The following is a 56,075-nucleotide window of genomic DNA, read 5'->3' as shown; positions in this document are numbered from 1 at the left end:
TGGGCCGAGCGCGCGGGCGTCGTCAACATCGGGCTCGAAGGGATGATGGTCCTCGGCACCTGGTTCGGCGCCTGGGCCGGCTACCAGTGGGGGCCCTGGACCGGGGTCCTCCTCGGGATCGCGGGCGGCGCGATCGGCGGGCTGCTGCACGCCGTCGTCACCGTCTCCTTCGGCGTCAACCACATCGTCTCCGGTGTCGCCATCAACATCCTCGCCGTCGGGGTCACCCGCTACCTCTCCCGGTTCACCTTCGACACGGCCGACGGCGGCTCCTCCAAGCAGTCCCCCCGCGTCGACGCGCTGCCCAGGATCACCGTCCCCGGGCTCTCCGACTGGATGCAGGACCTCCAGGCCAGACACTGGTTCCTCGTCTCCGACCTGGCCGGCCTGGTCGGCGGTCTGGTCACCGGGCTCTCGCTGCTCACCGTCCTCGCGCTGCTGCTGATCCCGGGCACCTGGTGGCTGCTCTGGCGCACGGCCTTCGGGCTGCGGCTGCGCTCCTGCGGTGAGAACCCGGTCGCCGCGGAGTCGCTCGGCGTCAACGTCTACACGTACAAGTACATCGCCGTGGCCGTCTCCGGCGCCCTCGCCGGGCTCGGCGGCGCGTTCCTGGTCATCGTCTCCACCGGCATCTACCAGGAGGGCCAGACCGGCGGGCGGGGCTATATCGGCCTCGCCGCGATGATCTTCGGCAACTGGATGCCCGGCGGGATGGCGCTCGGCGCGGGGCTCTTCGGCTTCACCGACAGCCTCAAGCTGCGCGGCGGCGCCGAGAACGTCCACGCGATGCTGCTGCTCCTGGCGATCCTGCTGGTGCTGGTGGTGGGCTGGCAGCTCTACAAGAAGAAGTACCTCCAGGCCGTGATCTCGGCGGCCGTCGCGGCGCTGCTCTTCGTCTGGTACGGGCTGACCGACCAGGTGCCCAGCCAGTTCGTGGACTCGGCGCCGTACGTCACCACCCTGCTGGTCCTCGCGCTCTCCGCGCAGCGGCTCAGGATGCCGAAGGCGGACGGACTTCCGTACCGGAAGGGCCAGGGCAAATGACCCGGCGTACGGACGGTACGGAGCGCCGTGAGGCACCGGTCGACTGGGACGCCCTGCGGGCGGCGGCGCGGGACGCGATGTCCCGCGCGTACGCCCCGTACTCCGGCTACCCGGTCGGCGTCGCGGCCCGCGCGGTCACCGACGGCGGCCGTACGGTCCGTACGCTCACCGGGTGCAACGTCGAGAACGCCTCGTACGGCCTCGGCCTCTGCGCCGAATGCGGCCTCGTCTCCGCGCTCCAGCTCAGCGGGGGCGGCCGGCTCACCCACTTCACCTGCGTGGACGGCGCGGGCGAGGTGCTGGTGCCGTGCGGGCGGTGCCGGCAGCTCCTGTACGAGTTCGGGGGCCCCGGGCTGATCCTGGAGACCCCGGACGGAATCCGTACGCTGGCGGAGATGCTCCCGCAGGCGTTCGGCCCGGACCACCTGAAGCGGGCCGCCCACCTGGACCAGGACGACGACGGCCCGGCGGGCCGCGTCCCCTGAACCCGGCCCCGGCCCCGCCGCGACCCGGCGGCGCCGGGGCCGCTTGAACGTTCGTACACCGCTCCACCCCGAGAACGTCGCTCACCCCCCAAGAACTAGGACTTGCCCATGGACGTCATCTCCGTCATCCGCACCAAGCGCGACCGGGGCGAGCTGAGCCCGGAGCAGATCGACTGGGTGATCGACGCCTACACCCGGGGCGAGGTCGCCGACGAACAGATGTCGGCGCTGGCCATGGCCATCCTGCTGAACGGCATGAACCGTACGGAGATCGCCCGCTGGACCGCCGCGATGATCGCGTCCGGCGAGCGCATGGACTTCTCGGCGCTCTCCCGACCGACCGCCGACAAGCACTCCACCGGCGGCGTCGGCGACAAGATCACCCTCCCGCTGGCCCCGCTGGTCGCGGCGTGCGGGGCCGCCGTACCGCAGCTCAGCGGGCGCGGCCTCGGTCACACCGGCGGCACGCTCGACAAGCTGGAGTCCATCCCCGGCTGGCGCGCGCAGCTCTCCAACGCGGAAATGCTCGACGTGCTGGACACCACCGGCGCGGTCATCTGCGCGGCGGGCGACGGGCTCGCCCCGGCCGACAAGAAGCTGTACGCGCTGCGCGATGTCACCGGCACGGTGGAGGCGATCCCGCTGATCGCCTCGTCGATCATGTCGAAGAAGATCGCGGAGGGGACGGGTTCGCTGGTCCTGGACGTGAAGGTCGGCTCCGGCGCCTTCATGAAGACGATCGAGGACGCCCGCGAACTGGCGTCCACGATGGTCGGCCTCGGCACCGACCACGGCGTACGGACGGTGGCCCTCCTCACCGACATGTCCACACCGCTCGGGCGCACCGCGGGGAACGCCCTGGAGGTCCGCGAGTCCGTCGAGGTCCTGGCGGGCGGCGGCCCGGCCGACGTGGTCGAACTGACCCTGGCGCTCGCCCGCGAGATGCTCGACGCGGCGGGCCTGAAGGACGCGGACCCGGCGAAGGCGCTCTCCGACGGCCGGGCGATGGACGTCTGGCGCCGCATGATCCGGGCGCAGGGCGGCGACCCCGACGCGGCGCTTCCGGTGGCCCGCGAACACCACACCGTCACGGCCCCCGCCTCCGGCGTCCTCACCCGCCTGGACGCGTACGGCGTCGGCGTCGCCGCCTGGCGCCTCGGCGCGGGCCGCGCCCGCAAGGAGGACCCGGTCCAGGCGGGCGCCGGCATCGAACTCCACGCCAGGCCCGGCGACCCGGTCACCGCGGGCCAGCCCCTCATGACCCTGCACACGGACACCCCGGAGAAGTTCGCGTACGCCACCCAGGCCCTGGAGAACACGTACGACATCGCCCCCCAGGGCACCCCGTACGAAGCGACCCCGGTGGTGCGGGAACGTATCGCCTGACCTCGGCTCTGACCTGCGGTTTCCCCATTCGGGTGAACGGGATCGGTGGACGGCCACCGGTCCCGTTCGGCATGCTGGAATCGGTGACAGAACGAAAGGAACCGCCATGACCGCACTCACCGTCGAGCCCGAGCCCAACCAGGGCTGGGACGACCTGGTCCATCTCTGGAAGGAGACGGACGTACCCGAGGGCTGCAAGGTGGAGATCATCGAGGGGATCGTCACCGTGTCACCGTCGCCGTCCTGGGACCACAACTCGACTGCGGACAGTGTTCAGCGCCTGCTGTACACAGTCATTCCGAGCAACTGGAGGATTTTCCAGACACAGGAAGCAGCCGTGCCGGGCCGCAAGGGCCTTTACATCCCCGACCTGCTGGTCGCGGCGGAGGAGGACCGGCCCGCGCCCGGCGATCTGTTCCCCGCGAGCGATGCGAAGCTCGTCGTCGAGATCACCTCACGCGCCAACGGCAACCATGACCGCATTGCCAAGCTTCACGGCTACGCCCAGGCCGGTGTTCCGCTCTATCTGCTGCTCGACCCGTGGCACTTCGGGCGCCCGTCCGCAACGCTCTACGGCGAGCCCGAGGGCGCCACGTACCGGACGCTCGCAGCGGTCGAATACGGCGACAAGTTCACCCTCCCCGCCCCCTTCGACCTGGTGATCGACACCTCCGAACTGCCCATCAGTTGACCGGCCGCCCCGCCAGCAGCCCCGGCAGCTCGCGCATGTCCTCGAAGAGGACCGTCCCCGGCCCCGCCAGCCTGTGCGGGGCCGTCAGGCCGCCCGCGTAGCCGAAGGCGCGCATGCCCGCCGCGCGGGCCGCCGTCACGCCGTACGGGCTGTCCTCCACGACCGCGCAGCGCGCCGGGGGTACGCCCATCACCCGGGCCGCGTGGAGGAAGAGGTCAGGGGCGGGCTTGCCCCGGGGGACGTCGGCGGCGCTGAAGACGCGGCCCTCGAAGTGGTGGTACAGGCCCACGGTCGTCAGGTTGCGGCGGATGACGGCGTGGGCGCCGTTCGAGGCGAGGCAGAAGGGGAGGCTCAGGGCCTCCAGCGTCTCGGTGACGCCGTCGATCTCGGTCAGTTCGGCGTCGAGCGCCTCCCGGTAGAGATGCTGGTACGCCTTGTCCCACCCCGGCTCCAGCGGGCGGCCCAGGCGTTCCGCGACGGCCGCCTCGTAGATCTCCCCCGAGGAGCCGACGAAGGTCTCTATGATCTCCTCCTCGGTGAAGTGGACGCCCAGCGCCGCGAAGACCTGCGCGTCCACCCGGACGCAGATCCGCTCGCTGTCCACCAGGACACCGTCGCAGTCGAAGATCACCAGTTCGACAGGGTCAGAGCTCATGCCTGGCAGCGTACGGGCTCTGCGCGGGGCAGAGCGATGAGTTCCGGGGGTGGGACCGGTCTCCCCGGGTGTGGATGCGGATGCCAGGAATACGATCGCTCTCGTCATCGCGGGGCAGGTGACCCCCGGTGATGTGCCCCGGCTCCGCGCCGAGTTGGCGGAGCGGCTGGCCGGGGCCGGGCCCCGGGTGGGGGTCGTGTGCGATGTGGCGGGGCTGCGGCGGCCGGGGCTCGCGGCGGTGGAGGTGCTCGCCGCGCTGCATCTGGACGTCCGTCGGCGCGGGTGTGCGCTGCGGTTACGGGGGGTCGGGCGGGAGCTGGCCGGGTTGCTGGAACTGGTGGGGCTGGCCTGGCTGGGGGAGGAGGCGGGGCCTCCTGGGGGGTGACCCTGGGGTGACCCGGGGGTGGTTCGGGCCCGGGGGCGGAACCGGGGCGTGTGTCCCGGGCGTTGTCGGAGTACCGCGCCCGGCGTGGCGTACTCGCCGACCAGCCGGTCGGCCCGGCCGAGAGGACCAGCGATGACCGCAGCCGAGTCCGAGCCCGAGTCCGACGTCGATGTGCGTATCGCCGCGGGGGTGGTACGGGGGCGCCGCGAGGGCGGGCTCTCGGTGTTCCGGGGGATTCCGTACGCGCAACCCCCGGTCGGCGCCCTGCGGTTCGCCGCGCCGCGCCCCGTGGAGGGGTGGGAAGGGGTCCGGGACGCGGGGGAGTTCGGCCCGCCGTGCCCGCAGGCCGCGCCCAGCCTCGCCGCCCGGCCGTCGGATGCGGGGACGCGCGGCGGGGACGGCGCGGAGGACGAGGGCGGGGCCTGGCACGGGGACGGGGGACGCCGCGACGAATGGCTGACCGTCAATGTCTGGACGCCGGAACCGCTTCCCGGGGGCGCGGAGACCGGGGCCGGGGAGTCCGGGGCCGGGGAGTCCGGCGGGGCGCCCGTCATGGTGTGGATCCATGGCGGTGCCTATATGGCGGGGAGTTCCGCCGACCCCCTGTACGACGGGGCCCGGCTCGCCCGGGAGGGCGGGGTGGTGCTCGTCACGCTCAACTACCGGGTCGGCGTCGAAGGGTTCGTCTCGCTGGAGGGGGCGCCCGAGAACCGGGGGCTGCTCGACCAGGTCGCCGCCCTGGAGTGGGTACGGGAGAACATCGCGGCGTTCGGCGGCGACCCCGGCCGCGTCACCGTCTTCGGGGAGTCCGCGGGCGCCGGCTCCGTCGCCGCGCTGCTGGTCATGGACCGCGCCGCCGGGCTCTTCTCCCGGGCCATCGCGCAGAGCGTGCCGGGGACGTACTTCTCACCCGGGCTGGCCAGGGACTTCGCCGCCGCCATCGCCGCCGAGGTCGGCCCGGATGCCGAGGCGTCGGCCGCGGATCTGGCGTTGGTCGCGCCGGGGCGGCTGATCGCGGCCGGGGAGGCCGTCGCGCGCTCCATGCCCGCCCGGGAGGACCGCTGGGGCCCGGTCGCGCATACGTCCGTACCGTACTCGCCCGTGGTCGACGGCGAGATCCTGCCGCGTGCCCCGTGGGAGGCCCTGGCGGACGGCGCGGCGCGGGACATCGAGGTGATCACCGGGCACAACCGGGAGGAGTACCGGCTGTTCAGCGCGATGGGCGGGGCGCTCGGCCGGATCACCGAGGAGCAGGCCCTCGACGTGCTGGGCGCCCTCGGCCCGGTGACCGACAGCGTCGCCGCGTACCGTACCGCCTACCCGGACGCGAGCGCCGAGACGCTGCACGAACTCGTCTTCTCCGACTGGCTGTTCCGGATGCCGAGCCTCCGCCTCGCCGAGGCGCACGCCGCATCGGGCGGCCGTACCCGGAGTTACGAACTGACCTGGCCCGCCCCGGGAATGGGCGGCGCCCTAGGGGCCTGCCACGCCCTGGACGTGCCGCTGACCTTCGGCAACTTCGCCGGTGGGCTGGCGGCGATGCTGATGGGGCAGGAACCGCCCCCGGCTGCCGAGGAGTTGTCGGCCCGCGTCCGCGCCGAGTGGACCGCCTTCGCCACGGGCGCCGGGGACGGTGACGGGGCCGGTGACGGGAACGGGGTCGGGGCTTCGGTCGCGGGCCCCGCTGCGGGTTCGGCCGCGGGTCCGGACGGCGCCCCGGGCGGCGCATGGCCCGCGTACGACACGAAGGAGCGCCGCGTCCTCGTCCTCGACGGCACGGCGAACGCGGCCGTCCCCTACCCGGAGGAGGCCTCCCGCCGGCTCTGGGAGGCGTACGCCTTCACCGCGCTCCGGCTACCGGGGGAGGGCATACCGGCAAGCGGCTCCTAGCCGGCCGACGGGGACCGCCCCGGCCGCCGGGCCGGAGCCCGCCCGGCCGGAGCCCTCCCCGCCGGAGTCCGGGCCCGCGCCCCGCCGCCGGTACGGCAGGACGCGGGCCGGGCCCCAGCGGTGTCCGGGCCCCGGCCGGCTCCGGTGACGTCCGGTGCTCCGGCGGGCCCCAGCGGTGTCCGGCCCCGGCGGTGTCCGGGCTCAGGCACCCGGCGGCCCCAGCGGTGTCCGGGCCCCGACGGCGTCCGCGTTACGGTGACGTCGGGGCCCCCGGTGTCCGGTTACTCCTTCTCCAGCCGCATCGGCAGGTCGAAGAGCGGGAACCACCGCGCCGTGTCCAGGAAGCAGTGCCAGGTCGAGATCCGGCCGCCCTCGATCTCGATGACCTGGAGCGCCCACGGCATGTACCCGTCGCCCGACTCCGTCGGCTTGTAGTGCGCGAAGGCCGGCGTGCCGTTGGCGAACGTCGGGAGCAGCCGCGAGCCCCGGCACGCCGCGCCCGGGCCGAGCAGCCAGGCCACGATGTCGTCGTGACCCTGGAGCCAGAGGTCGAACGGCGGCATGGTGAACTTGGCGTCGTCGTGGAGCAGAGCCGTCAGCGCCTTCATGTCGTAGCCCTCGAAGGCCGTGACGTACCGCTCCAGCAGCGCCTTCTGCTCCTCGTTCAGCGGATCCGAGGTCTCCGTCGTGGCCGCCTCGGACTCGGCGATCGTCGCCCGCGCCCGCTGGAGCGCGCTGTTGACCGAGGCGACCGACGTGTCCAGCAGCTCCGCGACCTCGCTCGCCTTCCACGCCAGCACCTCGCGCAGGATCAGCACCGCCCGCTGCTTCGGCGGCAGATGCTGGAGCGCCGCGACGAACGCCAGCCGGATCGTCTCGCGGGACACCGCCGCCTCCGCGGGGTCCGCCATCGACGGCAGCACCCGCCCGTCCGGCACCGGCTCCAGCCAGACGACCTCCGGCTGCGGATTGAGCTGTGCCTGCGCCACCGGGGTGGGGCCGCTGAGGTCCATGGGGCGGGCGCGGCGGTTGCCTGCCGTGAGCATGTCGAGACAGACGTTGGTCGCGATCCGGTAGAGCCAGGAGCGGAGCGAGGAGCGGCCCTCGAACTTCTCGAAGCTCTTCCAGGCCCGGACCATCGTGTCCTGGACCGCGTCCTCCGCCTCGAACGCGGAACCGAGCATCCGGTAGCAGTAGCCGGTCAGCTCCGTACGGTGCTTCTCCAGCCTGACGTCCAGGTCCTGCGTCGCGGCACTCTCACTCATGGCCTCACCCCGATAGCCCTCTGGCCTTCGGCCTCTGGAGCCTCTGGCCTCTGGTGTCCAGTCTCTCGCCCATCACCTCGTGGGTCTCTCCGGAAGTTACCGTCCCGCGCCGCTCCGTGACACGGATTCGCCAAATGCCCGGAAGACCAGGAGCCCCGGGATTCAGGGGTCCCGGGGCTCCTGGAGTTATGGGGTGACGGAGGATCGGCGGGGTGACGGGGAGAGGATGGGGAGAGGGACGGGGAGAGGACGGGGAACGGGGGGTTACGACAGCGCCGTGCGCGCTTCCGTCTGTGCCGTCCGCCCGGCCTGCGCCGTCCGCGCCCCGCGCTCCTCCGCCTGCGCCGTCCGCGCCCCGCGCTCCTCCGCCCGCGCCGCCCGGGTCCCGTACAGCGTGATCGCGACGACCCCGAGCCCCGCCGTGAGGCCCAGCGCCACCGTCGCCGCCCAGCCGCCCGCGTGGAAGGCGACAGCGCCGAGGGTGCCGCCCGCGCTGCTGCCCAGGTAGTACGCGGACTGGTAGAGCGCGGAGGCCTGCGCGCGCGCCGTCTTCGCGGTGCGGCTCACCGCGGCGGAGGCGACCGCGTGGCCCGCGAAGAAGCCCGCCGTGATCAGCACCAGGCCCAGCAGCACCGCCGCCAGCGTGTCGCTCAGGGAGAGCAGCAGGCCCGCCGTGGTCGTGGTGACCGCCAGGTAGAGCGCGCCGCGCCGGCCCAGCCGGGCGACGAGCCGGCCGGCCGCCGCCGAGGAGACCGTACCCACCAGGTAGACCAGGAAGATCGAACCGATCACGCCCTGCGACAGGTTGAAGGGTTCGGCCACCAGCCGGTAGCCGATCACCGTGTAGACCGCGCCGAACACCACCATGAAGAGCCCGCCGATCGCGTACAGCCGGCGCAGCAGCGGGTCGGAGAGATGGCCGCCCACCGTGCGGGCCAGGCCCTTCGCGCTGAGCGAGCGGGGGGTGAAGTGCCGCGCCCTGGGGAGCAGGATGCGGAAGGCCACCGCGCACGCCAGGGCGAGCAGCCCCACCGCGCCCAGCGCCGCGCGCCACCCCCAGAGCTGGGCGACCCAGCCGGTGAGGATCCGGCCGGTCATCCCGCCGACGCTGTTGCCCGCGACGAACAGTCCGATTGCGGCGACCAGCGCCTTCGGCCGTACCTCCTCCGCCAGATACGCCATCGCGGAGGCCGGCAGTCCGGCCAGCGCGGCCCCCTGTACGGCGCGGAGCGCGATCAGCGTCTCGACGTTCGGCGCGAAGGGCACCAGCAGCCCGACCGCCACCGCCACGACCAGGGAGACCGTCATCAGCGTACGGCGCCCGAACCGCTCCGAGAGCGCGCTCAGCGGCAGCACCAGCACGGCGAGCGCGCCCGTCGCCGCGGAGACCGTCCAGCTCGCCAGGCCGGCGCTCACCCCGAACCCGGCGGAGATCGCGGGCAGCAGCGCCTGCGTGGAGTAGAGGAGGGCGAAGGTCGCGACCCCGGCGGCGAAGAGCGCGAGGCTCATCCGGCGGTAGCCGGGACGGCCGGGGGAGAGAAGGGAATCCGAGGCCGTCGAAGGCATCGTGGTCGTCGAGGGGGCGGCACCCGGGGTGGCGGGCGCCTCGGTACTGGCGGAAGGCATGTATCGAAGGTAAGCATGGACCTTTCATGCGTCCAATGCATGGAACGGCCATAATCGTTCCCATGGCGCATGAGCAGAGGTCACCGGCGTCCCTGTCACGGAGCGGTTACCAACAAGACATTCAACAAGGCAACCAACAAGGCAGCCGACAAGGCAGCCGACAGGACATGGGTCACACGGCGTCGACGCCCTGGTCCGCCGTGCTCGCCCCGCGCCTCGCCCACTTCGCCGGGGTGGCCCGCCACGAGCATGTCACCCGCGCCGCCGAGGACCTGGGCGTCCCGCAGTCCACCCTCTCCCGGGCCATGGTCCGGCTCGAACAGGACCTGGGGGTCGCCCTCTTCGCCCGTAAGGGCCGTACGGTCGCGCTCACCCACGCGGGACGGGCCTTTCTCGCCTCCGTCGAACGGGCCCTCGGCGAGGTGGAGCGGGCCGCCGAGTCGGTACGGGCCGACGCCGACCCGGCCTCCGGCAAGGTCGCCTTCGGCTTTCTGCACACCATGGGCTCCGAGACCGTACCCGCCCTGATCAGGGCCTTCCGCGTGGACCACCCCCGGGTACGGTTCCAGCTCGTCCAGAACTACGGCGAGGCCATGATCGAACGGATGCGCGCGGGCGAGCTCGACCTCTGTCTCACCTCCCCGGTCCCGGACGCCCCCGACCTGGTCTCCCGCCGCCTCGACGAACAGCGGCTGCGGCTGGTCGTCCCGGACGACCACCGGCTCGCCGGGCGGCGCAGGATCCGGCTCGCGGAGGCCGCCGACGAAACGTTCGTCACCCTCGAACCGGGGTACGGGCTGCGCCGGATCACCGACGACCTCTGCGCGGAGGCGGGGTTCCGGCCCCGGGTCGCCTTCGAGGGGGAGGAGGCGGAGACGCTGCGCGGGCTGGTCGCGGCGGGTCTTGGGGTGGCGCTGCTGCCGCCGCCCGCGGTGGCCCGTCCCGGGGTGGTCGAGCTGACGGTCACGGCGCCGCGCGCGGCGCGCGAGATCGGCGTCGCGTGGCTCGCCGGCCACCCGGACACCCCGCCGGTGGCCGCCTTCAAACGCTTCCTGCTCTCGCGCCGGGGCCGGCTCCTCCCGGAGTGAGCCGGTCCTGGACCGGAGTGAGCGCCGTCCCGGGCTTCGGGCCGACGCGGCTTACTGCGGCGGCCAGTTGACGAACTTCTTCGGCCGGGGCGGCGCGTACGTCCGTACCTTCGAGGTGGTGAGCCCGAGACGTACGAGCGACTCGGCGATGGTCACGGCGGCGGTCACCCCGTCCACCACCGGCACCCCGGTCCGCGCCACCACCCGCTCGGTCAGCCCCGACATCCCGCCGCACCCCAGGCAGACGACCTCGGCCCGGTCCTCGTCGACGGCGCGCGCGGCCTGTTCGGCGATGGCCTCGACGGCGGCCGACTCGTCCCGCTCCAGGTCGAGTACGGCGAGCCCGCTGGCCCGCACCGAGGCGCACCGGGCGCCGAGCCCGGCTATGCGCAGCCGCTCCTCGATCAGCGGGACCGTACGGTCGAGGCTGGTGACGACGGAGTACGTACGCCCGAGGAACTGGGCCGTGCTCGCCGCCGCCTCCGTGATGTCGACCACCGGCACGTCGAGGAGTTCCTGCAACCCCTCCCTGCCGTGCTCGCCGTACCCGGCCTGGATGACGGCGTCGAACGGCTCCGGGTAGGCCCGTACGGTCTCCATCACGGCGACGGCGGCGAGATAGCTCTCGTAGTTCCCCTCGACGGACTCGGCGCCGAAGGCGGGCGTGAGCGGGACGATCTCGGTGCCGGGCGAGGCCGCGCCGGCCGCCTGCGCGCCGATGGACGCGGTGATGCTGGGCGTGGTGTTGACGTTGACGACGAGAATGCGCACGGTGCCGCCTTCTGCTGCTCGATGGATCGACTCGATGGATCGAAGGGGGAGCGGGAGGGGTGGGGAAGGGGAGCGGGAGGGGAGCGGAAGGGAAGCGGGAGGGTGTCATTCGGCGGCGACGGCGATCGACTCGCCGTCCACGTCCTGGATCTGCCGGCTCCGGTCAGCGATCACCGCGTACAGCACCGCGGCGATGAACGCCCCGATGAACCAGGAGAATCCGGCCGCCGCGTGGAAGAACGGCGCCAGCGCGACGACGACGGCGAGCGCGGCGCTGGGGACGAAGGCGGCGATGGCGCGCGGGTTGTACCCCCGGCGGTAGTGGTACTCGCCCCGGGCGTCGTCGGTGTAGAGGTCCGGGACGTTGACGCGGGACTTCCGCAGCAGCCAGTAGTCCGCCATGATCACGCCGAACAGCGGCCCGAGCAGCGCGCCGAGCCCGCCGAGGAAGTAGTTGACCACGACCGGGCTGTTGTAGAGGTTCCAGGGCAGGATCGCCAGCCCGATCACGGCGCTCACCAGCCCCGCCTTACGGAAGTCGAGGCGGCGCGGGAAGAGGTCGATCAGCGCGTAGATCGGCGCCACGAAGTTGGCGAGCAGGTTCACCGCGATGGTCAGGGCGATGAGCGCGAGCGAGGCGAAGGCCAGCAGGAACGTGTTCGGGATGGTACGGACGATGTCCGTGGTGCTGGTGATGACATGGCCGTTCAGCTTGAGCTGGGCACCGCTGAGCACGATGACGATGACGGCGAAGAAGAGCATGTTCACCGGGATGCCGATGACATTGCCGCGGATGATGGAGCCGCGGTCCTTGGCGGAGCGGGTGAAGTCGCAGAAGTTGAGGACGAACGTCCCGTAGATGACCACCCAGAGCGCGGCGCCCTGGAGGATCTGGAGCCACATCGCGCCGCCGGAGAGCGGGTCCGGTATGGAGAAGGCGATCGAGCCGTCCGCCTTGACGAACATCCAGACGGCGAGGGCCAGCATGGTGATCAGGGTGGTGGGCGCCGCGAAGGCCATGTACCGCCGGATCATCTGCATCCCGTAACTCACGATGAGGACCTGGAGCACCCAGAGCGCCAGGAAGGTGAGCCAGCCGAGCGTGGACTGCCCGAGGACGGAGTGCTTCTCCAGCGCGTGCAGCCCCGGGAAGAGCGCGACGAGCAGCGCGCTCAGCACGGAGGAGGCGAGATACGTCTGGATGCCGAACCAGGCGATCGCGACCGCCCCGCGCACGACGGCCGGCACCTTCGCGCCCCGGATCCCGAAGGCCATCCGGCCCATCACGGGGAAGGGGACGCCGGTCTTGTGCCCCATGAAGCCGGAGAGCGTGAGGAGGAGGAAGAGCAGCACGGAGGCGAGGGCGAAGGCGGCGAGGATGCCCCAGACGTTCAGCCCGAGCGCGAAGAGCCCGATGGCGAACGCGTAGTTGCCGAGGCTGTGCACGTCGTTGGCCCAGAGGGTGAAGACGTTGTACGCGCCCCACCGGCGCCCTTCCTTCTTGGTGGGCGCGAGGTCGTAGGTGTACAGGTCGGAGCTGACGCCGCCGCCGTCACCGGTACCGGAATCGGAGTCCACGCGGGTTCGGTCATCCATCGCTGTCATACGAAGCTCCGAGCTGGGGAGGTTTCATAAAGCGGAAGCAGTTTTCCGATGCGCAGAACCTAGTTTTCGCTTCCTTCACCGTCAAGGGTTCGGAAGCGGACACTTTTTCGTATCCGGAGTGACGGCGGCGGCAGCGGGGCCGGGCCCGCTAAGAGGCCGCCGTCGTCCCCGTCCCCGTCTCCGTCGTCGTCCCCGCCTCCGTCCCGCCGGTGGCGATCTGGCGGATCAGGTAGTGGGGCGCCTCGTCGCTCAGGACGTCGTTGAGATCGGGGTTCTCGGCGCCGGACGCTGCGCTGCGCGGGAAGAGCGCCTCCTCGTACGCGGCGAGCGCGGCCTCGGTGTCGGCGGGGTGGGCGGCGATGGCCTTGGCCAGCTCGGCCCCGTCGTACATGGCCAGGTTGGCGCCCTCGCCGTTCGGCCCGGTGAGATGGGCGGCGTCGCCGACCAGGGTGACCCCCGGGGTCCGCTCCCACCGGTGGTCGTGGGGGAGGGCGTGCAGGGCGCGCGGCACCAGCGCGGTCTCGCCGCCGGTGATCAGCGCGGTGAGTTCCGGCGCCCAGCCGTCGAACTCCCGTGCGATCCGGGCGGTGGCCGAGGCCGGGTCGGCGGCGTCGAGACCGGCGAACCACCCCTGCGGCCTGGCGAGCATCACCCAGGTGTGGAGGTTGCCGTCGCGCTCCCGGTGGGCCAGGATGCCCCGCCCCCGTTCGAGCACCATCAGCGTCCCGCCGCCGACCGTCTTCGCGCTGCCGGGGTGCCGGGTGTCCCCGTCGTACAGATGGGTCTCGACGGTCGAGATCCCGGTGTACGACGGCACCGCGTCGGAGAGCAGCGGCCGGACCCGCGACCACGCCCCGTCCGCGCCGACCAGCAGCGTGGTGACGACGGTGGTGCCGTCGGCGAAGGTCACCTCATGGCGGCCGGCACCGAGGGCGGCGACCGTACGGACCTTCCGCCCCCACCGGACCGTGCCGGCCGGGAGCGAGTCGATCAGCATCTGCCGCAGCTCCCCGCGGAGCACCTCGGGCTTGCCGCCCGTACCGTCGTCGGCGAGGTCCAGCAGCACGTTCCCGCCCCGGTCCATGAGGCGCAGCGCCTGGCGTCCCGCCAGGATCAGGGCGCGGAACTCCGTCATCAGGCCGGCGTCCCGCACCGCCAACTGCCCGTTGTAGTCCCGGATGTCGAGCAGGCCGCCCTGCGCGCGTGCCGTCGGGGAGGGTTCCGCCTCGTAGACGGTGGAGGGAATGCCGTGGACGTGCAGGACGCGGGCGAGTGTGAGGCCGCCGAGCCCGGCGCCGATGATCGTGACATGAGGGGTCATGGCGATTCCTTGCGGTTCGCGCCCGCCGGAAGGAGGTCCGGCAGGTCTCCACCGAAGGTCCCGGCGCCCGTCGACAGCGCACCGACGGTGCGCCGACACCCCCGACGCCCCGCCGACAGCCCCTGACGCCGAGCCGACAGCGCGCCGACACCGCGCGGCGGGTGACCGTATGCGGCGCTCGGCGTGCGGCGGTACGGGGGTACGGGGGTACGGCGGTGCGGGGGTACGGGGGTACGCGCGTCCCGCTGTACGAGTACGGCCGGGCTGTACGAGCACGGCCGGGCCCCGGCCTGCCCTGCCCCGGCCTGCCCTACGGGCCTACGGGCGCAGCGAGCGGCCGAACCCGGCCGCCAGGGGCATCCGCAGCCCCAGCGGCGGCGGGGCCGCCAGGGCGTCCGCGACCGGCCGGGAGTAGGCGCGCTCCAGCAGCGAGCCCAGCACGAAGTCGCCTGCCAGGGCGAGGACTTCGGCATGGTGCTGGCGGAGGGCGTGGCCGTCCGAGTGGACCTCGAAGCGGCAGATGTCGCGGCTCGCCTTCTTCGCCCGCTCGGCCAGCCGGAAGGAGAGTTCGGGGTCGGTCCTGGCGTCATTGGTGCCGTGCATGATCAGCACCCGGCGCCCCCGGAGCTGGCGCACCGGCTCGGGACCGGCCGCCCGGTCGTCCTCCGGGAGCCAGGGGGCCAGCGCCAGGACGGAGGTGACGGCGGGGTGGTCCGCCGCGTGCAGCGCCGCCCGGCCGCCCATCCCGTGCCCCACCAGACAGACCGGCACGTCCCCGTACCGCCGGCCGATCTCCTCCGCCGCCCAGCGGGCGTCCGAGGCGAGCGAGGCCTCCGTACCGTTCCAGCCGCGCCGCGCGTACCTCACCACATGCGCCACCACCCCGTCCGCCGCGCCCGCCGCCGCCAGCGAGCGCGCGAGGGGCAGCATCCGGGCGTGTGCGAGGAGCGACGCGCCCCGGGAGGAGACCGGTTCACCCGAAGGGAGGACGAGTATCGCGCCCCCCACGGCGATATCGACGGCCCGCGCCACGACCGCCCGGCCCAGTCGCGCCCGTGGTTCCGCGCGGTGCGCGCCTGCCCATCCGTCCCGGCCTGCCGAACGTCCCCCCGGCGCGGGAACCGCATGCTGTCCCATAACAGAACAGTCTCAGAAGCGCGGGTGTACGGCGCCCGTCCGCATGGTCACCGTTGGGTATCGTCCCTGTGGACTCTACGCGCGTAGGCAGGGAAGCGTTACAGTGCACGGATGACGAGCCAGACCTCCCGTCCGCCCACCGCCGACCAGATCCGCCGCGCCCCCAAGGTCCTGCTCCACGACCACTTGGACGGCGGACTGCGTCCCGGCACGATCATCGACCTCGCCGACGCCTGCGGCTACTCATCCCTGCCCGAGCGGGAGCCGGACAAACTCGGCCTCTGGTTCCGCGAGGCGGCCGACTCCGGCTCGCTCGAACGGTATCTGGAGACCTTCGCCCACACCTGCGCCGTGATGCAGAGCCGCGACGCGCTCTTCCGGGTCGCCGCCGAGTGCGCGCAGGACCTCGCCGAGGACGGCGTCGTCTACGCCGAGGTGCGGTACGCGCCCGAGCAGCACCTCGAAGGCGGGCTCACCCTCGAAGAGGTCGTCGAAGCCGTCAACGAGGGGTTCCGCGAGGGCGAGCGCCTGGCCCGCGCCGACGGCCACCGGATCCGGGTCGGCGCGCTGCTCACCGCGATGCGGCACGCCGCCCGCGCCCTGGAGATCGCCGAGCTCGCCAACCGCTACCGGGACACGGGCGTGGTCGGCTTCGACATCGCGGGCGCCGAGGCGGGCTTCCCGCCCACCCGGCACCTCGACGCGTTCGAGTACCTCAAGCGCGAGAACAACCACTTCACCATCCACGCGGGCGAGGCCTTCGGACTCCCCTCCATCTGGCAGGCCCTCCAGTGGTGCGGCGCCGACCGGCTCGGCCACGGCGTCCGCATCATCGACGACATCGAGGTCGCCGAGGACGGCACGGTGGCGCTGGGCCGGCTCGCCGCGTACGTACGGGACAAGCGCGTCCCGCTGGAGCTCTGCCCCAGCTCCAACCTCCAGACCGGCGCCGCCACCTCGATCGCGGACCACCCCATCGGACTGCTGCGCCGGCTGTACTTCCGGGCGACCGTCAACACGGACAACCGTCTGATGAGCGGCACCAGTATGAGCAGGGAATTCGAGCTGCTGGTCGACGCGTTCGCGTACACGCTCGACGATATGCAGTGGTTCACCGTCAATGCGATGAAATCAGCATTCATTCCTTTCGATGAACGACTGGCCATGATCAACGATGTGATCAAGCCGGGATATGCCGAGCTCAAGTCCGAATGGCTGTTCCAGCAGACCCCGGTGAACAGCTAGAACCAGGCGCGGACAGTTCGAACACACCCGAATACCAGAAGAGCAGGGCGGCCGGGAACACGCTTTCCGGCCGCCGTCCGGTATTTGCGGGACGGGGGCGCGGCTGGCTACCTTGCTGAGCCGCGCAGACCCAACGGGGAGTCTCCGAAGCTCCGCGACAGAGCCTCCGGAATTGGGCTCCGCTTTCCCCGATTTCTCCCGAGTCCCCAAAGGACGAGATTTCCGATGAAGCAGTCCGCCGCCAAGACCATCGGTGCCGCCGCCCTGGGCGCCGCCTTCGCCGCAGCCGCCGCGTCCACCGCCTCCGCCGCGCCCGCCCTCCCGGACACGGGCGCCGCGCTCGACGTCGTCGGCTCCGTCAGCAAGACCCTCCCCGTCGAGCAGCTCGCCTCGACCCTGCCCGCGCCGCTCCCCGAGGCGGCGAAGGGCGCGGCCGGCGCGGTCGACACCGTCGAGTTCACCGCGCCGTACGCGCTCGACGCGGTCGGCAAGGCCAACCCGGTGCAGAACCTCCTCGGCGGCCTCCCGGTCAACGGCCTGGCCAACGGCGGCACCACCCTCAACGGCCTCCCGCTCGGCGGCTGACATGTCCTGAGTGCGTACGCCCGTACCGGCATCTACGGCGTTACGGGCGTACGCACGGCACAGGGGGAGCGGAAAGCGGGCCGCGCCGGGCCGGTGGAATCACCGCCCACCCGGGTCGCCGGAATTACCAGGCGGTGGAGGCCGCCGAGGCGGACTTCTCGCCCGGCAGGAGTATCCACAGCGCCAGATAGACCAGGAACTGCGGTCCTGGCAGCAGGCACGACAGCAGGAAAATCACCCGCATCGTATTCGCGGAGGTGCCAAAACGCCGTGCCAGCGCCGCGCACACCCCGCCGAGCATGCGCCCTTCGCGGGGGCGGACCAGACCGGCCATGGTGGACTCCTTAAAAGAGCGTCAGGGGAGCGTTTCCTGTCCCTGCTCCCGATGACTCCATGGTGCTCCACCGCGCACCGCGCGGCATCGCTCTAAGGGGCGATACCGACCCTGGGAATCGTCGGGGTCGCCCCCTGCGGGTTCTCGTCCCGCCCGCGGTGCTCTCTCAGGGGCGCCGCCCCCCGGCGCGCGGACTCCCACGCCCACTCGTTCCGCCGCCCTTCCCTGCTCCGCCGGGTCCCCTGGCCCCGTTCGCTCCCCTGAGACCCGCCCTGAGAACCCTGCCGGGGCCCGCCCTGAGGCCTGCGGAGCCGGGCCCGGAACGCGGGCACCACCGCGAGGTGCGCGAGCGCCACCCCGGCGGTGTGGAGCAGCACGGAGTCCACGTCGAGGACCCGCCCCGGCACCGCCGTCTGCACCATCTCGATCCCGATGGCGAGCAGGGCGCCGGCCGTGACCGTACGGGTCAGGGAGGCCCAGAAGGAGACGGCGATCCGGCCGCCCGCCATGGGCAGCAGCACCCCGACCGGCGCGAGCAGCAGCAGCCCTTCCCCGATTCTTCGGGTGGCCTCCAGCGGCCCGAGGGCCAGATCCGCCCTGATACCCGCGAACGGCGTGAGGTTCGCCGCGTTCACCCACATGACGTCGAGGGGGCGGAGGCTCACCCACGCCACCAGCGACAGATGCGTGAGGAGGAGAGCGAACCCCGCCATACGGAAGCGGAAGACGGCACTGCCGTCCGGACCTTGCAGCACGCTCCCCAAGACGCCCGGGGCCGGGCCATCGGTTCCGGAAGGGCCCCGGCAAGCCCCTCATGAGACCGGCGTCACCCCGGGGCCCCACCGGCCACAAGCGGAATCCCGGCGGGCCGCGGCCTGCCGTGATCCCGCCCTGCCGGGCCTCCGCCCGTCAGGACGGGCTCGCCGTACCGGCCGGGCTCGGTGCCAGGGTCGGCACCTCGGCGTCCGGGCGGCGCTTGGTCTCCCGGTCGCAGCCGTATGTACGGGCCGCGTAGGCGCCGGGCCCGCCGAGCACCACCCGGCCGTCCGTGGCCCCGCTCTCCGCGAGCGTGCAGACGATCTGGGCGAGCGCCGCCGACGGCAGATCCTCCGGCTGACGGCTGAGCCGCAGCCCCCCGGCCGGATCCCCGGGGTGCGCGGCCGTGACGATCAGCGGCCCCGGTACGGAGGTGGTGAACCCGGCCTCGCGCTCGGCGGCGGACGGTTCGGCCTGCAACTCGTCCAGCAGCGCCTGCGCGATCGCCACCCGGTCCCCGGACGGCCGCCCCTCCGGAAGCCGCGCGGCGCGTTCGACGGAGGCGAGCCCCGAGGAACAGACCAGATAGACCCGGACCGGAACCCCCGACTCCGACTGCGTGATGACGTCCTTCGAGGAAATCTCGCACGGCATCCGCGAAGGCGCGGGCCCGGCGTTCACCGGCACGGACGTCGTCCTGATCCCGCACCCGCCACTCAGCGCGGCGAGCGCGACCAGCACCACACCCCCGGCGGCCCGTCCGGCCGCCCGTCTGGCGGCGGCGCCGCGTCCGGTTATCGGTCCGTTCGCGCCGGTCGGCCCGTGCTCGCCGTGTCCGTCCACACTCCCCCGTATCACGGTCTCCCACCCGCCCCTCGCGGCTCTCCCGGCTCTCCGGGCCCGTCCGGCCCGTCGGGCTCGCGGCTCCCGGTGCGTCCGTCACCGGCCCGGGACCCAGGACCCTGCCCCTGCCCCGTACCGGTGACCTGCCCCTGACCTTGGCTTTGGCCCTGGCCCTGGCCCGGCTCCGGTTCGCGGGCGCCGTCGCGCGGCAGCCGCAGGACGAACATCGCGCCGCCGCCGTCCGGCACGTTCGACGCCGTGATGTCGCCGCCGTGGATGTGCGCGTTCTCCATGGCGATCGACAGACCGAGCCCGCTCCCCTCGGAGCGGGGCCGCGACGCGCTCGCCTTGTAGAAGCGGTCGAAGACATGCGGCAGCACCTCTTCCGGGATGCCGGGCCCGTGGTCCCGTACCGCGATGACCAGCTCGTCGCCCTCGGTCCGCACCGCCACCCGTACCGGCGAACCGCCGTGCTTGAGCGCGTTGCCGATCAGATTGGCCAGGATCACATCGAGCCGGCGCGGGTCGAGCCGCGCCATGGTGCCGCGCGGGGCGTCCAGATCCACCGCGTCCAGCCAGGCGCGCGCGTCGATGCACGCCATGACCTGGTCGGCGACATCGACATCGTCCAGGACCAGCCGCGCCGTCCCCGCGTCGAAGCGGGTGACCTCCATCAGGTTCTCGACCAGGGTGTTGAGCCGCCGTGTCTCGCTCACCACCAGCGTCACCGCCGGTGCGATCATCGGATCGAGGCTGTCGACCTCTTCCTCCAGGACCTCCGTCACGGCGGTCAGCGCGGTCAGCGGGGTGCGCAGCTCGTGCGACATGTCCGCGACGAAGCGGCGGCTCGACTCCTCCCGGGCGCTCATGTCCGCGACCTTCTTCTGCAAGGACTCGGCGGCCCTGTTGAAGGTACGGGAGAGATCGGCCAGCTCGTCCTTCCCCGACACCCGCAGCCGAGTCCCGAACTTCCCCTCGCCGAGCTGGCGCGCCGCCACCCCGAGCCGCTGCACCGGCTTGAGCACGGTCTCGGCGGCGGCCTGCGCGATCAGCGCGGAGCCGATCAGGGCGAGCGCCGTGGCGATTCCCAGCGACCAGGCCAGTGAGTTGAGATCCGCCTGCTCCTGGTCGAGCGACTTGAACATGTACCCGGTCGGGCCGCCGCCGATGATCCGCGTACCGCCGACCAGATACGGCGTGCCGTCGCGCTCGGTGCGCTGCCAGAACACGTGGTACGGGTACTTGTTGGCCGAGGTGACCTTCTGCTGCTCGTTCACCGCGTCGCGCAGCGCATCCGGTACGTCGTCCATCGTGAAGACATCCGGGTCGGACGCCCCGACGATCGGCTTGCCCCGGTCGCGCGAGGCGATCAGCACCACGCTGTACCCGGCGTTGCCGCCCGCCATCCGCTCGGCGGTGCTCTGGAGATCCGACTCCCGTGGCCAGAGCGGCAGTTCGGCGGCGCGGCTCTGCATCTCCTGCTTGAAGTCGTTGAGCGCGGAGTTCTGCGTACGGGTCAGCACGGCCTGCCGGTTGAGCCAGTACGCGATCCCGGAGGCGGAGACGGCGGCGGTCAGCGCCACCAGACCGAAGACGATCACCAGCCGGAGCCGCAGACTGGTCCAGCGGAGCCCCGCGAGAAACGTCCTGCCGACCTTGCCGGTGCCGGTCCCGGTGCCGGCGCCACGGCGCGGCTTGACGTACGGGTCGACGGCCTCGCCCGCGTACTCCTGGTCACCGCGGGCATCGGGCCCGCCCTGCTCCGTACCGGATATGCCGGACGTACCGCCGGACGTACCGCCGGACGCACCGGCCGAGGCGTCGGCCGTGGTGCCGGTTCCGCTGCCGCCGCCCGTGCCGGTGCCCGCACCCGCACCCGTGCTCTTCCCGGTGCCGGTGGCATCGCCGGCGGTGTTGTTCCCGGCGCCGATGGTGTCGCCGGTGTTCGATGTGTCGCTCACGAAGGCGCGTCCAGCCGGTAGCCCACCCCGCGGACCGTACGGATGAGCGTCGGTGACGACGGCACGTCCTCCACCTTCGCGCGCAGCCGCTGCACACACGCGTCCACCAGACGCGAGTCACCGAGGTAGTCGTGCTCCCACACCAGCCGCAGCAACTGCTGCCGGGAGAGCGCCTGCCCGGGGCGGCGGCTCAGCTCCAGCAGCAGCCGCAGCTCGGTCGGCGTGAGCTGAAGGTCCTCGCCGTTCTTGGTCACCGTCATCGCCGAACGGTCGATGACCAGGCTGCCGAACGTCGCCGAATCCGTGGACTCCCGCTCGCCGCGCCGCAGCACGGCACGGATCCGGGCGTCCAGCACCCGCCCCTGCACCGGTTTGACCACATAGTCGTCGGCACCCGACTCCAGCCCGACCACGACGTCGATGTCGTCGTTGCGGGCGGTCAGCAGGATGATCGGCAACTGGTCGGTACGGCGGATACGACGGCAGACCTCGAACCCGTCGATCCCGGGCAGCATCACATCCAGCACGATCAGGTCCGGCCGTTGCTCACGGAGCAGTTTCAGGCCGTCCTCACCCGTCGCCGCGGTGGCCACCCGGTGGCCCTGGCGTGACAGGGAGAGTTCGAGGGCCGTGCGGATGGCGTCGTCGTCCTCGATCAGCAGCAGAAAAGGCACGGAGGTCATTCTGTCCCATGAGGGGACCGGAGTTCGACCGTTGCGTGCCACGGGCTCCTGTGACAGGCCTGTGACAGTCGGGGGACAGGCCCATGAAACTGGCTCGGCAAGCTTTTTGCCACACGGAACGAAGCGAACCGGGCAGCGGGAACGGGCCCGGCGGGCAAGCGGACCGGGTGACCTGACCAAACCGAAGCAAGATCCAGCCGACGGGGGGCGCGGGATGAACGCACTGCACGGAACGACCTCAAGCGCAGTGGTCACGCGTCTTCACGACGTCGCCAGGATCACCGAGAAGTCCGGCGCCGTGAACGGGCGGGGGTGCGTTCGCGGCGCCGGGCGTCAGCACAAGCCGTCGTACATGACGGTGGTTGACGCGCCGCCTCCGGCGGGCAGCGGGGGAGTCGCGTACAGGGAGGCCACGGGGGCCACGGGGGAGCGGACGGCTCCGACGACGGGGACGGGGGACGCCGAAGCGGCGTTCACCGCCTACGTCCAGGAGCGCCGCGCCTCCCTGTACGCGACCGCCTACCACCTGACCGGGGACCGCTTCGAGGCGGAGGACCTGCTCCAGAGCGCGCTCTTCTCCACGTACCGGGCCTGGGACCGGATCACGGACAAGGCGGCGGTCGGCGGGTATCTCCGCCGGACGATGACCAATCTGCACATCAGCGCCTGGCGCAGGCGCAAGCTCAACGAGTACCCGACGGAGGAACTGCCGGAGACGGTGGGCGACACGGACGCGATGCGCGGCACCGAGCTGCGCGCCGTGCTCTGGCAGGCGCTCGCCCGGCTGCCGGAACTCCAGCGGACGATGCTCGTCCTGCGCTACTACGAGGGCCGCACGGATCCCGAGATCGCGGACATCCTCGACATCAGTGTCGGCACGGTGAAGTCGAGCATCTGGCGGTCGCTCCGCCGGCTGCGCCAGGACGAGGTCCTCAGCTTCGGCCGTGACGAGGAAGAGTCCTTCGGCGAACTGGTCGCCTGAGGGCACACGGGGGAAGCACGGGGGGGGGTACGGGGACCCGTCGTTTCGGGGGAGACGGCGGGAGTACGGGGGAAATCGGGGGACCCGGGGGGATACGGGGGTAAACGGGGAAACCCGAGGGGAAATGGGGGGAGCCCGAGGGGGGATGGGGGGAGAAAAGGGGAACACGGGGGACCGTGAAAGCCGCGGGGGAACTGCGGTGACCATGGGGGAAACGAAGCGGGACCGTACCGGCTGGGGGGCCGTACGGTCCCGCTTCTCGTGCGGCGGCGCCTCCTCCGCCCGGCACCCCGTATCCCGGTCGCGCCGTCACGGGGGCCGCCCGTACGAGGTGCCCGTACGAGGTGCCCGCACGGCGCGTCCGTACGACGCGCCTGTACGGCGTATCCGTACGGCGTATCCGTACGACGCGTCCGCACGACGCGCCTGCACGGGCCCGCCCCCTGCCCGTACGGAGCCCCTAGGGGTGCCCGTACGCGTACCCCTACGGACCCTGCCCCTAAGGACCCTGCCCCTAAGGACCCTGCCCCTACGGGTCGGGTCGGGTCGGACGGGTCGGGTCGGACGGGTCGGGTCGGACGGGGCGGGTCAGACGGTGTTCCCCGTACGGGTCGCACCGCGGGGCGGGGCGAGGGTGCGACCGCCCGCGGCGGCGGCGATCCGGCCCAGCGCCTCCGCCTTGCCGCAGGGGTGCGCGCCCAGCGCCGTCTGCTTGCCGACGATCGCGCGCTCGGCGCGCATCAGCCGCCAGCCGCGCCGCAGCAGGAACGGCACCGACTTCCGCCCCTCGCGCAGATCGCGGGCGAGCCGCCGCCGGAACGTGGTCGACGGGCGGCCCCGCAGACAGAGCGCGTCGGCCAGCACCCCCAACTCCCGGCAGCGTGCCACGATGTCCGCGGCGAAGATCCCCTCGGCGAGGAAGAGCGGGGTGCGTTCGATGGCCAGCTTCTCGGTGTCGACCCGCGAACTGGTCGCGATGGAGTAGACGGGAACGGTCGTACGGCCCGTACGGCACAACTCCGCGATCGCGGTGACCGCCGCCTCCGTGTCCCAGGAACGTACGGAGTCCCAGTCGATGTCCGCGCTGCCGGGGACCAGGGGGAGGGTCGGGTCGTCGCCCTCCTTGTAGAAGTCGTCGAGGCGCAGCACGGGCAGCCCCGTACGCGCGGCGAGGGACGACTTTCCGGAGCCGGACGGCCCGGCGAGCAGTACGACACGGGTCGGAAGGGTGGGTGCGCTCACGGGACACCAGTGTGGGGCATCCATCGGCACGGTGAACCTTGGGGGGCGTTCAGGCCGCGATCAGGCGAGATCCGGGGGCCGATGTGGCGGGTTCGGCGCCATGACCGGCCGCCACTCACTACGCTGGGTGCGGATCCGCTGACACAGCGCAGCGGATCCGTCCGTCCCCCCACGCACACACACCCAGGACAATCCCCATGGCACGCACCCCCCGTACCCCCCGCACCCCACGTCACGCGCTTCCGCCCGCCCCGCGCCGCAACCTGCTCCGCGTCGGCCTCACCCTCACGGCGGCGGGCGCGGCCCTCGGCCTGAGCGGCGCGGCGGCCCAGGCGGCGGCCCCCGCCCCGGCCGCCAACTCCTCCGCCGGCTCCGGCACATCGGCGTCCGATACGGACTCCCAGCTCACCGAATCGGGCAAGGCGGCCGGCCAGGCCCTCACCGGAGCCCTCGGCTACGCGGCGGCGGGCGCCCTGAACCCGGTCACGTCCCTGAAGCTCAACCCCCTGGCGGGCACGGGCGTGGACCCCCTGGACAACGGACTCGGCACCCAGATCGCCGACTTCCAGCCCATCTCCACCACCCCCCTGACCGACCCCCTGACCCAGGGCAGCGGCGCCCTCAAGGACATGCCGGTACTGGGCGACGCGGTGAGCCAGGTGACGGGGCTGCTGCCGGGGTGAGTCGTATCACCAGGTGCGGCCGAGGTGGGTGACCAGGATACGGATGACGCCCTCGTCGATGACGTACAGGACGCGGTACTTGCCGACGTGTAACCGTCGCTCTTCGGGCGATCCGTACGCGATCGAGGTGTCCGGGCGAGGGGGCGTCGCAAGCGCGTCCACGGCCTCGAACATAGCGGAAAGCCCGACCGGGTCGTCCTTGAGGAAGCGTAGAGCCGCGTTGGTCGCACGCGGCTCCCAGATGATCTCGTAGGTCACTTGTCCAGCCCCAGCATGCGGCGGACTTCGTCGTGCGGAATGCCCGGCTTGAGAGTCCCGCGCTCCTTCTCCAGCCGGTATTCCGCGATTGCGAGCGAGTCCTCCAGATCCGCGAGGTCCTGCGGGTTGATCAGTATGGCCGCGACGTGTCCGTGGTCCGTAATGGCGATCCGCTCGCGGGAGTGGGCCGCCCGGCGAATCAGTGTGCCGAAGTTGGCGCGGGCCTCAGTCATGGCGTAGGTGTCAGTCATGTACAGAAACGTATGGCTCTGCCAAGTGCTGTGCACTTAGGAAGCCCTGTTTCCGCTCAAACGAGGGAAACCAGGGCTTCCATGTTGACGGTTCGGCGGCGCCGCCCCGTTCGGTGCCCCGTCCAGCGGGGCCGATACGGCGGCGCCGTCCCCGTCAGTACGCCGAGCCCGATGCCCCCAGGCTGCCCGTCGGGTGCCAGACCGTCTTCGTCTCCAGGAAGGCCGTCAGGCGGGCGGTGCCCGGGGCGGTGGTCCAGTCGGCCGGGGCGGGGGCGGGGCGGCGTACGCGCTTGAGGTTGTCCGCCGCCGCGATCTCCAGCTCCTTGGCCAGCGCCTCGTCCGCGCCGGTCAGGTCGATCCCGTTGACGTCCTGGTGCGCGGCGAGCGGGGCCGCGATCTCGGCCGTACGGCCCGACAGGATGTTCACCACCCCGCCCGGCACGTCCGACGTGGCCAGCACCTCGCCCAGCGAGAGCGCGGGCAGCGGCGCGGTCTCGCTCGCGACGACGACCACCGTGTTGCCCGTCGCGATCACCGGGGCGATCACCGACACCAGTCCCAGGAGCGACGACTCGCGCGGCGCCACCACCGCCACCACGCCGCTCGGCTCGGGCGTGGAGAGGTTGAAGAACGGGCCGGCCACCGGGTTCGCGCCGCCCGCGATCTGGGCGATCTTGTCCGTCCACCCCGCGTACCAGACCCAGCGGTCGACCGCCGCGTCCACCACGGCCGCCGCCCTCGCCTTCGACAGCCCCTCGGCCTCCGCGACCTCCCGTACGAACTGCTCCCGGCGCCCCTCCAGCATCTCGGCGACGCGGTAGAGGACCTGGCCCCGGTTGTACGCCGTCGCGCCCGACCAGCCGCCGAACGCCTTGCGGGCCGCGACGACCGCGTCCCTGGCGTCCTTGCGGGAGGAGAGCGGGGCGTTGGCGAGCCAGGAGCCCTTCGAGTCGGTCACTTCGTACACCCGGCCGCTCTCGCTCCGGGGGAACTTGCCCCCGACGTACAGCTTGTAGGTCTTGAAGACGTTCAGGCGGCCGGGGGCGGTGGTGCCGGCGCCGGCGCTCCCGGTGCCCTTGGCCGACGGGGATTCCTTAGACATCGAGGTACGCCTCCAGGCCGTGGCGACCGCCCTCGCGGCCGTAACCCGACTCCTTGTATCCGCCGAACGGCGAGGTCGGGTCGAACTTGTTGAACGTGTTGGCCCAGACGACACCCGCCCGGAGCTTGTTCGCGACCGCGAGGATCCGCGACCCCTTCTCGGTCCAGATGCCCGCCGACAGGCCGTACTGCGTGTTGTTCGCCTTGGCGACCGCCTCGTCCGGGGTACGGAACGTGAGCACCGACAGCACCGGGCCGAAGATCTCGTCCCGGGCGATGGTGTGCGCCTGGGTGACGTTGGTGAACAGGGTCGGCGCGAACCAGTAACCGGCGGACGGCAGTTCGCACGCGGGGGACCAGCGCTCCGCGCCCTCCGCCTCGCCGGTTTCGGCGAGCGCCCGGATCCGGGCGAGCTGCTCCGCGGAGTTGATCGCGCCCAGGTCGGTGTTCTTGTCCAGCGGGTCGCCCACGCGGAGCGTGGCCAGCCGGCGCTTGAGCGCGTCCAGCACCTCGTCGTGGACGGATTCCTGGACCAGCAGCCGGGAGCCGGCGCAGCAGACCTGGCCCTGGTTGAAGAAGATGCCCGTGACGATGCCCTCGACGGCCTGGTCGACCGGGGCGTCGTCGAAGACGATGTTCGCGCCCTTGCCGCCCAGTTCGAGCGTGGCCCGCTTCCCCGTACCGGCGATCTGGCGGGCGATGGCCTTGCCCACGGCGGTCGAACCGGTGAAGGCGACCTTGTCGATCCCCGGGTGCCCGACCAGCTCGGCGCCCGTCGTGCCGTCCCCGGTGACGATGTTGACGACGCCCTTGGGGAGCCCCGCCTGGCGGCAGATGTCCGCGAAGAAGAGCGCGGAGAGCGGGGTCGTCTCGGCGGGCTTCAGGACGACCGTGTTGCCGGTGGCGAGCGCGGGGGCGATCTTCCACGCGAGCATGAGGAGCGGGAAGTTCCAGGGGATGACCTGCCCGGCGACCCCGAGCGGACGCGGCGCCGCCCCGTAGCCTGCGTGCTCCAACTTGTCGGCCCAGCCGGCGTAGTAGAAGAAGTGCGCGGCGACCAGCGGGAGGTCCGCGTCGCGGGTCTCCTTGATCGGCTTGCCGTTGTCGAGGGTCTCCAGCACCGCCAGTTCGCGCGAGCGCTCCTGGATGATGCGGGCGATCCGGAAGAGGTACTTGGCCCGCTCGGCGCCGGGCAGCGCCGACCACTTCTCGAACGCCTTACGGGCGGCCCGTACGGCCCGGTCGACATCGTCGGCCCCGGCCTGGGCGACCTCGGAGAGCACCTCCTCGGAGGCCGGGCTGAGGGTCTTGAAGACCCTGCCGTCGGCCGCCTCGGCGAACTCTCCGTCGATGAAGAGCCCGTAGGAGGGCGCGATGTCGACGACGGAACGGGACTCGGGGGCGGGCGCGTAGGCGAAGGGGTTCGCGGGGGCGGACGCGGACGCGGGGGCGGACGCGGCGGGCTGCGCGGACGTGGGCGCGGCGGGCTGCGCGGACGCGGGGGATTGGTTGTCGGTTGCCATCTCTGCCTCAGTCCACCGTGACGTAATCGGGGCCGGAGTACCGGCCGGTGCTGAGCTTCTGACGCTGCATCAGCAGGTCGTTCAGCAGGCTGGAAGCGCCGAAGCGGAACCAGTGGTTGTCCAGCCACTCCGCGCCCACGGTCTCGTTGACCAGCACCAGGAACTTGAGCGCGTCCTTGGTGGACCGGATACCGCCGGCGGGCTTCACCCCGACCTGCACCCCGGTCTGCTCGCGGAAGTCGCGTACGGCCTGGAGCATGAGGAGCGTGTTGGCGGGGGTGGCGTTGACCCCGACCTTGCCGGTCGACGTCTTGATGAAGTCCGCGCCCGCGATCATGCCGAGCCAGGAGGCGCGGCGGATGTTGTCGTACGTGGAGAGTTCGCCGGTCTCGAAGATCACCTTCAGCCGGGCGGTGCCGGCCGCTTCCTTGACGGCGCGGATCTCCTCGTACACCTTCAGGTACTTCCCGGCGAGGAAGGCGCCGCGATCGATGACCATGTCGATCTCGTCCGCCCCGGCGGCCACGGCGTCGCGCGTGTCGGCGAGCTTCACCCCGAGCGCGGCCCGCCCGGCCGGGAACGCGGTGGCGACGGAGGCCACCTTCACCCCGGAGCCGGCGAGCGCGGCGACCGCGGTCTCCGCCATGTCGGGGTAGACGCAGACGGCGGCGGTCGCCGGGACCGTACGGTCGGTCGGATCCGGACGCACGGCCTTGGCGGCGAGCGCCCGGACCTTGCCCGGGGTGTCCGCGCCTTCCAGCGTCGTCAGGTCGATCATGGAGATGGCCAGGTCGATGGCGTACGCCTTGGCCGTCGTCTTGACCGACCGCGTCCCGAGCGCGGCGGCCCGGGCCTCCAGGCCGACGGCATCGACACCGGGCAGCCCGTGCAGGAAGCGGCGCAGTGTGCTGTCGGACGCGGTCACGTCAGCGAATGCGGGGGTGATGGTGGGCATGGTCACCAGATGAGCATATCTACGCGCGTAGCAGCCTGTACAGGGGATGTGAGCTTCGCGGACGAGGTTGTTCCCGACCCGTGATACGGCGTGCTCATATGCGGGGATACGGGCGGGCCGGACCAGGGGGCAGGGCCCGAACCGGATGCGAACCGGATGCGAGGCGGGTGCGGGGCGGGTGCGGGGCGGCCACTGTCAGTGGCGTACGGCAGAATCGGACCCATGACGACCCCTGCCCCCGACGCCGACCCCGCGCCCGAGCCGACCCCGGAGCCCGAGCCCCGGCCCGAGCCCGGCACGCCCTCGGCGCCCCCCGAGGGCACGCGCGACACCGAGCCCAAGGCGGCCCGCGCAAGGGCAGGACGTCCGACCCCGCCCGACACCACCCCGCCCGGGACCGACACCCCGGCCGGGACCGACACCCCGGCCCGGACCTCCCAGGACCCCACGCCCCCGACCGGCTCCACCACCCCCGAAACCTCCACCACCCCCGACCGGGTCTTCCGCTCGGGCGGCGGCATCCTGGGCGGGGGAGCGCTCCTCATCCTGGTCCTGTGGATCGGCATCGACGCGCTCGTCCGGGGCACCGGTCACACCCCGTGGCTGGCGCTCGCCGGGATGCTCTTCGCGCTGCCCCTGATCATCGCGTTCAGCCTGCGCCCGGCGGTCTACGCCAACGCTGACCGGCTCAGGATCAGGAACCCGTTCCGTACGATCGTCCTGCCCTGGGGCTCCGTCACGGACATCAGGGCCACGTACTCGTGCGAGGCGTTCACGCGGGACCACGGCAAGTTCCAGCTCTGGGCGGTGCCCGTCTCCCTGCGCCAGCGGAAGCGCGCCGCACGCGGGCAGACCCGCATGGCGGGCGCGGACCCGCACGGCAGAACGTCCGTCAACGTGGACACCACGGACACCGAGGCCCGCATGGCCACGGCCGACCGCACCACAGCCGACCTCCGCGAACTGGCCGAACGCTCCACCACCCGCCCCACGGCCCAGGGCACCCCGGTCATCCGCTGGGCCTACGAGGTCATAGCCCCCTCCCTGGCCGGCCTGATCGTCCTCCTGATCCTCCTGTCCCTGGGCTGACCTGCCGTTCTATGGTTCCGGCATGACGACTACGCTCCGCCTGGAGACGGTTACCGCCGCCAACTTCGATATCGCGATCGGGCTGAAGGTCCACCCCGACCAGGAGCACGTGGTGGCACCGGTGGTGAAGTCCCTCGCCGAGGCATATGTGCATCCGGACATAGCGTGGCCCCGCCTCATCTTCGACGGTGACCGGCCCGTCGGCTTCCTCATGGCCTTCCTGGGCATCGACTTCGCGGGGGACGGCACAGGCACCGACATCCGCTCGGGGCTGTGGCGGCTCAACATCGCCGCAGGTGAACAGGGACGTGGGTACGGCCGCTTCGCGGTCGAGTCCGTGGCCGCCGAAATACGCCGACGCGGCGGCACCCGGCTGACGGTCACCTGGCACCCGGGCGAGGACGGCCCCGAGGGTTTCTACCTGCGGCTGGGTTTCCGGCCGACAGGCGAGACGAGTGGGGGACCAGCGGGTCGGGGAACTGGAGCTGGGGCCGGTGAGGGTGGTGAGGCGGCGGCTCTGACCATGCTGACCACGCAGTACGCCAAGGGCCCGGGGGCCGGCACCGGACGCTTCCTCTCCCGCGAGGGCGAGATCGCCTGGTCGTCACCTGCCCGGTCCTGAAGGCCGCACAGAGGCCCCCTGCGGCCGGGCGGCCAGGACGCGTCCGACCGGCTGGCGGAGGACGGTCTTCAGCTTCTCGGGGGCCGTCCTCCGGGGATCGCTGAGGTAGATCTCGTGGTGCAGGCCGGTGGGCCGCAGGCCGTTGGCGGCGAGGTAGGTGTGGTGGAGTTCGTGCAGCACCGGCGCCTCGTCGTCGTACGAGCCGATGTGCAGCACCTGGGCGCTGGGGCCTTCGTGGAGGGTGAGGTGCCGGAGTCCGGAGATCGCGGGGAGCTTCTTCTTGGCCAGCGCGGTCCTTCGGGCCTCCGCGACCATCTCCCCGGTGATCCAGGAGGGCATGGCGATGAGCATGGTCCAGCTCCAGGTGTCCTTGGCGCCGCTGGTGAACGCCTCGGGCCGGTCCGCCCACCACAGCCCTTCCAGCGGAGCGACGACGAAGTCGCCGTTGCTGTTGCCGTCCGGCCTGCGCTTCGCGGCGAACTTGAGGGTGTAAGCGACCGCGTACAGGGCCTGGACCGCGTCGGCGTAGGCGGGCGCGGTGTTGGGGTTCCCCGCACCGTCGACGGCGATGAACCGCTGCTCGGGGACGTCCACGACGGCCCAGGTCCTGTTCTTGGGCGCGTAGAACTCTTTCCGCTCCCGCTTGACGTCGTACGGTGCCATGGGCGTCGCTCTCCTCCGGCTCTTCGGGTCCTTCAGGCCGTTCAGGCCCTTCCCGGACCTGGACCTCAGGCGTGTTCGGGCAGCAGTTCGGTGAGCAGACTACGGACGCGCCGCTCGATCTCGTCCCGGATCGGGCGAACGGCCTCGACCCCTTGTCCGGCCGGGTCGTCGAGCTTCCAGTCGAGGTAGCGCTTGCCGGGGAAGACGGGGCAGGTGTCCCCGCAGCCCATGGTGATCACCACGTCGGAGGCGCGGACGGCGTCCACCGTCAGGATCTTCGGGGTCTCGGCGGACAGGTCGACGCCCCGTTCCGCCATCGCCTGGACGGCGGCCGGGTTCACGGCGTCGGCCGGCGCGGAGCCGGCGGAGCGTACCTCCACCCGGCCGCGCGCGAGGTGGGTGAGGAAGGCGGCGGCCATCTGCGAGCGCCCCGCGTTGTGGACGCACACGAAGAGCACGGACGGGGTGGACCGGAGGCCGGATGGCGCGGGCTGGACGTCAGGCATGGGTGGAACCTTCCGAAGCGGTGGTACGGGTGGATCCGGCGGCCCCGGCGGCCCCGGCGGCCCCGGCGGCCCCGGGAGTTACGGGGGTTACGGGAGCCGTGTGGGCCGGGGGGAAGAAGCGGCGGGCGGCGAGGGCGACGTACACGAGGCCGATGAGGACGGGCACCTCGATGAGGGGGCCGACGACCCCGGCGAGGGCCTGGCCGGAGGTGGCGCCGAAGGTCGCGATGGCGACGGCGATGGCGAGTTCGAAGTTGTTGCCCGCCGCCGTGAACGCCAGGGTCGTCGCCTTCGGGTAGCCGAGGCCGACCGCGCGCCCGACGGCCAGGGAGCCGGCCCACATCAGCGCGAAGTAGACCAGGAGGGGGAGGGCGATCCGGGCGACGTCGAGGGGCCGGGAGGTGATGGCGTCGCCCTGGAGCGCGAAGAGCACGACGATCGTGAACAGCAGTCCGTACAGGGCGAAAGGACCGATACGCGGGACGAGCGTCGCCTCGTACCAGACCCGGCCCTTCGCCTTCTCGCCCAGGCGGCGGGTGAGGAACCCGGCCAGCAGCGGGATGCCGAGGAAGACGAGGACGGAGCGGCCGATCTCCCACACGGAGACGTCGAGCGCGGCCTGCTCCAGGCCGAGCCGGCCCGGCAGCACGTCGAGATAGAACCACCCGAGCCCGGCGAACGCGACGACCTGGAAGACGGAGTTGAGCGCGACGAGGACGGCGGCGGCCTCGCGGTCGCCGCAGGCGAGGTCGTTCCAGATGATGACCATGGCGATGCAGCGGGCCAGGCCGACGATGATCAGACCGGTGCGGTACTCGGGCAGGTCCGGCAGGAAGAGCCAGGCGAGGGCGAACATCAGCGCCGGGCCGACGAGCCAGTTCAGGACCAGGGACGGGACGAGCAGGCGCCGGTCGCGGCTGACGGTGCCGAGGCGGTCGTACCGTACCTTTGCGAGGACCGGGTACATCATCACCAGCAGGCCGAGCGCGATCGGCAGCGAGACCCCGGTGACGGTGACCTTCGCGAGCGCGTCGCCCAGTCCGGGCGCCAGGCGGCCGAGACAGAGCCCGCCGGCCATCGCGGCGAGGATCCACACGGCGAGGAACCGGTCCAGGAAGGAGAGGCGGGCGGCGATGGGCCCGTCCCCGGCCCCGGCCCCGGTCACGTCACCCGCACCGCGTACGTCGCCCATATCGCTGATGTCGCTCACGTCGCTCACGTCGCTCACGGGGCGGTCCCGGCAGGCTCGGACGGTGCGCGTACGGGTTCGGCCGGTGCGTCCACAGGCTCGGCCGGGGCCGTGCCCGGGCGGGTCAGGACGGCGGCGAGCCGGTCCGTCGTCTCCGGCAGCAGCCGGTAGTACACCCATGTCCCGCGCCGCTCGGAGCCGATCAGCCCGGCCTGCTTGAGCAGCTTCAGGTGGTGCGAGATCGTCGGCTGCGACAGGTCGAAGGCGGGGGTGAGGTCGCAGACGCAGACCTCCCCGCCGTCCCGCGAGGCGATCATCGAGAGCAGCCGCAGCCGCACCGGGTCGCCCAGCGCCTTGAAGACCCTGGCGAGTTCGTGCGCCGTCTCCTCGTCGAGAGGGGCGCTCAGCAGCGTGGGGCAGCAGACGTCGTCGCCCGCGCCGTTGTCCGTGCTGTCTCCCGCGCTGCCGCCCGCGCCGTCGTCCGTGCCGGCACTCCGGCCGAGCACCACAAACTCTTGTTTCGACATTCTTCTATGTTGACGTTCTTCGATCCAGAGTGCAAGGCTGGATCGAAGAACATGGATGCAACCTGGATGCAGCGCAATGTGCCCCGTCACGACCGAGGAAGCGCGGCGACTGCGTCGGCTGCGTCGCGGGCGCCCGCCTCCCGGCGTCTCCGGTGATGTCGGCTATCGGCATCAGCTCCTGAGGAATTCCAGCAGGTCCCGGTTGAACCTCTCCTTGTCGCCGGGGACCATCGCGATGCCGTGCGAGCCGCCCTCGTAGACCTTGAGGACGGCGCCGGGGACGAGCGAGGCGGTCTTGCGGCCGGTGGCGTCGATCGGGACGACCTGATCGTCGTCGCCGTGCACGACCAGCACCGGGATGTCGAACTTGCTCAGGTCGCCGTGGAAGTCCGTACGCCCGAAGGCGTCCACGCACCGGACGCCGCCCTCGATCGTCTGGGCCATGGCCATGTACCAGAACGCGTCCACGTTCCCCGGTGTGGCGGTGCTGCCCGTCCGGTTGGTCCCGAAGAACCCTGCCGCGGTGTCCTTCCAGAACTGGGAGCGCTCCGTGAGGATCCCGGACTTGATCTGCTCCAGGACGCTCTCCGGAACCCCGTCGGGGTTGTCGGGCCCCGCCAGCATCAGGGGCGTGATCGCCGAGAGCAGCACCGCGGACCTGACCCGCGAGGTGCCGTGCCGCCCGATGTACCGGGCCAGCTCCCCGCCGCCCATGGAGTGGGCGACCAGGGTGACGTCACGCAGGTCCAGGCCGGCCAGGAGGTCGTCGAGGTCGTCGGCGAAGGTGTCGAAGTCGTACCCGTCCCACACGGGCGTGGACCGCCCGTGCCCCCGCCGGTCGTGCGCGATCCCCCGAAACCCGGCGTCGGCCACGGCCTTGAGCTGATCCTGCCAGGCGTCACCGTTCAGGGGCCAGCCATGGATGAAGACGACCGGGCGGCCGGACCCCCAGTCCTTGTAGAAGATCTTGACGCCATCGCGAGTCGTGCGGTACGGCATGAACCTGACCTCTCTGAGGGGGGCGCGGGTACGCGGATACGTGGGTACGCAGGGGTGCGCAGGGGTACGCGGACACGTGGGTACGCAGGGGTACGCGCCCCACGGCCAGGTAATCGGTGCCCCCATCGGGCGCGGGCCCCTTCCCGGTGCGGTCGAACGAACCGCAATTCCGTCCGAAAGAGTGAGCACTCGGAGGCGGGGCAGCGGCAGTCCCTACACGGTCAGGCTTGTTGTGCGGGCCGGTGTGAGGCTGCGGGTGAGTGGGGCGAAGAGGTGCGGGTCCGGTTGCCTTGCGGGGCACGCGGTAGTGGAGTGGGGTGGTGGCACGCCGTCTCGGCGTCCGCCCGCCGTCCGTTTGCCGGGACTCAGGCCCCGCTGTTCACCGTTCGTCGTTCGGCGAGCGGTTCCGGCCGAGGGGTAACTGGGGTGGCCCCGGTACGTTTGGGCGCCCTGAGGGCGGCCCCCTTCCAGCTCTGATTGTCGCGGCTCCGGTCCGGGTATCAAGGGCGCTCCTTCGTCGCGTCGGCTGCGCCGATTCCGCTGCGCTCCACCCTTGACACCCGGCCCTCCGCCGCGTGAAGAGCTTCCGGGAGGGGGCCGCCAGGGGAAAGACTCCCCCTGCCCAAGCACGTCCGTTGTCCTGCCGTCGGCAGGCTGCGGCTCGGCTCGCCCTGCGGGGCACGCGACAGTGGAGTGGGGTGGTGACGCCTCGGCTCAGCGTCCGCCCGCCGTCCGTTTGCCGGGACTCAGGCCCCGCTGGTCACCCGCCATCGTCGCCCACCCCGGTCACGGCCGAGAGGTATCCACGGTGATCCCGGGTGCGAGGGCTCGGCTCTGAAAAAGGAGGGCCGAAGGCTCCTTCTGGTTGTCGCTTTTCGCGCACGTGGCCCGATGCCGTGTCGCGGGTGGGGCGGGGTGGGCCTGGTGTGATGGGGGAGGTGCCCGGAGGGGTGGTCGTGGTGGGGATGGTGTGCGGGGTGGGCGTGAGGGCGCCCGCATACGTCCCCGCCCCGGGGCCGATCCGTCGATCCGGCGGACCAGTGGAGCGCCGGGGCCAGTACGGGCCCCGTGCCTCTGCGCACCCCGAGGGCACGTGCGGCCTTTCCCGTAACAGGTTTGGCTGCTGACGGGCATGACTGTGACACAGGAGGCGCCCCGAGGCAGGGACGTGCGCAAAAAGTGCCTCCCCCCAACACCACTCCCCACGCACCGCCTTGCCTCCGCACCCCGTTGAGGGGGCTCCCCGTCGTACCAGGCCCGTCCCGCCCCACCTGCCTCGTGGGCGGGTGGCCCGTGCGCGAAAAGCGACAACCAGACGGAGCCTTTGGCCCACCTTATTCAGAGCTGATATCCCGCACCCGGGATCGCCTCGGCTACCTCTCGGCCGTGACTGGGGTGGGCGAAAGAGATGGGTGACCAGCGGGGCCTGAATCCCGGCAAACGGACGGCGATCAGACGCTTAGCCGAGGCGTCACCACCCCACTCCACTGCCGCGTGCCCCGCAGGGCGAGCCGAGCCGCAGCCTGCGGACGGCCCGGGCGACAGACGTGTCGTTGCAGGGGGAGTCTTTCCCCTGGCGGCCCCCTCCCGGAAGCTCTTCACGCGGCGGAAGGGCGCGGGTCAAGGGTGGCCGAAGGCCATCGGCGAAGCCGACGCGCAGCGCCCTTGACGCGCGGCCTGGAGCCGCGACAATCAGAGCTGGAAGGGGGCCGCCCTCAGGGTGCCTATACGTACCGGGGCCACCACGGTTACCTCTTGGTCTGAAACCGTTCGCCGACAACGGCGGGTGAACAGCGGGGCCTGAGTCCCAGCAAACGGCGATCAGACGCCGAGACGGCGTGCCACCACCCCACTCCACTGCCGCGTGCCCCGCAAGGCGGACCATCCGCACCCATCCAACCCACCACCCGCAGCCTCACACCGGCCCGCACAACGAACTCGGCTTCCCCGGGGGAGCGGTCCCGCAGCGCCGACACGCTCTGCGCCCGCGCCGCGCTGGCCCACTGGGGACCATCCCCGCGTACGCGGGGCAGACCAGGAGCCTCCGCTGCGGTCGAACGCGTACGCCGGAGCATCCCCGCGTGCGCGGGGCCGAGCGTGCACCAGCGGCTCAGAGTGGCCCTGGTCCATGGACCACCCCCGCGTGCGCGGGGTCGAAGCGATCGGGTTCCTGATCGTGGGCCGGTCCGGGGGACCACCCCCGCGTGCGCGGGGCTGAGGCTTGTCGGCCTGGGAGTTTATCTGGCGCAGGGGGCGTTGGCGTTGGGGTCAGGGCATGCGGGCGGTGACGCGTTCGCCTCGTACCAGGTAGGCCGTGCGGCCCGTTGCCCAGGCTTCGTACGCGGCGCGGATGCGGTCCCGTTCCGGGACCAGGCAGAGGCCTGCCGTTTCGTCCATCGAAGCCCAGCGGTACGCGGTGAGCTCCGGGGCGGCGTTTTTCTCTGGCCCGGGGAGGGTGACCTCCGTACCCACGGGCAACTCGCCGCCGTTGAAGACGATCTGGATGCCCTCCGGTGCCGTACCGGTGAGCGGTACGTAATCCACCGCCAGGACTTCTTCCGGTGGGGCGACCGGGATGCCGGTCGTTCGTCTGATCTCCCGGAGGTATGTGGTGTGCGGTGCCTCTGATGCGGGGGAGTCGGTGCCGGGCAGGCGCCAGAAGCCGTGGTCGGGGGCGTCGTTGCCCGGCAGGACGAGGAGGATTCTCAGCCCGGGTTCCACATCCTGGGTGAAGAACGCGGCGATGCCGGTTCGGCGGGGTGGGGTTTCCGACCAGGGGCCGCCGCTGGGGCCTCCCCTGGGGTTGTCGTCGGGGCCGCCCCAGCGGTTGTCGTCGGGTCCGCCCTCTCCGGGGCCGCCACCGCGCTTGCCCCCAGGTCCGGCCCCGGGCCCGCCCCTGTCCGGCCCGGTCGGCCTGTCCGTTGCCATGTGCCGGGTCCCTTCTCGTTTCTGTCTCTCCCCACGCTTCTCTTTCCGGCCGGGGGGTTTGGGGCGCGGCCCCTCCGCCGCGTCGTCGTCCGCCTCCAGCGGTACGGCGCCGCCCAGGCCCAGCAGGACCAGCTTCAGCAGGCGTACGTACGCCGGGTCCTCGCGGGTCAGGGGCCGGTCGGTCGGTACCAGGTCGGCGGCGGAGCCTTCGGCGACGGAACCTTCGGCAAAGGGGCCTTCGGCACCGGGGCCTTCGGGGTGGACGGGCATGCGGTGGACTCCAGGGTGAAGATCAGGCTCTTGCCGTTGAGCGTCGTGACCACGGACCAGCCGGGGGCGAGGGCGTCGAGCAGTTCGAGCCCTCGGCCGTGGCTGTCCCACGGGGTGACCGCGCGGCGCGTCGGCTCGTCCTTGGACCGGTCGTGCAGCTCGATCTGGATCGAACTCCCCACGGGCGAATGGCAAATCAGATCGAACCCGCCCCCGCCGGCATGCAGCACGGCGTTCGTCGCCGTCTCGGTCACCAGCAGCTTGACGGTGTCGTGGTCCACCCAGGGGTACGGCGCGTAGGCGCGGGCCGCTATGGCTCTGGCCTCGGGCACGGCAATCGCCGTACAGGGGTAGCGCTCCAGCGCCAAGACGTAACCACGCTGCTCCATTGCCGACACCTCTCAGGCGCGCGGGACGAAGGTCACACACAGCGGCGCGATGCGTGCGCTGAGTGCGCGAGCAATTGTGGTCGCGCGACCCGGTCGCGCGCAAGCTGGCTGTGCGAAGTCGAGTGCGCGAGCGATACGCTGCGGGCGTCGGAGCCTCATGCCGCCTGGGAGGGAACGCTCTTGTCCGTGAGTGCCAACGCCAACGCGGTCTTCGTCATGAGGCGGGTTGGCGAAGAGCTTGCGCGGCTACGTGAGGGGGCTGGCCTTCGGCAGGACGACATCGCGGTACGCCTGGGCTGCACGCGGCACACCGTCAGCAAGATCGAGCGGGGTAAGGCTTTTCCCACTCCGGACCAGCTCGAAGAGATGCTGCGGGAGTACGGCGCGAACGCGGGGCAACGCACGGCTGTGGCGTCGATGGTCGACCAGGGGAGGTCGCAAGGGCGCGCGTGGTATGAGCAGGCCAGATTCCGGGCGCTCTACCCTGGCTTGAGCTATCGGTACTTCTCTCTTGAGGACGGTGCGGAGCGTATCTCGGCACACTCGGGAACGTATGTTCCCGGTCTCCTTCAGACCCGTGAGTACATTGAGGCACTTGCCGCCTACGGCCAGAAGGATGAGGGGCTGGAGCGTCGGGAAGCTTTTGTAGAGGCTCGGATGAACCGGAAGGCGATTCTCTCGCGTAGCGATCCCGTCATCCTGGACGCGCTCATCCTTGAGGCTGCTCTTCGTTCGATGGTGGGTGGCCCAGAGGTGATGCGTACGCAGCTCAAGTACTTGATTGCCTGTGCCGAGTTGCCGAACGTCACCTTGCGGGTCATCCCCTTCTCGGCAGGAGCCGCGAGTGCGGTGGGCATCCCGTTCACCATCATGGATTTTCCTGGGGACGGAGATCGCAGCGTTGTCTGGCAGGATGTCGTGAGAGGCGATGTCGCCGAGGATGACCCGGCCGATGTGCGGCGCATCAGGCGGAAATTCGCCGACTTGACTGCCAGCGCGCTGAGCGAGGTAGAAACAGTTCGGTACATCGAAGAGATCGAGAAGGAAATCCCGTGATCAATCCGAAGGGTGACCTGTACGCCGCGCCGCTCGACGGTGAGTGGGAGAAGTCCTCGTTCAGCCTTGCCAACGGCAATGACTGCGTCCAGGTCATGCCCATCGAGGGCGGCGTCGCCTTCGGGGACACCAAGCGCCGGGACCTGGACGGCGCCCTCCGGTTCACCGATCGGGAGATGCTGGCGCACATCCTCGCCGTCAAGGCGGGCCAGTACGACCACCTCATTCCGGAGGGCACCGAACTCTGATCCGTCGCGCCGTCCCTGACGTTCGCTCAGTTCCTTTGCAAACTCTTCGCAACCCGCGCCTCCGCTGACAGCCGCTGGTCCAGGGCTGTCCCGAGCCCCAGGGTATTGTCCTGGCCGGGGGCGATTCGCGAGAGTGAAGGGGGCCACGCGTGGCGTGGGACGAGTGGGAGCAGGCCAAGGCCGATGCGGCCGGGCGGCAGGCCGTGGCGATGCGGCTGAATCAGGTTCCGGCGGACCAGGGGGCCTCGGCCAGCGAGGTGACCGGTGGGCTGAAGACCAGCAAGAAGGCGTGGACCACGGCCGGCGAAGGGGTCGGCTCGCTGCGCACGGGCATCGGCACCGCGCTGACCAAGCTGGAGGATGGCCAGTCCGGGCTCGGGGCGACGACCGGGTGCCTGAGCGCCGCCGCGCAGAAGGAGGTCTACGACTCCTGGAAGGCGTACGCCAAGAAGGTCAGCGGGCGGTGCGGCTCGCTCCAGAGTCTCCTGGAACGAGTGGGCAACGACCAGTTGCGGACCGATGAGTCCGTCAAGAGCGAGCTCGACCAGCTCAAGAAGAAGTACGCGGACACGCCTGCCGTCGGCGGTCAGACGGGCGGCCACACGGGCCACACCGGTGGCCGGTGACGGTGACAGCCATGGACTACAGCACGCTCAAGGCGTTCAAGCCTGCCGAGTACGAGGAAGCCGCCACCGCCTACCACTCCATGAGCCAGATGGCGCAGGCGGCCAAGGAGCACATCGAGGACACCGTCGCCACCGGGATGCGCAAGTCGCTCGCGGGCGAGGCGGCGACAGCGGCACAAGGCGAACTCAAGGCGCTGGCGGGCAACTTCCACTACACGCAGACCGAGTGCGGGGTGATCAGTACCGCCCTCAACGCGTTCGCCTACGACATGGCGGAGGCCAAGCGGAAGCTCGACGCGGCATGCGCGGACGCCGAGGCCGGCCGCTGCAAGGTGAACACGGACGGCTCGGTCACCTTCCCGCCCGGCAAGAAGCCCGACGCCGAGGAGACCGCCGACGGCGGCACGGTGACCGGGAACGCCAATTCCGGGAGCAGCGAGACAGCCGACGCCATCGAGCGCCAGGCCGTCAACATGCACCCCAACCCCCACTACGGCAACGCCGTCGCCTACGCGAACCGGATAGCCGGCGCGGTGAGGGAAGCCGCCGAGGCGGATGCGAAATGGGCGCCCAAGCTGCGCGCGCTGAAGGCCGACGACGATCTGACCGTCTCCGCGCGCGACTGGCAGGACGCCAAGGCGGACGCGGAGGGCGTACGGGGCGCGGCCGACGCGTACCTCCACAGCATCAAGCCGCCACCGGAAAACGGCTCGCCCCACTCCAACGCCACCTGGTGGAAGGGGCTCAGCGAGGAGGAGCGCGCGGACTACGCCGCCATGTACCCCGCGAGTATCGGCAAGCTCGACGGCCTGCCCTCCGACGTACGCGACGACGCGAACCGCCTCGTCCTCGCCGAGCAGCGCGCCGCCAAGCAGGTGGAGTACGACACCTGGCTCAAGAAGCACCCCGAACCTCCGTACCGTGAGCCTCTGGTCGACCCCGAAACGGACCGTGAGGTGGAGGGCGTGAAGGTCGTCAGCGCTGAGTGGCTGGCATGGAACAACGAGAAGAGGGAACTGGAGGACGGCTTCAAAGGGATGGACGCCATCGAGAAGCGGTTCGACAGCTACACGAGTGAGAGCAACCGCCCCTATCTGCTCGGATTCGACAGCAAGGACATGGGGCGCGCCATCGTCTCCATCGGCAATCCCGACACCGCCGACAACGTGGTGACGTACGTGCCCGGAACGTATGCCGAGCTGGGGTCCATAGATGGTGACCTCAGGAGGGCCGAGTTGCTCCACCAACGAGCTGAGCGCATGGATCCGGGGCATTCGACCGCTTCGATCACGTGGCTCGGTTACGACGCCCCCCAGAGCATCGTCCCCGAGGCGACGGAAACTAAGTGGGCCGACAACGCGCAGGATTCACTGGGCAACTTCGTGCAGGGCATCCAGGAAGCCAATGGCCGTGACCCCAACCAGACCCTCCTGGGGCACAGTTACGGGTCCCTGGTGGTGGGTCAGACGATGAGGGACGACGCGGACCTGCCGGTCGACAACGCGATCCTGGTGGGCAGTCCGGGCGTGGGCGTGGACCACGCGAAGGACCTGAACATCCCGCCGGACCGGGTATTCGCCGCCACGGCCCAGTGGGACCTCATCAACCTCGCCCCGCCCCCGGCAGGGCCGCTGGCCCCGCTCAACCCGAAGGCGTACGAGAGGCTCTTCGACGACCACTCGATCGTCCACGGCACCGACCCGGTCTCCGACGAGTTCGGCGGACAGGTCTTCGATGTCCCCGGAGGGAAGTGGCCGATTGTGAGCGGCGAACTGATGCCCGCGCACTCTCAGTACTGGGGCGACAAACCCCTCAACAAACTGGCGACGATCGTTACCGGAGGACAGCCGTGAAGCTGCGCAGGGTGATTCCGGCTGCCGTACTGATGGCCATGATGCTCATGGCGACCGGGTGTGGGGGGCCGGGCAATGGCCAGGGAATCGGCATAGGGAAGAGATGGATCACGATGACTGAGCAGCACGCGATCGACCGGGCAGAGGAGATTATTCAGCAGGCGGTAGAAGGCATGTCTCCCAAGCCGACGCTGGAGCGAGTCGGCCCTGTGCCCGTCGGCGCCTGCATTGCTCGGGATGACCACGGCCCTGACGACCGGGTGCAGGTCAGCATCGCTTACATACTGAAGGGTGTTCCGTCGACCGAGGCCGAGAAGCTCGTGCGCCAGGCACGGGACGCCTGGCTGAAGAAGGGCCATGAGTACACGTCGGGTGTGGACGACTGGGACACCCACTTTCCTGCGGTCTACATGCGCACGAAGTCCGACGACTTCAGGATGAACGCCCTCACCGGAGTCGTGGACCGCGCCAAGGGAGAGGGCCAAGCTTCTCTTGGCGTAACCTCCCCCTGCTTCATGCCCCCCGCCACCCCCACCCCCTCCACCACCGCCGACCCCGCCGCCCTGGTGACCCCCGAGACGTCCCCCGAGGCTTCCCAGCAGGCCGGCGGTTCCGCCGGGCGGCGGGCCCTCGCGTACTCCAGCCGGATCTATGACGCGCTGCGGGTCAAGGCGGCGCCCACGCAGCCCGGGGAGGGGCTGCGTACCGTCCGGGAGGAGACAGGGACCCTGGTGCAGCACACCTGGTCGTCCGAGCCGTTGCCGGAGGGCGGGATGGTACGGGCCCTGGAACGCGGCGGGGCGTACCTGCGGGGCGAGGGGTGGAAGGTGGGGGGCATACCGACTGCGGCGGGTATCCCTGCCCTGGTCGCCCTCCACCCGAGTGAAGGCACGACCGTGCAGCTCGCGCCCTCCACCACCGGGTCGCTGCGCGTCGGGGTGACGACGCCCGCCGACGAGCCGCAGGGGCAGGGGCAGGGGCAGGGGCAGGGGCCCGGTCCGGCTACCGTGCTGTCATGAAGTCCGCCGGGGGCAAGGGGCGGTTGACGATGCGGGTGTCTCCCAGCCAGCCGTAGAAGCCGTGGCTGAAGCGTTCGGCGAACTGGGTCGCGCCCAGGACGAACGGCTTGCCCTGGGTGGCGATTCCGGTGGACCGTTGCGTGGGGTTGCGGGCGATCTTGGAGCCGTCCACGTACATCACCGTACGGCGCGTGTCGTTGACGATGGCTATGTGCATCCAGCGGCCCACCGGCACCGCGTGGCTCCACGAGGTCGGGTCCGCGTCCTGGACGTGCGGGTAGACGACGAACTGGAGGAAGCGTTCCGGGGAGAGGTTCAGGCTGCACGTCGGCTCGTCGGGGGACCAGCCCGTCGTCTTGCCCGCGTCGCCGTTGCGGCCCTCCCAGCTCAGGATGCCCATCCAGGCATGGTCCCCCTCGAACGGCTTCGGCAGCTTCACGAACGTCTCGATCGTGTACCCCGACGTGAACTTCTCGCTGTTCAGGGGCGCGCCGGCGGACGTCGTGAGGACCGCGGCGCGGTCCGGGGACTTTCCGCCGTCGAAGCGCAGGCTGGCGTGGGCCGGCTGGTCCGCGTGGTGCTCCTCCGACCAGGTCAGGGTGGTGTCCTCGGCGGCGTTCAGCCTGCTTACCGTCAGGTTGTTCCCCCGGCCCGTCAGGTCCCGGGCCACCGTTCCGTCGGGGACCGTGGTGCCAGTGCCAGTGCCAGTGCCAGTGCCAGTGCCAGTGCCAGTGCCAGTGCCAGTGCCAGTGGCAGTGGCAGTGGCAGTGTCTTTGTCGAACCGCCAGTACGCCAGCGTGCCGCGCGGCATCACCGCGCTTGCCGGGCGGGGGGCGCGGGGCTTCGGCGGGGCGAAGGATGCGAAGCGGGCCGTGAAGTCGATCTCCATCGTGAAGCGGTCCGTGTCGCCCGTGAGTTCCACGGTCTCCGCCTCCAGCGGGGTCCGCTCGCGCGGGTTCCGGGCCAGGAACCATGGTGCGAACGTCTCTATGTCTATGACGCCGCGTACGACATCGAAGTTGTACAGCCTGATCATGCCGGCGCCGCCGTAGTAGCGGTCCTGGTAGTTGGTGATGTGGATGTGGACGTCATGGCCCGCGTCGTTGGTGAGGACCGTGCGGCCCGGGGGCCAGTAGTGGCCCCCCAGCGCCAGGAAGATCTGGTCGTGGTCCCGGATCAGGCCGTCCCACAGGCGGCGGCCGTTGTCCGAGAGCGACGCAGCGCCGTTCTCGTCCGACCAGGCCAGGTCGTGCGTGGTCAGGACGGCCGGGAGGGCGGGATGACGGGCCAGTACGTCGCGCGCCCAGCGCAGGCCCGCGTCCGACACCCGCCAGTCCAGCGCCAGGACCAGCCACGAACGGCCCGCCGCGCGCAGTACGTGGTAGCTGTTGTAGCCGTCGGGCGACGCGCCGCCGAAGGTCGGCATCGTCGCGAAACGGTGCGGGCCGAAGGAGCGGAGGTACGCCGTGTCGCCCCGCTGGTCGTCCGTCGAGCCGTTGATGTCGTGGTTCCCCGCCAGCACGCTGTACGGCACCTTCCCGTCCAGCGTCCGGAAGGTCTTGGCGGCGAGCGCGATCTCGTCCTGGGTGCCGTGCTCCGTGACGTCGCCCAGGTGCGTCATGAACGCGATGTTCGCGCCCCCGGTGCTCCCTCGCTCAGCGATCAGGTAGCGGAACGTCTCTCGGAGCGGGGCCGGGTCGGCGCTGTCCGCGTCGAAGAGGTACTGGGTGTCGGGGAGCACCGCCAGCGCGAAGCGGGGGACATCGGGGTCAAAACGGCCCCCAGCGGCAGAAGCGGTTGACGGTGCGTTCGTACGGTCCAGCGCTTGCGCCGGTACGGAGCCCAGCGCGGTGGCGGCGGCACCGGCTGCCGGTACGGCCAGTGCTGTCTGGAGCAGTGACCGTCTGTCGAGTGTCCTTCCGGACGGCTTGCCGGGGCCGGGGCTGTCTTCTGTACCCGCCGTACCCGCCGTACCCGCTTTACCCGGTCTGTCTTCCGTTGCCATCAGCACTCCAGAGGAGAGGTAGGTCCACAGGACGACTGCTGTCCTGCCCTACCGCGCACTGTGCTGACCCCGGATGGCCGCCCCATGGCGGGCAATTGAACGCCCGCCCCAGAGCCGAGAGTTGTGTCTCAGATGCCTGCCGCCTCCGCCACATCCCGCTTCAGGGACGCCAGTACGCCGTCCGCCACGTCCCGCGCCGCCGGCAGCGTCGCCGCGTCCGTCACCGGGACCACCACCTCCAGGTAGCACTTCAGCTTCGGCTCCGTGCCGCTCGGGCGGACGATCACGCGGGCCCGGTACGTGCCCTCCAGGTGGTAGCGGAGGCCGTCCGTCGGGGGGAGGGTCTCCGTGCCCTCCGTCAGGTCCTCGGCGGACGTCACCCGCAGGCCCGCCAGCTCCACCGGGGGGTGTTCGCGCAGCCTGCGCATCGCCTCGGCGATCAGGGAGAGGTCCTGGACGCGTACGGAGAGCTGGTCCGTGGCGTGCAGACCGTGCGCCACCGCCAGGTCGTCCAGGAGGGCCTGCACCGTACGGCCGGACTCCTTCAGCTCGGATGCCGCCTCCGCCACCAGCAGCGCCGCCGTGATGCCGTCCTTGTCGCGTACGCCCTCGGGGTCCACGCAGTACCCCAGGGCCTCCTCGTACCCGTACCGCAGCCCCTCGGCGCGCGCGATCCACTTGAAACCGGTCAGCGTCTCCGCGTAGCCGACGCCGGCCGCCGCCGCGATCCTGCCCAGGAGGGAGGACGAGACGATCGACGCCGCGAACGTGCCCCTGGCGCCCTTCGCGACCAGGTGCGCCGCCAGCAGCGCGCCCACCTCGTCGCCGCGGAGCATCCGCCACCCCGCCTCCGCCGCCGGGTCCGGGACCGCCACCGCGCAGCGGTCCGCGTCGGGGTCGTTGGCGATGATCAGGTCGATCCCCGGGGACGGGGACGGGGAGTGGAGGGGCGCGTCGGACGCTGCCTTGTTCGCCGTCGCGTACGCCAGGTCCATCGCGCCCGGCTCCTCCGGGTTCGGGAACGCCACCGTCGGGAACGCCGGGTCCGGCTCCGCCTGTTCCGGTACGAGTACGGGCGCCGGGAAGCCCGCCCGCGCGAAGGCGGCGAGCAGCGTCTCCGTACCCACCCCGTGCAGCGCCGTGTGGACGGTGCGCGCGGTGCGCGGGGAGCCGGGGGTCAGGACCGCGTCCGTACGTGCCAGATACGCGGCCAGGATCTCGTCGCCCAGCACCTCCCAGCCGGAGTCCGGGCGCGCCACCGTCTCCAGCGCCCCTACCGCCGCGATCCGGGCGGCGATCTCCGCGTCGGCGGGCGGCACGATCTGGGAACCGTCCCCGAGATAGACCTTGTAGCCGTTGTCCCGGGGCGGGTTGTGGCTGGCGGTCACCTCCACCCCGGCGACGGCGCCGAGGTGGCGTACGGCGAAGGCGAGGACCGGGGTCGGCAGCGGGCGGGGGAGTACGGCGGCGCGGAGGCCCGCCCCGGTCATCACGGCCGCCGTGTCCCGGGCGAATTCGGCCGACTTGTAGCGCGCGTCGTACCCGATCACCACCAGGCCCGCCCCGGCGCCGGTGTCCTTGAGGTACGCGGCCAGACCGGCCGCCGCCCTGATCACCACGGCCCGGTTCATCCGCATCGGGCCCGCGCCCAGCTCGCCCCGGAGCCCGGCCGTACCGAACTGCAACGTCCCCGCGAACCGTTCCGCCAGGTCGGCGAGGTCCCGGGGGTCCCCGGAGTCGATCAGGCGGCCCAGTTCCTCACGGGTCTCGCTGTCCGGGTCCTCGGCCTGCCAGGTCTTGGCGCGGACGAGGAGGTCCTGGTGCGCGTTCTGGTGCATGGGCCGGCTCCTGGGGGTGATGGCTTCGGAAGAGCAAGAGCAAGAAGAATGAGGCAGAGGAGGAGGCAGCGTGGGGATCAGACCCGCGCCAGCACCCGCCCCAGCAGCGTGCCCATCTGGGTCGCCGAGTCGCGGCCTGCCTGGAGGACCTCCTCGTGGTTGAGGGGGGTGCCCGAGATGCCCGCCGCCAGGTTGGTGACCAGGGAGATGCCCAGGACCTCGGCGCCCGCCTCGCGGGCCGCGATGGCCTCCAGGACGGTGGACATGCCGACGAGGTCGCCGCCCATCGCGCGGACCATGTTGATCTCGGCCGGGGTCTCGTAGTGCGGGCCCGTGAACCCTACGTACACGCCCTCCTCCAGCTCCGGGTCGATCTCCTTGCAGAGGGCGCGCAGCCGGGGGGAGTACAGGTCGGTCAGGTCCACGAAGTTGGCGCCCAGGATGGGGGAGGCCGCCGTCAGGTTGATGTGGTCGCTGATGAGGACGGGCTGACCGGGGCGCATGCCCTGGCGGAGGCCGCCGCAGCCGTTGGTCAGGACGACCGTCTTGCACCCGGCGGCGACCGCCGTACGGACGCCGTGCGCGACGGCGGCCACGCCACGGCCCTCGTAGTAGTGCGTACGGCCGAGGAAGACCAGGGCGCGCTTCTCCGCGATCCGGTACGACCGGATCCGGCCGCCGTGGCCCTCCACGGCCGGCGGCGGGAAGCCCGGCAGCTCGGTCACGGGGAACTCGGCCTCGGGTTCCCCGAGCGCGTCGGCCGCCGGAGCCCAGCCGGAACCCATCACCAGAGCGATGTCGTGGGTCTCGGCGCCGGTGAGTTCGCGCAGCCGGGTGGCGGCGGCGTCGGCGGCGGCGAGGGGGTCGGCGGGTCCGTCGGCGTTGGCCGGGATAACAGATACGTTCACGCGGATGAGGGTAGCCGGTCATGCCCTACGCGCGTAGATGCATCCGGTTAGGTCTCCATATTGTTGTCTTGTCGATTCGACTGAAAGGGGGGCTAAGGGGGGCATTGGGGGAGGGGTGGGGAGGGGTGGAGGGGGCCGGAAGGGCTCCCGGAAGGGCGCCCGGAGGGTGGCTCCGTGTCCTCGCTCGGGGCCTTTCGGGCAGCGGTCGGGGCGAGGGCGGTGCGTGAACGGTCTGAGATCGACCGGTTTCGTACTGTGTGGTAGCCCCGTGCGCCAACCCCCGGGGGCAGCCCTGCGGAGGATGTGTGCGGATTTCCCCGCAAGGGTGTGTGGATTCCCTCACCCCCGGCCGGGCAGCGCTCAGCAGGGGCGCTTGCGCAGCTCCATCACATAGTCGTGGGGCGCCCCCGCCGACTCCGCCGCGTCCGCGATCTCGCCCAGGTAGCGCGCCGAGGGGAGCCCGCCCTCGTACCCGTTGAGGACGTACAGCCAGGTCGGCTCCTCGCCGTCCAGGGTGTGCACCCGGACCCGCATCCGCCGGTAGATGTCGAGCCCGACGCCCTCCCAGCGGTCCATCGAGTCCTCGTCCATCGGCGCCAGGTCGTACAGCGCCACGAAGACCTGGGAGCGGGGCGCCTCCACGATCGTGGCGAGCGCGCCCTCCCAGCCCATCTGTTCCCCGCCGAACGTCAGCCGCCAGCCGTTGAGCCAGCCGGTGCCGCGCAGCGGGGAGTGCGGGGCGCGGCGGGTCATCAGCCGCGCGTCGAGGTTGCCGGCGTACGCGGCGTAGAGCGACATGGGATTGAGGGTACGGGAGGTGGGGGCGTGGCCGCCGGTGCACCGGTCCGGTGCTCCCGGCCGTGGCCGCCGGTGCGCCGGTCCGTCCGCGCCCCCACCTGCCGTGCGCCCGGATGGAGGGGCCCGGGGCGAGGCGGTTTGAAGGGTGCGGGACAATGGAGTACGTACTGCATCCCCCGGGGCATCCCCGGAACCCCGGCCGGGGTGGCAGACGGGCCGGGTAGACAACGAGGCGGACTTTTTCGTGACCCGGATCGTGATCATCGGTGGCGGACCCGGCGGCTACGAGGCGGCGCTCGTCGGCGCCCAGCTCGGCGCCGAGGTGACCGTCGTGGACTGCGACGGGCTCGGCGGCGCTTCGGTGCTCACCGACTGCGTACCGTCCAAGACCCTCATCGCGACCGCCGAGGTGATGACCACCTTCGACTCCTCCTACGAGGAGCTGGGGATCATCGTCGCCGACGACACCCCCTCCGAGCAGGCTGCCCGCGTCGTCGGGGTCGACCTCGGCAAGGTCAACCGGCGGGTGAAGCGCCTCGCGCTCGCGCAGTCGCACGACATCACCGCCTCCGTCACCCGGGCCGGCGCGCGCGTGGTGCGCGGCCGGGGGCGGCTGGCCGGGCGGCAGGCCGTGGACGGCTCCCGCCAGGTCGTCGTCGCCACGGCGGACGGCGAGGAGGAGACCCTCACCGCCGACGCCGTCCTGATCGCCACCGGCGCCCACCCGCGCGAGATCCCGGACGCGCTCCCCGACGGCGAGCGCATCCTCAACTGGACGCAGGTGTACGACCTCGACGAGCTGCCCGCCGAGCTGATCGTGGTCGGCTCCGGGGTCACCGGCGCCGAGTTCGCCGGCGCGTACCAGGCGCTCGGCTCCCGGGTCACCCTCGTCTCCTCCCGCGACCGCGTGCTGCCCGGTGAGGACCCGGACGCCGCCGCCGTGCTGGAGGACGTCTTCCGGCGGCGCGGCATGAACGTCATGTCGCGCTCGCGCGCCGAGGCGGTCAAGCGGGTCGGCGACGGCGTCGAGGTGACCCTCTCCGACGGCCGGGTGATCACCGGGACGCACTGTCTGATGGCGGTCGGCGCGATCCCCAACACGGCCGGCATCGGTCTGGAGGAGGCGGGCGTCCTGGTGAAGGACTCCGGCCACATCAAGACCGACCGGGTCTCCCGCACCTCCGCGCCCGGCGTCTACGCGGCGGGCGATGTCACCGGGGTCTTCGCGCTCGCCTCGGTCGCCGCCATGCAGGGCCGGATCGCGATGTACCACTTCCTGGGCGACGCGGTGGCGCCGCTCAACCTCAAGACGGTCTCCTCGAACGTCTTCACCGACCCGGAGATCGCCACCGTCGGCTACAGCCAGGCGGACATCGACGCCGGGAAGATCGACGCGCGCGTCGTCAAGCTGCCGCTGCTGCGCAACCCGCGCGCCAAGATGCAGGGCATCAGGGACGGCTTCGTCAAGATCTTCGCCCGGCCCGGCACCGGGATCGTGGTGGGCGGGGTGGTCGTCGCCCCGCGCGCGAGCGAGCTGATTCACCCCATCGCGCTCGCCGTCGACAACAACCTGACGGTCGAACAGATCGCGAACGCGTTCACGGTCTATCCGTCGCTGTCGGGTTCGATCGCCGAGGTGGCACGGCAGCTCCACACCCGGAAGACGGCGGAAGAGGCCTGAAGACGGCGGAAGAGGCCTGATCGGGCCGGGAGCCGCCGGATCGGGCGGGGAGTCAGCAGCCGGTACCGTTCGGGCCGTTCCGTTGCCCGTAAGCCCTTTCTACGGGCTTGAGGAGACGCCCGAGCGGGCATGGTGGCTCTATACCATCAAGCGCGTTCGTTGATGCGCAACATCTGTTATTCGGCGCAAACTGCTGAAAGCAGACGGACATTGGGGTTACTGTCAGTTTCGTGTTCGCTGCAGAACGTCGCCAACTGATCCTTGAAATGGTGCGCGCCAACGGGGCCGTGTCGCTCCGAGAGCTCGCCCGCGTCGTCCAGACCTCCGAAGTGACCGTACGTCGGGACGTGCGGGCACTGGAGGCCGAAGGACTCCTCGACCGCCGGCACGGCGGTGCGGTACTGCCGGGTGGATTCACGCGAGAATCCGGCTTTCCGCAGAAATCGCATCTCGCAACGGCGGAGAAGACCGCCATCGCCGACCTCGCCGCCGGCTTCGTCGAAGAGGGCGAGGCCGTCGTCGTCGGCGCCGGTACGACCACGCAGGAGCTGGCCCGCCGGCTCGCGCGCATCCCGGGTCTGACCGTCGTCACCAACTCCCTCCTGGTCGCGCAGGCCCTCGCGCACGCCAACCGCGTCGAGGTCGTCATGACCGGCGGCACCCTGCGCGGTTCCAACTACGCGCTGGTCGGCAGCGGGGCCGAGCAGTCCCTCCAGGGGCTGCGCGTCACCCGCGCGTTCCTCTCCGGGAGCGGGCTCACCGCCGAGCGCGGCCTCTCCACCTCCAACATGCTCTCGGCCAGCGTGGACCGGGCGCTGGTGCAGGCCGCCGCCGAGGTGGTGGTCCTCGCCGACCATACGAAGCTCGGCACCGACACCATGTTCCAGACGGTGCCCACCGACCTCATCAGCCGCCTCGTCACCGACGAACCGCCCGCCCAGGACGACCGCGCGGGGGCCGAACTCCAGGCCCTCGCCGACCAGGGCGTACGGGTCTCGGTGGCCGTCACGGGACCGGGCGCCGGAGGTACGGAGGCGACGGCGGCCGGGGGCGGCGTCGGCACCGGGGTCGGGAGCGGGGCCGGCGGCGGGGTCGGGGGCGAGCCGCTCCCGCCGGGCAGCCGGGCCCGCCGCGATGTCCCGCTGCCGGGCCAGCGCCGTACCCACCCGGCGGGCCCGGGCGCGGGCCCCGGCGGCCCGGCCGGTCCCGGCGGGCAACTGCGGGGCGCGGGCGGCCCCTTGGGCCCGCAGGACCCGGGCGAACGGGCCCGGGTGGCGGACCTGCGGCGCCGGTAGGCCACCGGGAGGCCATCGGTAGGCCGTGGGGCGGCGTGGGGGCGGCGCGGGTCGGCGTGGGGGCGGGGGCCCTTCGCCGGGGCCGGTGGGCCGCTCGCCGGGGCCGGGAGGGCGCCGTACCGCCCGTACCGTCGCCCGTGGCGCCGTAACCCCGCGAGTACGGGGCGAGCGGGGCCTCCGGGGTGCCCGGGGTGTCAGGGCTGCCGGGGTGTGCGCGGCCGCCTCGGGACGCGTCCGTCCGTCCGTACGTACGGGGTGCCGCCCTGCCGCGCCCCGAGGGGCGCGGCACCGAAGGCGCCTTCCCCGGCGGCGTTTTCAGGACGCCTTCAGGACGCCTTCAGGCCCGTCAGCGTCAGGGTCAGCAGCCGGTCGGCCAGGCCGGGGTCGTCCGGGGACTGCTCCGCCGCCAGCGCGATCGCGTTCGTGAGCTGGAGCAGATCCCGGATGGGGACGTCCGGCCGTACGTCCCCCGACTCCTGCGCCCGGGTCAGCAGCCGCGCGCCCGCGGCGCGGAGCGGGTCGCCGCACTCCGCGAGCGCCGAACTCCGGTCGCCGTACGCCGACATGAGCGCCCGCGAGAACCCCCGGTACTCACCCGCATGAGTGATCACGGCACGGAGCCACTCCGTCAGCGCGGGGCACGGATTCTCCGCTTCCGCCAGCTCGCGCGAGCGCTGGAGCAGGTCGGCAAGCGCTTCCTGGAAGACCGCGTTCAGCAGGGCGTGCCGGTTGGGGAAGTGCCGGTAGAGCGTGCCGATGCCGACGCCCGCGCGCCGGGCGATGTCCTCCAGCGAGGTGTCCGTACCGCGTTCGGAGAAGCTGGTGCGGGCCTCGCCGAGCAGCCGTTCGTAGTTGCGGCGGGCATCCGCGCGCATCGGCCGGGGTGGTGTCCGTGCCGGGCTCTCCGCCATCGCGCGGTCCTCCTGTGTTCGCCTGCTCGGCCGCCGGGCTGCTCGGCCGCTCCCCGTAATTCGCACCTGTGTGCCGCCGCCCCCCTTGCGAGTCTACGGCGCGGCCGGGTACGCGGCAGGCCCCGCCCGGACCGGATCCGGGCGGGGCCTGCCGTACACGCGGGTCAGTCCTTGATCTCGCAGATGGGCGCGCCCGACGTCAGCGAGGCGCCGACCTCCGCCGTGAGGCCCTTGATGGTGCCCGCGCGGTGGGCGTTGAGGGGCTGCTCCATCTTCATAGCCTCCAGGACGACGACCAGGTCGCCCTCCTTGACCTCCTGGCCCTCCTCGACGGCCACCTTGACGATGGTGCCCTGCATGGGCGAGGCCAGGGTGTCCCCGGACGCCGCCGCCGCGGACTTCTTCGCCGCGCGCCGCTTCGGCTTGGCGCCCGCCGCCAGCCCCGTACGGGCCAGGGACATGCCGAGGCTGACCGGGAGCGAGACTTCGAGACGCTTGCCGCCGACCTCGACCACCACGGTCTCGCGGCCCGGCTCCTCGTCGCCCTCCGCTTCGGCCGGGGTGGCGAACGGCGGGATGTCGTTGACGAACTCGGTCTCGATCCAGCGGGTGTGGACCGTGAACGGGTCCGCGGTGAACGCCGGGTCCTTGACCACCTTGCGGTGGAAGGTCAGCGCCGTCGCCATGCCCTCGACGGTGAACTCGTCCAGCGCGCGCGCCGCCCGCTGGAGCGCCTGCTCCCGGGTGGCGCCGGTGACGATCAGCTTGGCCAGCAGCGAGTCCCACGCCGGGCCGATCACGGAGCCGGACTCCACGCCCGCGTCCAGCCGGACCCCGGGGCCCGACGGCGGGGCGAAGGCGGTGACCGTACCGGGGGCGGGGAGGAAGCCGCGGCCCGGGTCCTCGCCGTTGATCCGGAACTCGAAGGAGTGGCCGCGCAGCGGCGGGTCGTCGTACCCCAGCTCCTCGCCGTCCGCGATCCGGAACATCTCGCGCACCAGGTCGATCCCGCTGACCTCCTCGGTCACCGGGTGCTCCACCTGGAGCCGGGTGTTGACCTCCAGGAAGGAGATGGTGCCGTCCGTGCCGACCAGGAACTCGACGGTCCCGGCGCCGACGTAACCGGCCTCCTTGAGGATCGCCTTGGACGCCGCGTACAGCTCGGCGTTCTGCTCGGGCGTCAGGAAGGGCGCGGGGGCCTCCTCCACCAGCTTCTGGTGGCGGCGCTGGAGCGAGCAGTCACGGGTCGACACGACGACCACGTTGCCGTGCTGGTCCGCCAGGCACTGGGTCTCGACGTGCCGGGGCTTGTCGAGGTAGCGCTCCACGAAGCACTCGCCGCGCCCGAAGGCGGCCACGGCCTCGCGGACCGCCGACTCGTACAGTTCGGGGACCTCGTCGAGGGTGCGGGCGACCTTGAGGCCCCGTCCGCCGCCGCCGAAGGCCGCCTTGATGGCGATCGGGAGGCCGTGCTGCTCGGCGAAGGCGACGACCTCGGCTGCGCCCTCGACCGGGTCCGGCGTGCCGGCCACCAGCGGGGCGCCGGCGCGCTGCGCGATATGCCGGGCGGCGACCTTGTCGCCCAGGTCGCGGATGGCGTGCGGGGGCGGGCCGATCCAGGTGAGGCCGGCGTCCAGGACGGCCTGGGCGAACTCGGCGTTCTCGGACAGGAAGCCGTATCCGGGGTGGATCGCGTCGGCGCCCGAGTCCTTGGCGGCCTGGAGCACCTTGGCGATGTCGAGATAGCTGGCCGCCGGGGTGTCACCGCCCAGGGCGAACGCTTCGTCGGCGACGCGGACGTGCAGCGCGTCCCGGTCCGGGTCCGCGTAGACGGCCACGCTCGCGATCCCCGCGTCGCGGCAGGCACGGGCGACACGGACAGCGATTTCGCCTCGGTTGGCGATGAGCACCTTGCGCACGATGGCTCCCTCCGTTGAAACAAGCTGAGTTTAGGGACTGCCGACACGCGACGCCGGACTGTCCCCGCTGGTGAGCTTCACCGCACGGAGCGTGTTCCGATCCTCGCCCACAGGGCGAAATCCCTTGTGGCACCACGGTACGCCGCGATCCTCCGTCGCACAGTAGCGCTCGGATGTGGTCCGGATCTCTGTCGGACTGTCCCTCGGCCGCTCACGATTCTTTGTGGAGTTCCTACGAATGGCGGTAGGAAAGTCTGGGCCGACTCGGACCCTTGTCCCCCTGTTTACCGGTGGGTACCGTGCGCGATGCGGAGCGCGGGGACGGAACGTACCGCCGGTAACGCTGGTGGGTGAGACGGAGGGTGGGGGCCGTGGTGCGCAGATGGATGGCGGGAGCGGGGGCGCTGGTGCTCGCCGTGGAGGCGCTCGGCGCGGTCTTCGTCAACGGGGTGCTGGCCACGGTGGTCGACCATCAGCGGATGACGCTCGCGGGCGTCGACGCGGGCGGGCTGTACGCGGGTACGTGGGCCATGGGCGTCGTCTTCGCGCTCTACCTGCTGGCCTGCGCGGTCGTCCTGGTCCGCACCGCGCTCCGGGACCGGAGCCCCGGGCGCGCCGGGCGGCTCGCCCTGATCGCGTGCGCGGTGGTGCACGGGGTGCTGGGCGCGCTGGCGGTGGGGCTGGTGGGGTGGGAGGCGTTCGCGGTGATGATGGCGGTGCTGGGGCTGGTGGTACTGGCGCTGGTGGCGTACGAGCCGGAGGACGCGGCGGGCGCTGAGGGTGTGGCGGGCTCGGAGGGCGCGGAGGCTACGGGGCCGGAGCGCGCGTCCGACGGCGCGGCGCACGCCTGAGCGGTTCGTGCGGGCGTGCGACTGAGGGCGCCGTGTGGGGCGTGCGCCGGAGAGGCCCGCGTGGGGCCCGCGTCCTGAGGCCCGCGTGGGGCCCGCGCCCAGAGGCCCGTGTGGGCCCCCGCGCCCAGAGGCCCGCGTCCTGAGGCCGGTTCCCTGAGGTCCGGGCTCAGGTCCAGAGGGTGGTGATCCCGATGCCGTGCTCCCTGAGCAGTTCCCGCAGGAGGGGGAGCGAGAGGCCGATGACGTTCCCCGCGTCGCCCTCGATCCGGTCGACGAACGGCGCCGAGCGCCCGTCCAGCGTGAACGCCCCCGCGACGTGCAGCGGTTCGCCCGAGGCGACGTACGCGGCGATCTCCGCGTCGTCCGGGGTGCCGAAGTGCACCGTGGTCGAGGCGGTCCGGCCGGCCCGCTTCCCCGTCGCGGTGTCGATCACGCAGTGCCCGGTGCGGAGCACCCCGGCCCGGCCGCGCATCGCCTTCCAGCGGGCGGTGGCCTCCTCGGCGTCGGCGGGCTTGCCCAGCGCCTCGCCGTCCAGCTCCAGCACCGAGTCACAGCCGACGACCAGCGCCCCGGCGGCCTCGGGGAGCGCCGCCACGGTGGTCGCCTTGGCCTCGGCGAGGACGAGCGCCAGCTCGCCGGGGGTCGGTGCGGAGAGCGCCTCCTCGTCGACCCCGCTGACGATCACCTCGGGCGTGATTCCGGCCTGCATGAGCAGGCCGAGGCGGGCGGGGGATGCGGAGGCGAGGACGAGCCGGCGTCGCTGATCGGTCATGCCGTTCATCGTACGGAGCGACCCGGACCGGTCCGGGCGCGGGCCCGGCACCGTACGGCTCCGGCCGCCGCCGCACCCGCGCGCCCCGTACCCGGGCGCCCCGCACCCTGCGCCCCGCCTCAGCGCACGCCCAGCACCAGCATCGCCACCACCATCGCGAGGGCGAGCACGATGCCCACGCGGTGCATCATCCCCTGGGTCTCGCGGTAGATCCGGGGCGGCCTGTTCTCGGGATCGGACCACAACATGGCTTCGATACTCCTCGGTAACGGGGCGGGGGGGCCGCGTGCGGGGGGAGAGGCGCCCCCCCCCCCCCCCCGCGCAACCCCCCCCCCCAGGACCACGACCCCCCCCCCCAGAGC

Annotated in this window: 53 protein-coding genes and 1 pseudogene (1 of these 54 running past the window's edge); 21 read left to right on the top strand and 33 right to left on the bottom strand. The window is 71.8% G+C overall.

Going from position 1 to position 56,075, the window contains the following annotated elements; genetic code table 11:
• The 4 genes from AB0O07_RS23660 to AB0O07_RS23645 form a co-directional block, all read left to right on the top strand.
• Positions 1-1,044, top strand: the 3' portion of a protein-coding gene (locus AB0O07_RS23660; protein WP_365636380.1) for an ABC transporter permease. The gene continues 246 nt to the left of window position 1, outside the view; only the last 1,044 of its 1,290 coding nucleotides appear in the window; the start codon falls outside the window, past its left edge; it ends in the stop codon at positions 1,042-1,044.
• On the top strand, positions 1,041-1,529 hold the full coding sequence (locus AB0O07_RS23655) for a cytidine deaminase (protein WP_365636377.1): 489 nt from the start codon (positions 1,041-1,043) through the stop codon (positions 1,527-1,529). The genes AB0O07_RS23660 and AB0O07_RS23655 overlap by 4 nt, the downstream gene beginning before the upstream one ends.
• A gap of 108 nt (positions 1,530-1,637) precedes the next feature.
• Positions 1,638-2,915: a thymidine phosphorylase gene (locus AB0O07_RS23650; RefSeq protein WP_365636375.1), complete on the top strand. Its 1,278-nt coding sequence runs from the start codon at positions 1,638-1,640 to the stop codon at positions 2,913-2,915.
• 106 nt (positions 2,916-3,021) lie between these two features.
• The gene (locus AB0O07_RS23645; RefSeq protein ID WP_365636373.1) at positions 3,022-3,606 is read left to right on the top strand and encodes a Uma2 family endonuclease; all 585 of its coding nucleotides are present in this window, start codon (positions 3,022-3,024) and stop codon (positions 3,604-3,606) included.
• On the opposite strand, the gene AB0O07_RS23640 is transcribed toward AB0O07_RS23645, so the two are convergent.
• Positions 3,599-4,261 carry an HAD family hydrolase gene (locus tag AB0O07_RS23640; protein WP_365636371.1) on the bottom strand — a complete coding sequence of 221 codons (663 nt, stop codon included), beginning with the start codon at positions 4,259-4,261 and terminating at the stop codon, positions 3,599-3,601. The two genes, AB0O07_RS23645 and AB0O07_RS23640, sit on opposite strands and share 8 nt — an antisense overlap.
• Before the next feature lie 118 nt (positions 4,262-4,379).
• Here AB0O07_RS23640 and AB0O07_RS23635 point away from each other — a divergent pair, with 118 nt between their 5' ends.
• Together AB0O07_RS23635 and AB0O07_RS23630 are read left to right on the top strand one after the other, a co-directional pair.
• The gene (locus tag AB0O07_RS23635) at positions 4,380-4,646 is read left to right on the top strand and encodes an STAS domain-containing protein (protein WP_365636369.1); all 267 of its coding nucleotides are present in this window, start codon (positions 4,380-4,382) and stop codon (positions 4,644-4,646) included.
• A 132-nt stretch (positions 4,647-4,778) separates the two neighbouring features.
• Entirely contained in the window at positions 4,779-6,536 is a 1,758-nt protein-coding gene (locus AB0O07_RS23630) for a carboxylesterase family protein (RefSeq protein WP_365636368.1), read from the top strand.
• Between the two features lie 281 nt (positions 6,537-6,817).
• Here AB0O07_RS23630 and AB0O07_RS23625 read toward each other — a convergent pair whose 3' ends face one another.
• Together AB0O07_RS23625 and AB0O07_RS23620 are read right to left on the bottom strand one after the other, a co-directional pair.
• Positions 6,818-7,801 carry a sigma-70 family RNA polymerase sigma factor gene (locus AB0O07_RS23625; RefSeq protein WP_365636365.1) on the bottom strand — a complete coding sequence of 328 codons (984 nt, stop codon included), beginning with the start codon at positions 7,799-7,801 and terminating at the stop codon, positions 6,818-6,820.
• A gap of 264 nt (positions 7,802-8,065) precedes the next feature.
• A complete protein-coding gene (locus AB0O07_RS23620) occupies positions 8,066-9,427 on the bottom strand; it encodes an MFS transporter (RefSeq protein ID WP_365636362.1) in 1,362 nt (453 codons plus the stop codon).
• 167 nt (positions 9,428-9,594) lie between these two features.
• On the opposite strand from AB0O07_RS23620, the gene AB0O07_RS23615 reads away from it, so the two are divergent.
• Positions 9,595-10,515, top strand: coding sequence for a LysR family transcriptional regulator (locus tag AB0O07_RS23615; RefSeq protein ID WP_365636359.1), 921 nt, complete (start codon positions 9,595-9,597; stop codon positions 10,513-10,515).
• A gap of 51 nt (positions 10,516-10,566) precedes the next feature.
• Here the strand turns inward: AB0O07_RS23615 and AB0O07_RS23610 are convergent, their stop codons facing one another.
• From AB0O07_RS23610 to AB0O07_RS23595, 4 genes are all read right to left on the bottom strand, one after another.
• The gene (locus AB0O07_RS23610) at positions 10,567-11,286 is read right to left on the bottom strand and encodes an aspartate/glutamate racemase family protein (RefSeq protein WP_365636357.1); all 720 of its coding nucleotides are present in this window, start codon (positions 11,284-11,286) and stop codon (positions 10,567-10,569) included.
• 105 nt (positions 11,287-11,391) lie between these two features.
• Positions 11,392-12,891, bottom strand: a complete 1,500-nt coding sequence (locus tag AB0O07_RS23605) for an NCS1 family nucleobase:cation symporter-1 (protein WP_365636354.1) — start codon at positions 12,889-12,891, stop codon at positions 11,392-11,394.
• Positions 12,892-13,039: 148 nt separating this feature from the next.
• Complete coding sequence (locus AB0O07_RS23600; protein ID WP_365636352.1) at positions 13,040-14,212, bottom strand: NAD(P)/FAD-dependent oxidoreductase; 1,173 nt, start codon at positions 14,210-14,212, stop codon at positions 13,040-13,042.
• A gap of 318 nt (positions 14,213-14,530) precedes the next feature.
• Positions 14,531-15,259, bottom strand: a complete 729-nt coding sequence (locus AB0O07_RS23595) for an alpha/beta hydrolase (RefSeq protein WP_365636793.1) — start codon at positions 15,257-15,259, stop codon at positions 14,531-14,533.
• 201 nt (positions 15,260-15,460) lie between these two features.
• On the opposite strand from AB0O07_RS23595, the gene AB0O07_RS23590 reads away from it, so the two are divergent.
• Together AB0O07_RS23590 and AB0O07_RS23585 are read left to right on the top strand one after the other, a co-directional pair.
• A complete protein-coding gene (locus tag AB0O07_RS23590; protein WP_365636349.1) occupies positions 15,461-16,594 on the top strand; it encodes an adenosine deaminase in 1,134 nt (377 codons plus the stop codon).
• A 225-nt stretch (positions 16,595-16,819) separates the two neighbouring features.
• Positions 16,820-17,179, top strand: a complete 360-nt coding sequence (locus AB0O07_RS23585; protein ID WP_365636347.1) for an ATP-binding protein — start codon at positions 16,820-16,822, stop codon at positions 17,177-17,179.
• 124 nt (positions 17,180-17,303) lie between these two features.
• Here AB0O07_RS23585 and AB0O07_RS23580 read toward each other — a convergent pair whose 3' ends face one another.
• The 5 genes from AB0O07_RS23580 to afsQ1 form a co-directional block, all read right to left on the bottom strand.
• Complete coding sequence (locus AB0O07_RS23580; protein WP_365636344.1) at positions 17,304-17,513, bottom strand: PspC domain-containing protein; 210 nt, start codon at positions 17,511-17,513, stop codon at positions 17,304-17,306.
• A gap of 92 nt (positions 17,514-17,605) precedes the next feature.
• The gene (locus AB0O07_RS23575; RefSeq protein WP_365636792.1) at positions 17,606-18,226 is read right to left on the bottom strand and encodes a VanZ family protein; all 621 of its coding nucleotides are present in this window, start codon (positions 18,224-18,226) and stop codon (positions 17,606-17,608) included.
• Positions 18,227-18,422: 196 nt separating this feature from the next.
• The gene (locus tag AB0O07_RS23570; protein WP_365636341.1) at positions 18,423-19,112 is read right to left on the bottom strand and encodes a hypothetical protein; all 690 of its coding nucleotides are present in this window, start codon (positions 19,110-19,112) and stop codon (positions 18,423-18,425) included.
• Between the two features lie 11 nt (positions 19,113-19,123).
• Positions 19,124-20,728, bottom strand: coding sequence for a HAMP domain-containing sensor histidine kinase (locus tag AB0O07_RS23565; RefSeq protein ID WP_365636790.1), 1,605 nt, complete (start codon positions 20,726-20,728; stop codon positions 19,124-19,126).
• A 341-nt stretch (positions 20,729-21,069) separates the two neighbouring features.
• A complete protein-coding gene (gene afsQ1, locus AB0O07_RS23560) occupies positions 21,070-21,747 on the bottom strand; it encodes a two-component system response regulator AfsQ1 (protein WP_365636338.1) in 678 nt (225 codons plus the stop codon).
• 223 nt (positions 21,748-21,970) lie between these two features.
• Between afsQ1 and AB0O07_RS23555 the strand changes: the two genes are divergently transcribed.
• Positions 21,971-22,738 carry a SigE family RNA polymerase sigma factor gene (locus tag AB0O07_RS23555; RefSeq protein WP_365636335.1) on the top strand — a complete coding sequence of 256 codons (768 nt, stop codon included), beginning with the start codon at positions 21,971-21,973 and terminating at the stop codon, positions 22,736-22,738.
• Positions 22,739-23,326: 588 nt separating this feature from the next.
• On the opposite strand, the gene AB0O07_RS23550 is transcribed toward AB0O07_RS23555, so the two are convergent.
• A complete protein-coding gene (locus AB0O07_RS23550) occupies positions 23,327-24,004 on the bottom strand; it encodes an ATP-binding protein (protein WP_365636333.1) in 678 nt (225 codons plus the stop codon).
• A 173-nt stretch (positions 24,005-24,177) separates the two neighbouring features.
• Between AB0O07_RS23550 and AB0O07_RS23545 the strand changes: the two genes are divergently transcribed.
• A complete protein-coding gene (locus AB0O07_RS23545; RefSeq protein ID WP_365636330.1) occupies positions 24,178-24,663 on the top strand; it encodes a hypothetical protein in 486 nt (161 codons plus the stop codon).
• Between the two features lie 6 nt (positions 24,664-24,669).
• Here the strand turns inward: AB0O07_RS23545 and AB0O07_RS23540 are convergent, their stop codons facing one another.
• From AB0O07_RS23540 to deoC, 5 genes are all read right to left on the bottom strand, one after another.
• Positions 24,670-24,921: a type II toxin-antitoxin system RelE/ParE family toxin gene (locus AB0O07_RS23540; RefSeq protein WP_365636327.1), complete on the bottom strand. Its 252-nt coding sequence runs from the start codon at positions 24,919-24,921 to the stop codon at positions 24,670-24,672.
• A complete protein-coding gene (locus tag AB0O07_RS23535; protein ID WP_365636325.1) occupies positions 24,918-25,172 on the bottom strand; it encodes a type II toxin-antitoxin system Phd/YefM family antitoxin in 255 nt (84 codons plus the stop codon). Before AB0O07_RS23535 ends, AB0O07_RS23540 begins: the two co-directional genes overlap by 4 nt.
• Positions 25,173-25,326: 154 nt before the next feature.
• A complete protein-coding gene (locus tag AB0O07_RS23530) occupies positions 25,327-26,274 on the bottom strand; it encodes an aldehyde dehydrogenase family protein (protein ID WP_365636323.1) in 948 nt (315 codons plus the stop codon).
• Entirely contained in the window at positions 26,267-27,796 is a 1,530-nt protein-coding gene (locus tag AB0O07_RS23525; RefSeq protein ID WP_365636321.1) for an aldehyde dehydrogenase family protein, read from the bottom strand. The genes AB0O07_RS23530 and AB0O07_RS23525 overlap by 8 nt, the downstream gene beginning before the upstream one ends.
• Positions 27,797-27,803: 7 nt before the next feature.
• Positions 27,804-28,751 (bottom strand): deoxyribose-phosphate aldolase, encoded by a 948-nt coding sequence (gene deoC / locus AB0O07_RS23520; protein ID WP_365636788.1) that lies wholly within the window; start codon positions 28,749-28,751, stop codon positions 27,804-27,806.
• A 222-nt stretch (positions 28,752-28,973) separates the two neighbouring features.
• Here deoC and AB0O07_RS23515 point away from each other — a divergent pair, with 222 nt between their 5' ends.
• Together AB0O07_RS23515 and AB0O07_RS23510 are read left to right on the top strand one after the other, a co-directional pair.
• Positions 28,974-29,840 (top strand): PH domain-containing protein, encoded by an 867-nt coding sequence (locus tag AB0O07_RS23515; protein ID WP_365636318.1) that lies wholly within the window; start codon positions 28,974-28,976, stop codon positions 29,838-29,840.
• Between the two features lie 22 nt (positions 29,841-29,862).
• Positions 29,863-30,361: pseudogene (locus AB0O07_RS23510) on the top strand (GNAT family N-acetyltransferase).
• Between the two features lie 83 nt (positions 30,362-30,444).
• Here the strand turns inward: AB0O07_RS23510 and AB0O07_RS23505 are convergent.
• The 7 genes from AB0O07_RS23505 to AB0O07_RS23475 all read right to left on the bottom strand — a co-directional run bounded on the left by AB0O07_RS23505 (position 30,445) and on the right by AB0O07_RS23475 (position 37,933).
• Positions 30,445-31,125, bottom strand: a complete 681-nt coding sequence (locus tag AB0O07_RS23505) for a GyrI-like domain-containing protein (RefSeq protein ID WP_365636315.1) — start codon at positions 31,123-31,125, stop codon at positions 30,445-30,447.
• A 65-nt stretch (positions 31,126-31,190) separates the two neighbouring features.
• Complete coding sequence (locus AB0O07_RS23500; RefSeq protein ID WP_365636312.1) at positions 31,191-31,631, bottom strand: arsenate reductase ArsC; 441 nt, start codon at positions 31,629-31,631, stop codon at positions 31,191-31,193.
• Positions 31,624-32,823: an ACR3 family arsenite efflux transporter gene (gene arsB / locus AB0O07_RS23495; RefSeq protein WP_365636786.1), complete on the bottom strand. Its 1,200-nt coding sequence runs from the start codon at positions 32,821-32,823 to the stop codon at positions 31,624-31,626. The genes AB0O07_RS23500 and arsB overlap by 8 nt, the downstream gene beginning before the upstream one ends.
• Before the next feature lie 32 nt (positions 32,824-32,855).
• Entirely contained in the window at positions 32,856-33,347 is a 492-nt protein-coding gene (locus AB0O07_RS23490) for a metalloregulator ArsR/SmtB family transcription factor (protein WP_365636310.1), read from the bottom strand.
• A 171-nt stretch (positions 33,348-33,518) separates the two neighbouring features.
• A complete protein-coding gene (locus tag AB0O07_RS23485) occupies positions 33,519-34,346 on the bottom strand; it encodes an alpha/beta hydrolase (protein ID WP_365636308.1) in 828 nt (275 codons plus the stop codon).
• A 2,268-nt stretch (positions 34,347-36,614) separates the two neighbouring features.
• Positions 36,615-37,544, bottom strand: a complete 930-nt coding sequence (locus tag AB0O07_RS23480; protein ID WP_365636306.1) for a hypothetical protein — start codon at positions 37,542-37,544, stop codon at positions 36,615-36,617.
• On the bottom strand, positions 37,442-37,933 hold the full coding sequence (locus AB0O07_RS23475; RefSeq protein WP_365636304.1) for an ATP-binding protein: 492 nt from the start codon (positions 37,931-37,933) through the stop codon (positions 37,442-37,444). The genes AB0O07_RS23480 and AB0O07_RS23475 overlap by 103 nt, the downstream gene beginning before the upstream one ends.
• Before the next feature lie 186 nt (positions 37,934-38,119).
• Here AB0O07_RS23475 and AB0O07_RS23470 point away from each other — a divergent pair, with 186 nt between their 5' ends.
• From AB0O07_RS23470 to AB0O07_RS23450, 5 genes are all read left to right on the top strand, one after another.
• The gene (locus AB0O07_RS23470) at positions 38,120-38,989 is read left to right on the top strand and encodes a helix-turn-helix transcriptional regulator (protein ID WP_365636302.1); all 870 of its coding nucleotides are present in this window, start codon (positions 38,120-38,122) and stop codon (positions 38,987-38,989) included.
• Positions 38,986-39,237 carry a DUF397 domain-containing protein gene (locus AB0O07_RS23465; protein WP_365636300.1) on the top strand — a complete coding sequence of 84 codons (252 nt, stop codon included), beginning with the start codon at positions 38,986-38,988 and terminating at the stop codon, positions 39,235-39,237. The genes AB0O07_RS23470 and AB0O07_RS23465 overlap by 4 nt, the downstream gene beginning before the upstream one ends.
• Positions 39,238-39,386: 149 nt before the next feature.
• On the top strand, positions 39,387-39,863 hold the full coding sequence (locus tag AB0O07_RS23460) for a hypothetical protein (RefSeq protein ID WP_365636298.1): 477 nt from the start codon (positions 39,387-39,389) through the stop codon (positions 39,861-39,863).
• An 11-nt stretch (positions 39,864-39,874) separates the two neighbouring features.
• Positions 39,875-41,716 (top strand): alpha/beta hydrolase, encoded by a 1,842-nt coding sequence (locus AB0O07_RS23455; RefSeq protein ID WP_365636295.1) that lies wholly within the window; start codon positions 39,875-39,877, stop codon positions 41,714-41,716.
• A gap of 113 nt (positions 41,717-41,829) precedes the next feature.
• A complete protein-coding gene (locus AB0O07_RS23450; protein WP_365636294.1) occupies positions 41,830-42,735 on the top strand; it encodes a hypothetical protein in 906 nt (301 codons plus the stop codon).
• Here AB0O07_RS23450 and AB0O07_RS23445 read toward each other — a convergent pair.
• From AB0O07_RS23445 to AB0O07_RS23430, 4 genes are all read right to left on the bottom strand, one after another.
• Entirely contained in the window at positions 42,719-44,740 is a 2,022-nt protein-coding gene (locus AB0O07_RS23445; protein WP_365636293.1) for a LamG-like jellyroll fold domain-containing protein, read from the bottom strand. The genes AB0O07_RS23450 and AB0O07_RS23445 overlap by 17 nt on opposite strands.
• Before the next feature lie 128 nt (positions 44,741-44,868).
• Entirely contained in the window at positions 44,869-46,578 is a 1,710-nt protein-coding gene (locus AB0O07_RS23440) for a phospho-sugar mutase (protein WP_365636291.1), read from the bottom strand.
• Between the two features lie 77 nt (positions 46,579-46,655).
• Positions 46,656-47,486 carry a purine-nucleoside phosphorylase gene (locus AB0O07_RS23435; RefSeq protein ID WP_365636288.1) on the bottom strand — a complete coding sequence of 277 codons (831 nt, stop codon included), beginning with the start codon at positions 47,484-47,486 and terminating at the stop codon, positions 46,656-46,658.
• Between the two features lie 360 nt (positions 47,487-47,846).
• Complete coding sequence (locus tag AB0O07_RS23430) at positions 47,847-48,284, bottom strand: gamma-glutamylcyclotransferase (RefSeq protein ID WP_365636286.1); 438 nt, start codon at positions 48,282-48,284, stop codon at positions 47,847-47,849.
• Positions 48,285-48,528: 244 nt separating this feature from the next.
• Here AB0O07_RS23430 and AB0O07_RS23425 point away from each other — a divergent pair, with 244 nt between their 5' ends.
• Positions 48,529-49,965: an NAD(P)H-quinone dehydrogenase gene (locus AB0O07_RS23425; RefSeq protein ID WP_365636283.1), complete on the top strand. Its 1,437-nt coding sequence runs from the start codon at positions 48,529-48,531 to the stop codon at positions 49,963-49,965.
• 230 nt (positions 49,966-50,195) lie between these two features.
• Positions 50,196-51,260, top strand: coding sequence for a DeoR/GlpR family DNA-binding transcription regulator (locus tag AB0O07_RS23420; RefSeq protein ID WP_365636280.1), 1,065 nt, complete (start codon positions 50,196-50,198; stop codon positions 51,258-51,260).
• Positions 51,261-51,586: 326 nt separating this feature from the next.
• Here the strand turns inward: AB0O07_RS23420 and AB0O07_RS23415 are convergent, their stop codons facing one another.
• Positions 51,587-52,171 carry a TetR family transcriptional regulator gene (locus tag AB0O07_RS23415; protein ID WP_365636278.1) on the bottom strand — a complete coding sequence of 195 codons (585 nt, stop codon included), beginning with the start codon at positions 52,169-52,171 and terminating at the stop codon, positions 51,587-51,589.
• A 164-nt stretch (positions 52,172-52,335) separates the two neighbouring features.
• A complete protein-coding gene (locus AB0O07_RS23410; protein ID WP_365636277.1) occupies positions 52,336-54,090 on the bottom strand; it encodes a biotin carboxylase N-terminal domain-containing protein in 1,755 nt (584 codons plus the stop codon).
• Positions 54,091-54,452: 362 nt separating this feature from the next.
• Here AB0O07_RS23410 and AB0O07_RS23405 point away from each other — a divergent pair, with 362 nt between their 5' ends.
• On the top strand, positions 54,453-54,941 hold the full coding sequence (locus AB0O07_RS23405; protein ID WP_365636785.1) for a hypothetical protein: 489 nt from the start codon (positions 54,453-54,455) through the stop codon (positions 54,939-54,941).
• 166 nt (positions 54,942-55,107) lie between these two features.
• Here AB0O07_RS23405 and AB0O07_RS23400 read toward each other — a convergent pair whose 3' ends face one another.
• On the bottom strand, positions 55,108-55,713 hold the full coding sequence (locus AB0O07_RS23400; RefSeq protein ID WP_365636275.1) for a nucleoside triphosphate pyrophosphatase: 606 nt from the start codon (positions 55,711-55,713) through the stop codon (positions 55,108-55,110).
• 119 nt (positions 55,714-55,832) lie between these two features.
• Positions 55,833-55,961, bottom strand: a complete 129-nt coding sequence (locus tag AB0O07_RS23395; RefSeq protein WP_365636272.1) for a hypothetical protein — start codon at positions 55,959-55,961, stop codon at positions 55,833-55,835.
• Positions 55,962-56,075: the final 114 nt, after the last annotated feature.

This window comes from Streptomyces sp. NPDC093085 (assembly GCF_040683935.1).
Lineage (GTDB): Bacteria > Actinomycetota > Actinomycetes > Streptomycetales > Streptomycetaceae > Streptomyces.
This window is presented reverse-complemented; position numbering and strand designations above follow the sequence as displayed.

Coding starts and splice junctions, on each gene's coding strand:
- AB0O07_RS23580 (WP_365636344.1), bottom strand. CDS start 17,513: ATGGCCGGTCTGGTCCGCCCCCGCGAAGGGCGCATGCTCGGCGGGGTG.
- AB0O07_RS23585 (WP_365636347.1), top strand. CDS start 16,820: ATGAAGCAGTCCGCCGCCAAGACCATCGGTGCCGCCGCCCTGGGCGCC.
- AB0O07_RS23415 (WP_365636278.1), bottom strand. CDS start 52,171: ATGGCGGAGAGCCCGGCACGGACACCACCCCGGCCGATGCGCGCGGAT.
- AB0O07_RS23555 (WP_365636335.1), top strand. CDS start 21,971: ATGAACGCACTGCACGGAACGACCTCAAGCGCAGTGGTCACGCGTCTT.
- AB0O07_RS23445 (WP_365636293.1), bottom strand. CDS start 44,740: ATGGCAACGGAAGACAGACCGGGTAAAGCGGGTACGGCGGGTACGGCG.
- AB0O07_RS23535 (WP_365636325.1), bottom strand. CDS start 25,172: ATGACTGACACCTACGCCATGACTGAGGCCCGCGCCAACTTCGGCACA.
- AB0O07_RS23605 (WP_365636354.1), bottom strand. CDS start 12,891: ATGACAGCGATGGATGACCGAACCCGCGTGGACTCCGATTCCGGTACC.
- AB0O07_RS23655 (WP_365636377.1), top strand. CDS start 1,041: ATGACCCGGCGTACGGACGGTACGGAGCGCCGTGAGGCACCGGTCGAC.
- AB0O07_RS23400 (WP_365636275.1), bottom strand. CDS start 55,713: ATGACCGATCAGCGACGCCGGCTCGTCCTCGCCTCCGCATCCCCCGCC.
- AB0O07_RS23590 (WP_365636349.1), top strand. CDS start 15,461: ATGACGAGCCAGACCTCCCGTCCGCCCACCGCCGACCAGATCCGCCGC.
- AB0O07_RS23485 (WP_365636308.1), bottom strand. CDS start 34,346: ATGCCGTACCGCACGACTCGCGATGGCGTCAAGATCTTCTACAAGGAC.
- AB0O07_RS23615 (WP_365636359.1), top strand. CDS start 9,595: ATGGGTCACACGGCGTCGACGCCCTGGTCCGCCGTGCTCGCCCCGCGC.
- AB0O07_RS23625 (WP_365636365.1), bottom strand. CDS start 7,801: ATGAGTGAGAGTGCCGCGACGCAGGACCTGGACGTCAGGCTGGAGAAG.
- AB0O07_RS23515 (WP_365636318.1), top strand. CDS start 28,974: ATGACGACCCCTGCCCCCGACGCCGACCCCGCGCCCGAGCCGACCCCG.
- AB0O07_RS23440 (WP_365636291.1), bottom strand. CDS start 46,578: ATGCACCAGAACGCGCACCAGGACCTCCTCGTCCGCGCCAAGACCTGG.
- AB0O07_RS23640 (WP_365636371.1), bottom strand. CDS start 4,261: ATGAGCTCTGACCCTGTCGAACTGGTGATCTTCGACTGCGACGGTGTC.
- AB0O07_RS23630 (WP_365636368.1), top strand. CDS start 4,779: ATGACCGCAGCCGAGTCCGAGCCCGAGTCCGACGTCGATGTGCGTATC.
- AB0O07_RS23650 (WP_365636375.1), top strand. CDS start 1,638: ATGGACGTCATCTCCGTCATCCGCACCAAGCGCGACCGGGGCGAGCTG.
- AB0O07_RS23530 (WP_365636323.1), bottom strand. CDS start 26,274: ATGTCTAAGGAATCCCCGTCGGCCAAGGGCACCGGGAGCGCCGGCGCC.
- AB0O07_RS23455 (WP_365636295.1), top strand. CDS start 39,875: ATGGACTACAGCACGCTCAAGGCGTTCAAGCCTGCCGAGTACGAGGAA.
- AB0O07_RS23450 (WP_365636294.1), top strand. CDS start 41,830: ATGACTGAGCAGCACGCGATCGACCGGGCAGAGGAGATTATTCAGCAG.
- AB0O07_RS23480 (WP_365636306.1), bottom strand. CDS start 37,544: ATGCCCGTCCACCCCGAAGGCCCCGGTGCCGAAGGCCCCTTTGCCGAA.
- AB0O07_RS23600 (WP_365636352.1), bottom strand. CDS start 14,212: ATGACCCCTCATGTCACGATCATCGGCGCCGGGCTCGGCGGCCTCACA.
- AB0O07_RS23500 (WP_365636312.1), bottom strand. CDS start 31,631: ATGCCTGACGTCCAGCCCGCGCCATCCGGCCTCCGGTCCACCCCGTCC.
- AB0O07_RS23395 (WP_365636272.1), bottom strand. CDS start 55,961: ATGTTGTGGTCCGATCCCGAGAACAGGCCGCCCCGGATCTACCGCGAG.
- deoC (WP_365636788.1), bottom strand. CDS start 28,751: ATGCCCACCATCACCCCCGCATTCGCTGACGTGACCGCGTCCGACAGC.
- AB0O07_RS23490 (WP_365636310.1), bottom strand. CDS start 33,347: ATGTCGAAACAAGAGTTTGTGGTGCTCGGCCGGAGTGCCGGCACGGAC.
- AB0O07_RS23575 (WP_365636792.1), bottom strand. CDS start 18,226: ATGGCGGGGTTCGCTCTCCTCCTCACGCATCTGTCGCTGGTGGCGTGG.
- arsB (WP_365636786.1), bottom strand. CDS start 32,823: ATGGGCGACGTACGCGGTGCGGGTGACGTGACCGGGGCCGGGGCCGGG.
- AB0O07_RS23620 (WP_365636362.1), bottom strand. CDS start 9,427: ATGCCTTCCGCCAGTACCGAGGCGCCCGCCACCCCGGGTGCCGCCCCC.
- AB0O07_RS23545 (WP_365636330.1), top strand. CDS start 24,178: ATGGCACGCACCCCCCGTACCCCCCGCACCCCACGTCACGCGCTTCCG.
- AB0O07_RS23505 (WP_365636315.1), bottom strand. CDS start 31,125: ATGGCACCGTACGACGTCAAGCGGGAGCGGAAAGAGTTCTACGCGCCC.
- AB0O07_RS23430 (WP_365636286.1), bottom strand. CDS start 48,284: ATGTCGCTCTACGCCGCGTACGCCGGCAACCTCGACGCGCGGCTGATG.
- AB0O07_RS23525 (WP_365636321.1), bottom strand. CDS start 27,796: ATGGCAACCGACAACCAATCCCCCGCGTCCGCGCAGCCCGCCGCGCCC.
- AB0O07_RS23645 (WP_365636373.1), top strand. CDS start 3,022: ATGACCGCACTCACCGTCGAGCCCGAGCCCAACCAGGGCTGGGACGAC.
- AB0O07_RS23550 (WP_365636333.1), bottom strand. CDS start 24,004: ATGGATGCCCCACACTGGTGTCCCGTGAGCGCACCCACCCTTCCGACC.
- AB0O07_RS23475 (WP_365636304.1), bottom strand. CDS start 37,933: ATGGAGCAGCGTGGTTACGTCTTGGCGCTGGAGCGCTACCCCTGTACG.